This window comes from Streptomyces sp. NPDC043878 (assembly GCF_056435735.1).
This window is the reverse complement of the sequence record NZ_JBWKDW010000001.1, coordinates 752,957-810,627: the sequence shown is the minus strand read 5'-3', so window position 1 is coordinate 810,627 and position 57,671 is coordinate 752,957. Positions and strand designations below refer to the sequence as shown.

Genomic DNA, 57,671 nt, shown 5'->3' with positions numbered 1-57,671 from the left:
GGAGGGCGCGTGGCGATGGAGGCCGGCCCTCGCGACACCGCGGAAGGCACCGGGCGTCTCACCACCGACAGTGGTGCGGCCGAGTACGACGACCGACTGAGCCCCGACGGGCCCGACCTGAGCCCCGACGGGCCCGACGACACCCAGGGCGGTGTGACCGCCGACGGTCCCGAGCCCGAGGAGATGTTCGCGGGCGGCCCCGAGGTCGAGGTCGAGCTGCGTCCGCAGCGCCGACTGCGCATCTGGCAGCTCGCGCCCATCGTGGCCCTCGCCGCGGTCGGCTCCCTGATGTTCGCCTTCCCGCTCGCCTTCGACTTCGGCGACAGCGGGGCCGTGATCGCCATGCTGGGGCTGCTGATCTGCTCGTGCGCGGCGGGCTGGGGCATGACGGCCGCCCGCCGCGTGGGCCACACCTGGCCCGGCCTGCCGCCGCGCGGCTCCGGCCGGCGCGCGGACTGGCGCATCGCGGGCGCGTACGCCCTGGTGGTCGCCGCGGTGGTCGTACTCGCCGTCTGGCGCGTGGCCCGCCTGCGCTGACGCGCACGCCCTCGCTGCGGTTCGCCTGCGTCGACGCGCTCGCCCCGCCCTGCGGTTCGCCTGCGCTGACACGTCCGCCCGCCCCGCCCGCCTGCGTCGACGCGCTCACCGCCCCGCCGCGCCGACCCGTCCGCCTTCCGCCCCGCCCGGCCCTGCCTGCGTCGACGCGCTCGCCGTCCGCGCCGCCTGCGCCGACACGTCCGCCCGCCCCGCCTGCGCCGACACGTCCGCCCGCCCCGCCCGGCCCCGCCCGCGCCGACGGCTTCGCCGCCCGCCCCGCCTGGACTGAACCGCACGCCCTCCGCCCCGCCGCGGTCACGCCGTACGATCGGGGAATGAGCACGCGGATCGCCTTCCTCAAGGGCCACGGCACGGAGAACGACTTCGTGATCGTGCCGGACCCGGACAACGCCATCGCCCTTCCCCCCGCCACCGTCGCCGCGCTGTGCGACCGGCGCGCGGGCATCGGCGGTGACGGACTGCTGCACGTGGTGCGGTCCGCGGCCCACCCCGAGGCCGCGCACCTGGCGGCCGAGGCGGAGTGGTTCATGGACTACCGCAACGGCGACGGTTCGGTCGCGGAGATGTGCGGCAACGGCGTGCGGGTGTTCGCCCGCTACCTCCAGCGCGCCGGTCACGCCGGTGAGGGCGACCTCGCGGTGGCCACGCGCGGGGGTGTGAAGAGGGTGCACATCGCGAAGGTCACGCCGGGCAGCGGCTCCGCCGACGGGGACATCACCGTGGGCATGGGCCGGGCGCGCCTCCCCGAGGGGGACGTCACGGTGAGCGTCGGCGGGCGCAGCTGGCCCGCGCGCAACGTGAACATGGGCAATCCCCACGCGGTCGCCTTCGTCGCCGACCTCTCCCACGCCGGCGACCTGTGCTCCCCGCCGCCGGTCGGCCCCGCGTCCGCCTACCCGGACGGGGTGAACGTCGAGTTCGTCGTCGACCGCGGCCCCCGGCACGTCGCCCTGCGCGTGCACGAGCGCGGCTCCGGCGAGACCCGCTCCTGCGGCACCGGCGCGTGCGCCGTGGCGGTGGCAACGGCTCGCAGGGACGGCGCCGACCCGGCGGTCACCGGCGTCCCGGCGACGTACACCGTCGACGTGCCCGGCGGCACCCTGGTGATCACCGAACGGCCCGACGGGGAGATCGAGATGACCGGTCCCGCGGTGATCGTCGCCGAGGGTGAGATCGACACGGAGTGGCTGGACGCCGCCACACGCTGAGGTGATCATCTGTCACACACCGTGAAACCGTAAACCTGGAGACGGTCGCTCGAATGGGTGATCCGTTTCACGCTCGGCGGGAGGCGGTCAGCCGCACGTGGTGGGCTCGGTAGCATCAAGCACCGGCCCGGACGGGGGACCGATGCCAGCCCTGGAGTCATGTCCGCCCTGGGGCACCCCGTCCGCCGGTCGACGCAGCCGGAGGTGCCCATGAGTGCGGAGGCCACAAATCCTGCGAGCACAGGCCCTGTCGCCCCGACAGTGCCCCGCAGGAAGGCCCGCCCCCGGATCGACCTGCGCCGTCTGGGCCGGGCCGCGCTGCTCGGCCCCGCCGCCCGCGACCGGCTGCCCGACGCCATCGGCCACGTCGCCGAGGCGCATCGCGCCCACTACCCGGAAGCGGACCTGGAGCCCCTGCGCCGGGCCTACGTGCTCGCCGAGTCCTCGCACCGCGGCCAGATGCGCAAGAGCGGTGAGCCGTACATCACACACCCGCTCGCGGTGACCCTCATCCTCGCCGAACTCGGCGCCGAGACAACGACTCTGACGGCCTCTCTGCTCCACGACACCGTCGAGGACACCGATGTGACGCTGGATCAGGTCGGCGAGGAGTTCGGCGCCGAGGTCCGCTACATCGTCGACGGGGTCACCAAGCTGGAGAAGGTCGACTACGGCGCCGCCGCCGAGCCCGAGACCTTCCGCAAGATGCTCGTCGCCACCGGCAACGACGTCCGCGTGATGTCGATCAAACTCGCCGACCGGCTGCACAACATGCGCACCCTCGGGGTGATGCGGCCCGAGAAGCAGGCCCGGATCGCCAAGGTCACCCGGGACGTCCTGATCCCGCTCGCCGAACGGCTCGGTGTGCAGGCGCTCAAGACCGAACTGGAGGACCTGGTCTTCGCGATCCTGCTGCCCGAGGAGTACGCCCACACACGGGAGTTGATCGTCGCCAACTCCGCGCGCCCCGACGATCCTCTCGCCGAGGTCGCCGACGAGGTGCGCGGTGTCCTGCGTGACGCCGACATCCAGGCCGAAGTCCTCATCCGGCCACGCCACTTCGTCTCCGTGCACCGGGTGGCCCGCAAGCGCGGACAGCTGCGCGGCTCCGACTTCGGACGGCTGCTGGTCCTGGTCAACGAGGACGCGGACTGTTACGGCGTACTCGGTGAACTGCACACCTGTCTGACGCCCGTCGTCTCGGAGTTCAAGGACTTCATCGCCGTCCCCAAGTACAACCTCTACCAGTCGCTGCACACCGCCGTGGCCCGTGCCGACGGCCAGGTCGTCGAAGTCCTCATCCGCACCCACCAGATGCACAAGGTCGCCGAGGCCGGGGTCATCGCCCTCGGCAACCCCTACGCCCCCTCCCCGGAGGACCAGTCCGCGACCGACGACGAGCGCGTCGACCCCACCCGCCCGGGCTGGCTGTCCCGGCTCCTGGACTGGCAGGAGGCCGCGCCCGACCCGGACACCTTCTGGTCCACCCTGCGCGAGGACCTCGCCCAGGACCGGGAGATCACCGTGTACCGGCCCGACGGCGGTCGGCTGGGCCTGCCGGAGGGCGCGACCTGCGTGGACGCCGCGTACGCGCAGTACGGCGAGGACGCCCACGCGTGCATCGGCGCCCGGGTCAACGGCCGCCTGGCGACCCTCAGCACCGTGCTGAAGGACGGGGACACCGTCCAGCTGCTCATGGGCCAGGACCCCGCCTCCGAGCCCTCCAGGGAGTGGCTCGAGCACGCGCACACCCCGGCCGCCCGGATCGCCATCCAGCGCTGGCTCACCACGCATCCGGCGGCCGCCGAGGCCCAGGCCGCGGCCCCGGCCTCCGCCGTGCCGGGCGAGGCGCCGCCCCGGCCCGTCGCCGGGCCCCTTGCCCCCTCCGGGTCGGCGAACGCCGTGGTCGACCAGCCCGGCGCGAGCGCGCGACTGGCCGGCTGCTGCACGCCCGTACCGCCCGACGAGATCACCGGGTTCTCCGTGCGCGGCGGAGCGGTGACCGTCCACCGCCTCGAATGCCCCGGAGCGGAGCGCATGAAGAGCGCGGGGCGTGCGGAGGTCGGCGTGCGCTGGGGTGACACCACCGCGTGCCGGGTGACCCTGTTCGCTGAATCGTTCGGCCGCCCCCATCTGCTCGCGGACCTCACCGAGGCGATGGCCCACGAGGGCGCCGAGATCGTCTCGGCGACCGTGGAGCCCCCGAGCCGGCAACGCGTACGCCACACGTACACCGTCCAGATCCCGGACGCGGCCGCCCTCCCCGCTCTCATGCGGGCGATGCGCGACGTGCCGGGCGTGTACGACGTGAGCCGGGCCCAGACCCAGCTGGAGACGACGGACGACTGAGCGGGCCCGGCACGGCCGAGGGGCGCGCGCCGTCTCGCGGAAACCGTCCCGCGCGCCGCCTTGGTGGCGGCCCCGCCGCCTGTCGTCGCCCCTGCACCCACCCGTTCGGGTGGGCCGGGTGCGCGGCGCCGCCGCAGCGTACGCGCGCGCTGGTAGCGGTGGTCCATGCTGCTCACCCCCCGCACCCGGGCCCCCCGCCCCCGACGGCCGAAGGCGGCCGCACTGCTCGTCTCCGCCGTCTCGGTCTGCCTCCTCGCCGCGAGCGCCCCCGCCGTCCCGCTCGGCGTCGGCGACCGCCTCTTCCCCCACCTGGGCAACCCCGGCTACGACGTCGCCTCCTACGACCTCGACTTCACCTACTCCGGCGCCAACGACAAACCCCTGCGGGCCGTCACCACCATCAACGCCTGGACGACCACCTCGCTGGACCGCGTCAACCTCGACTTCGCGCACGGGGACGTCCAGTCGGTCGAGGTCGACGGTGAGCCCGCCACGTTCGCCGGCGCGGACGAGGACCTCGTCGTCACCCCCCGGAAGCCGCTGCCCCGGGGCACCTGGACGCGGATCACGGTCCGGCACACCAGCGACCCCGTGACCGCCGACGACCGCGACGGCGGCTGGGTGCGGACCGCGGACGGCCTCGCCATGGCCAACCAGGCCGACGTCGCCCACCTCGTGTTCCCCTGCAACGACCACCCCTCCGACAAGGCGATGTTCACCGTCCACGTCACCGCTCCCGAGGGCTACACCGCGGTCGCCAACGGACTGCCGGCCGGCGTGGACCGGGCCGGCCGGACGACGACGTGGACGTACCGCACCCAGCACCCCATGGCCACCGAACTCGCCCAGGTCTCCATCGGCCGCTCCGCCGTCGTGCACCGCACCGGCCCGCACCATCTGCCCCTGCGGGACGTCGTGCCCGCCGAGGACCGCGCCGCGCTCGAACCCTGGCTGGCGAAGACCCCCGACCAGATCGCCTGGATGGAGAGCAAGGTCGGGCCCTACCCCTTCGAGACGTACGGCGTCCTCATGGCCGAGGCGGCCACGGGCTTCGAGCTGGAGACGCAGACCCTCTCCCTCTTCGAGAAGGACCTGTTCACCGAGCCCGCCTACCCCAGGTGGTACGTCGAGTCGATCATGGTGCACGAGCTGTCCCACCAGTGGTTCGGCGACAGCGTCAGCCCGCGCACCTGGTCCGACCTGTGGCTCAACGAGGGCCACGCCACCTGGTACGAGGCCCTCTACGCGCAGGAGAAGGCGAACCGGCCGATGGAGGCGCGGATGAAGGCGGCGTACAGCTTCTCCGACCGCTGGCGCGCGGCCGGCGGACCACCGGCCGCACCCAAGGCGCCCAAGCCCGGCCAGAAGATCGGCATCTTCCGGCCGAACGTCTACGACGGCGCCGCCCTCGCCCTGTACGCCCTGCGCCAGGAGATCGGCGGACCGGCCTTCGAGCACCTGGAACGCGCCTGGCTGAGCGGCCACCGCGACGGCGTCGCGACCACCGCCGACTTCGTACGGCTCGCCTCCCAGGTCTCCGGACGCGACCTCGGGGACTTCTTCCAGGCCTGGCTGTACGGCGAGAAGACCCCGCCGATGCCCGGTCACCCGGACTGGAAACCGGCCGCTCCGTGACGGCGGTGCCACGGCCGGGCCCGCCGCCCGCAGGGCATCGGGGACTCCGGCCGGCGGCGTCGGCAGCGGGATAAGGCGATGACGGGACCGGCCGCCCCGTGCGACCATCGTGGGGCCGGCGCGGCAGCGCACCGCACGGGACACGGGAATCTCCCGGGGTACCCGTACGTTGACGACAGTGGCGGACCAGGTCGAGACACCGGCCTCCGCCGCGTGCCCGTCACGGCACACCATCCCCAACGACGTAAGGACCCAATGACCTCCTCTTCATCCCCTTCCCAGGACAGTCAGCGTCTCGCGCACGCCTACCCCGACGGTCTCCGGGCCGATGCCCTGATGGAAGAGGACGTCGCCTGGAGCCACGAGATCGACGGAGAGCGGGACGGCGACCAGTTCGACCGCTCCGACCGTGCGGCGCTCCGCCGCGTCGCGGGCCTCTCCACCGAACTCGAGGACGTCACCGAGGTCGAGTACCGCCAGCTCCGCCTGGAGCGGGTCGTGCTCGTCGGCGTCTGGACCTCGGGGACCGTGCAGGACGCGGAGAACTCCCTCGCGGAGCTCGCGGCCCTCGCGGAGACCGCCGGCGCGGTCGTGCTCGACGGCGTGACCCAGCGCCGCGACAAGCCCGACGCCGCCACCTTCATCGGTTCCGGCAAGGCCAACGAGCTGCGGGACATCGTCATCGAGTCGGGCGCGGACACCGTCATCTGCGACGGTGAGCTCAGCCCGGGCCAGCTCATCCACCTCGAAGACGTCGTCAAGGTCAAGGTCATCGACCGTACGGCCCTGATCCTGGACATCTTCGCCCAGCACGCCAAGTCCCGCGAGGGCAAGGCGCAGGTCGCGCTCGCGCAGATGCAGTACATGCTGCCGAGGCTGCGCGGCTGGGGTCAGTCGCTGTCCCGTCAGATGGGCGGCGGCAAGGGCGGCGGCCTCGCCACCCGTGGTCCCGGTGAGACCAAGATCGAGACGGACCGGCGCCGGATCCGCGAGAAGATGGCGAAGATGCGCCGGGAGATCGCGGACATGAAGACCGGCCGCGAGATCAAGCGCCAGGAACGCCGGCGCCACAGGGTGCCGTCCGTCGCCATCGCGGGCTACACCAACGCCGGCAAGTCCTCCCTGCTCAACCGCCTCACCGGCGCGGGCGTCCTGGTCGAGAACGCCCTGTTCGCGACCCTCGACCCGACCGTGCGCCGGGCCGAGACCCCGAGCGGACGGCTGTACACACTGACCGACACGGTCGGCTTCGTACGACACCTGCCGCACCACCTGGTCGAGGCGTTCCGTTCCACCATGGAGGAGGTCGGCGACGCCGACCTGATCATCCACGTGGTGGACGGCTCGCACCCCTTCCCGGAGGAGCAGCTCGCCGCCGTACGCGAGGTGATCCGGGACGTCGGCGCCACCGCCGTGCCCGAGATCGTCGTGATCAACAAGGCGGACGCGGCCGACCCGCTGACGCTGCAACGGCTGCTGCGGATCGAGAAGCGGTCGATCGCGGTCTCGGCCCGCACCGGACTCGGCATCACCGAGCTGCTCGCACTGATCGACAACGAGCTGCCCCGGCCCTCGGTCGAGATCGAGGCACTCGTGCCGTACACCCACGGCAAGCTCGTCGCCCGTGCCCACACCGAGGGCGAGGTGATCTCCGAGGAGCACACCCCGGAGGGCACCCTGCTCAAGGCGCGGGTGCACGAGGAGCTGGCGGCGGATCTCGCGCCGTACGTCCCGGCACCGCTCGGCTGAGTCGCGCCCGGGAGAGCCGACCCGGCCGTCCCGCGAGAGTCCGAAGGCCCGCCCCCTGCCCGGCGCAGGAGGTGGGCCTTCGGTGTGCCTGCGCGGTCACCGGCCGCCGTACACCTCACTCGCTCACGACGTCACCCAGGTCTGACGTGACCCCAGGTGATGAGCGGTCACTGACCGGCGAACTTCCTGCTCACCGAGTCGTACACGCCCTTGGCCACATCGCCCAGCCGCGGTCCGGCCAGCCAGCCCGAAGTCACCGGACCGATCGAGGTGTTGGACACCAGCGCGGGTTCGCCGTCCGAGCCGGTCTCGACCCAGCCGCCGCCGGACGCGCCGCCGGTCATGCTGCATCCGATGCGGTACATCGTCGGGGCCGACGCGTTGACCGACAGCCGTCCCGGCCGGTCCGCGCACTGGTACAGCTTCTGCCCGTCATAGGGCGCCGCGGCCGGGTAGCCGGTGGCCGTGATGCTCGCCACCTTCGGCACCGACGGTGCGTCGAAGTTCACCGGCAGCGCCGAACCCACCGTCTCCTCCAGCGACTTGCCGTCGCTGCCCTCCTCCGGTGTCACGTGAATGACCGCGAAGTCGTACGGTGCCCCGTCGCCGCCCGTCGCACCGCCCTGCTCGATCCACTGCTGCGAGGTCCGCGCCCAGTCACCCCACCAGACGCCGTAGGGAGCGACCTTCTCCTTCGGGGCGTTCTGCAACTCCTCCGCCGTGTCACCCGCGTTGTTGTACGAGGGCACGAAGGCGATGTTGCGGTACCAGCCGCCCTTCCTGCCGGCGTGGACGCAGTGGCCCGCCGTCCACACCAGGTTGGACTTGCCGGGGTGGGCCGGATCCCGCACGACCGTCGCCGAGCAGACCATCGTGCCCTCGGGGGAGTCGAAGAACACCTTGCCCGCCTCGGCGGCGTTCGCGTGGTAGGTGGGCGGCACGGACTTCGCGTCCACCGACGCCGGCGTCGGGTCGGTCACGCCCTGGTCGTCGGCGAGGTCGCCCGGGTCGACCACCTTGTCCGGGTCGTCGGCGCCACGCATGCGGTCCGAGTCCCACAGGCCCTTGATGATCGGGTTGATGTAGTCCTGGGCCTCGCGGAGCCAGTCGTCCCTGTTCCAGTTCTTCCAGGCGCCGTTCTTCCACTTGTCGACATCGATCCCGTGCTCTCTGAGCTTCTGCTTGATGTCGTCCGGGATCTTGATCTTGCCGTCGCCGTCCGAGGTGGCGGAGGCGGAGGGGCGGCCGTCGGCCTGGGAGTCGCCCGAATCGCAGGCGGTGGCCGTGAGCGCGAGCGCCGAGGCGAGCGCGACGGTGGCCAGCACGAGGGAGGTTCCGCGGCGCGCACGTTCCCCGCGCGTTACCTGCCGGGCGGTGAACGACGGCCGTATGAATCGCATGGTCTGACTCCCCCTGAGGTGCCTGGACGTGCCTGGTTGTGCCTGCTGTGCGGTGCCGTGACGGGTGTGCTCGGGCGGGCCCGGCCGCGTCCTGGGTGTGAACGCGGTTGCGGGCGGGTGCCGTTGCGTCTCGGTGGACCCCCACCGTCCGGGCGGGTACCCGGACGGCACCACACACTATGCGGTCCCTGTGGGTGACCGCGGGCGGGACGGCAACGGTTCGGCTACAGGCCGCCTGACCTGGCCGTCCCGCCGCGAAATCGCTCCGGCACCGGTGATTGCCTCCCGTCCCGGCGGGAACCCGGTCGCACTATGCGCGAGCGACTGCTGCGAGCACTTCCCGGGACGCGCGGGAAGGTGCTGCTCACGGGATGGTTCAGCTTCCCGCACGGCGAGGCGACCGCCGGGGACGTGCTGGCCCTGGAGCGGGTCAGCGACGTGCTCGGCCAGGCCGGCATCACCCATGACGTCGCCTGGAGCCCCGGCCTCAGGCCCGAGGCCCTCCACCTCGGCGACGTGCGGCCCGATGACTACTCCCACCTTGTCTTCGTGTGCGGTCCGTTGCACGGGGAGCAGATCGAGAACCTGCACCGGCGGTTCGCGCACTGCGTGCGGATCGCTGTCGGTACGTCCGTCGTCGCGCCGGGCAGCGCCGCCGTGGCCGGTTTCCACCGCGTACTGGCCCGGGACGCCTCGGACACCGAGTCCGGCCGGGACCTGGCGACACGGGCACCCGCCCTTCCGACCCGGCCGGTCGTCGGCGTCGTCCTCACATACGGCCGGCCCGAGCACGGGCACGGGCAGCGGTGGCGGCACGAACAGGTCGCCGGGGAGGTCACCGCCTGGCTGGCCGGGAAGGACTGCGCCCGCCTGGAGCTCGACACCCGGCTCGACGCCCGCGACTGGCGCCTGTGCGCGACGCCGGCCCAACTCGAGTCCGTGCTCACGCGGCTGGACCTCGTGGTCACGGACCGGCTGGACGGGCTGGTCCTGGCACTGCGCGCGGGCGTGCCGGCGCTGGCCGTCGATCCGGCGGCGGGCGGAGCGGAGCTGACCGCGCAGGCGCGGGCCTGCGACTGGCCCGCACTGGTGCCCGCGGAACGAGTGGACGCCCGTGAGCTGGACCGCTGGTGGCACTGGTGCCTGACCACGGGCCCGGTCGCCGCCCGGCAGATCGCCGCCGAGTTCCGCGAGGGAGTCGTGCGGGACGGCGCCGACCGCCTGGTGGAGACGCTGTGGACACGTCTTGAGGACCGGGCGGGGTAGGGGGCGGGGCGCGGAGGCGGGACAGTTCGATGATGATACGTGGCAATCAGTCACATTTTGTGATGCCGTGGGACGACTGGTTCACCAGCCTCGCATCGCGGCGGGTGGCCCGATGCCCCTCCCCTCGCGCGCGTAACCCCGTCGGAGGTCCCCCTCGCGTGGTGGCCCGACGATCGCAATGATCTTGGAACTACCCGTAACCCGCCGGACGGTCCGGGGTTGGTAGCCATGGGGTCCTGCTGACGGTGTCCGGTCCCCTGTGCTCAGGTCCCCGGGGCGTCGGGTGAGCGAGTCAACGCTCGCGGGGTTGCGTATTCCGGGATGGACGAGGCCGCGAGGGCCCCCTCGTCCGTGGACAGCGGGAGGACGGGAACCGTGGCCGTGACCGAGTCTGCGTCCGGAGGGACCTGCGAGGCGGTGGGCATGACGCGCGGCCCCGTGGGCGCGCCCCCCGCACACCAGGGGAATCCGTGTCCTCCGCGCGAGGGAACCCCGAGGCGGCGGCAGACGACGCGCGAGCCGACGGCCCGCACCTACGCGGGCGCGTTGCCGATCGTGCCGGTCCGGGCGCGCGGTCTGACCATCGAGGGCGCCGACGGCCGCCGGTACCTGGACTGCGCCTCCGGCGCGGGCGCCCTGGCGCTCGGCCACAACCACCCCGTGGTCCTCGACGCGATCCGCGAGGTCCTCGACTCGGGCGCTCCCCTGCTCGTCCCCGACCTGACGACTCCCGTCCAGGACGCCTTCACCGAAGAGCTGCTCCGCACCCTGCCGCCGGGCCTGGCCGATCACGCCCGCGTGCGGTTCTGCGGACCGGCCGGCGAGGACGCGATGGAGGCGGCGTTCCGCCTCGTACGCACCGTGACCGGGCGCACCGGGATCCTCGATGCCCGCGACCTCCACGGCCCGCACGGCGCCGATGTCGCGTTCCGCAGGACCGGGACCGACCTCGACGACCCGCTGCCGCGCCTGCCGCTCCCCGCCGGAGCGGTCCTCGACCCCGTCCACGGCGGGGGCGCGGTGCTCCCCGCCTCCGACGACTGGACGCGGCGCGTGCGCGGACTCACGGCCGCCCGTTCCATCCCGCTGATCGCGGACGAGTCCCGGACCGGAGTCGGGCGGACAGGCGCCTTCTGGGCGGTGGACCACAGCGGAGTCACCCCCGACGTGATGGTCCTCTCCCACGCCATCGGCGGCAGCCTCCCCCTCGCCGTACTGGTCTACGGCGAGGATCTCGACGTACGGCAACCGGGCGGCCGTACCGACACGTTCCGCGGCAACCAGCTCGCCATGGCCGCGGGCACCGCCACCCTGGCCTACGTCCGCCGGCACCAACTCGCCCGGCGGGCGGCAACCCTGGGCTCCCGACTGCTCGCCCAACTGCGCTCCCTGCCGTCCCGGTTCCCGTGCGTCGGGGACGTCCGGGGGCGCGGCCTGATGATCGGCGTCGAGCTGGTGGACGCGGACGTCGCATGGGTGGATCCGGGCGTCGCACCGGTGGATGCGCGAGTCGCAGCGGTGGCGCCGGGAGTCACACGGGTGGATGCGGAAGCCCCACCGGTGGATGCGGGAGGCGCGCCGATGGATGCGGGAGGCGCGCCGAAGGGCCCCGAAGTCGCACGGGCGGGCCTTGAAGTCGCGGCCGGGGAGCGGGACGTCGCGCCGAAGGGCCCCGAAGTCGCACGGGCGGACCTTGAAGTCGCGGCCGGGGAGCGGGAAGTCGCACCGGCGGGCCTTGAAGTCGCGGCCGGGGAGCGGGAAGTCGCGCCCGTGGGCGCGGGAGGGACCCGGAGGCCGGACCAGCCGCACGGCCCGGGGCCTGCCGCGTCCGGGCTGGCGGCCGCCGTCCAGCGTGAGTGCCTGCGTCGCGGCCTGATCGTCGGCATCGGCGGTCCCCACGCGAATGTCGTCCTGCTGCTGCCGCCGCTGACGATCAGTGACGAGCAGGCCGCCGCCGTGCTCGACCGTCTCACCGACGCGGTGGAGACAGTGGCCCGCCGGCACACCCAGGACGGTCGGACGCCTCCACCGCGCCGACGGCCCAGGCGGCACGGCGACCCGGCCGAACGCGCGGGCTGACGCCGAGGCGTGCCGCGCGACCGCCCCGCCGACCCGCCCACGGTCGCGCCGCCCACGGTCGCGCCGCCCACGGTCGCGCCGCCCGGGCCGACGGCCGCCGGCGGCCCGGTGTCTCCGCACCACGTTGGTCGCCTGTTCACCGCCTGCCGAACCGCTCCCACCGCGCCTCTCCACAGCGTCAACACAAGCCACCATCAACCGACTTGAGTCAAATGCGAAATCGCATCCACCCCAACCCCTGCTCAGACCCCCGAGGATCTCGACATTGAACGCCACCCCCACCTCCGACGACCGCGCCCTCACACCGGTGCCACGGCCCCCCGGCGCAGCGGATCTCCGGCAGCAGGCGTCCGCGGGGGGTACGGCCGCGGACGCGGGTCCGCCGGAGGGATCGGGCGCTCATGAGCACCGGGAACCTCAGGAGTCCGTGAAACCCCTGCCGCACCAGGACCCGTACGAGCACCCCGACCCGTTGGAGCACCCCGACCCCGACACCGCGGCCGAGGCCGCCACCGTGGAGAACGTGCTGCGCTGCTGGGTGCGCGAGGCCAACCTCCGGGCTCCCGCCGACGGCCCTCTCCGCATCCCGCTGCCGGCCAGCGGCACCTCCCTGCTCGTCCCCGTCCGCTACTGGTCACCGACGGGATGGCACCGCTTCGGCCGCCCCCTCCTGGCCGGCGTCCCGGACCACTCCCCGCCCGCCGACGCCGTCACGATCGCCGCCCTCCTCGCCAGGGAGGCACGCGAAAGCCCTCATCCGGCGGACCCGCACCTGCCGACCCCGCGCCTGCCGACCCCGCGCCCCGAGGCCCCGCGCCCGGCGAACCCCCACCCGGCGGCACCCCGCCCATCCGACGCGACCGAGGCCATCGACAGCGCCGACCTGGTGGCGCGGGTCGCCGACTCCCGCCGCCGTACCGCCACGTTCGTCAGCGCCTGCCGAAAGCGTCCCGACGGTGACCCGGACCTCTTCCTCGCCGCCGAGCAGGCACTCGTTCTCGGACATCCCCTGCACCCGGCCCCGAAGAGCCGCGAGGGCCTCTCCGAGTCCGAGGCACCGCTCTACTCACCCGAGTTGTACGGCTCCTTCGTCCCGCACTGGCTGGCGGTCGCCCCCGCCCTGCTCGCCACCGACTCGGCCTGGACCGAACGCGGGCGCCCGCTCGCCGCACCCCTGCTGACAGCACGCCTCGCGGAGACCTCGCTGCCCCTGCCCGACGGTTACGCCGCCCTGCCCGTCCACCCCTGGCAGCTGCGCGAGGTCCGGCAGCGTCCCGGGGTGGCGGGCCTGTTCGACGACGGACTGCTCCGCGACCTCGGCCCTCAGGGGCCGGCCTGGTACCCCACCTCCTCGGTACGCACCGTCCACAGATCCGGCGCCGCGGCCATGCTCAAGCTGTCGTTGGGGCTGCGCATCACCAACTCCCGCCGTGAGAACCTCCGCAAGGAACTGCACCGCGGAGTCGAAGTGCACCGGCTCCTGCGCGCCGGTCTGTCCAGGCGGTGGCAGAGCGCGCATCCGGGGTTCGACATCGTGCGCGACCCGGCCTGGCTCGCCGTGGACGCACCCGACGGCACCCCCGTGCAGGGCCTCGACGTGGTGATCCGCCACAACCCGTTCAGCCCGTCCACGGACGTCTCCTGCGTCGCCGGACTCGTCTCACCCCGTCCACTTGCCCGGTCAGGTGGGGCCGGGGAGCTCGCGGAGGCGGGCCGCCCGGCTTCGCGGTCCCGCCTGGCCGCGCTCGTCCACCGTCTCGCCGCCCGCACCGGCCGCCCGCCCGGGGCCGTCGCCGCCGAGTGGTTCCTGCGGTACCTGGAGCAGGTCGTCCGCCCGGTGCTGTGGCTGGACGCGGAGGCCGGCATCGCCCTGGAAGCCCACCAGCAGAACACCCTGGTGCTCCTGGACCCCGCCGGCTGGCCCACGGGTGGCCGCTACCGCGACAACCAGGGCTACTACTTCCGCGCGTCCCGGCGCGCGGAACTGGACGCCCGGCTGCCCGGCGTCGGCGAGCACAGCGACACGTTCGTGCCCGACGACGTCACCGACGAGCGTTTCGCCTACTACCTCGGCATCAACAACGTCCTCGGACTCATCGGCGCGTTCGGCTCGCAGCGCCTGGCCGACGAACACCTGCTGCTGGCCGCCTTCCGGCGCTTCCTCACCGACGTCGCCACCGGCCCCGCCCGGCTGCACACCACGCTCCCCGCCCAGCTGCTCGACGCCCCCGTCCTGCGCTGCAAGGCGAACCTGATGACCCGCCTGCACGGCCTCGACGAACTCGTCGGCCCGGTCGACACCCAGTCCGTCTACGTCACCATCGCCAACCCCCTCCACCTCTGACCGCCCCCGCCGACCCACTCCCCCCTGGCCCCCGACCCGCTGCGGAACCCCGCCCTCCCCGCGCCCCGCGGAACACGAACCACCCGTACTCCTCCTCCTGAAAGGAGCGTCGCCGTGCCTCCCAACGACGCGAGCACCGGCACCGGGACCGCCCCCCTCACCCATGACGCCGACACCTTCACCGGCGAAAGCACCACCGCATCGGGTGGTGGCGCGGGCAGCGACAGCGAGGACACCCTCGACCTGCGCCTGCCGGACGAGCTGCTCGCCCTCATCGAGCAGGGCAGACTCGACCCCGACGGCCCCGCGAGCCGCCCCGGGAACGCGGCACCCGCACCCACCACCGCGTCCACGCCCGACGACCTGCTCGACCGCGTGGCCGACTGGGGACCGACCGGCACGCCCGCGGGCGTCTTCCAACTGGTCCCCGTACGCCTGGAACGGGACCTCGCACTCATCAGCCGGTGGATGAACGACCCGGCGGTGGCCGCCTTCTGGAACCTGGCGGGTCCCGAGTCCGCGGCGGAGCGCCACGTGCGGGAACAGGTCGACGGGGACGGCCGCAGCGTTCCGTGCATCGGCATGCTGGCCGGCACCCCGATGAGCTACTGGGAGATCTACCGCGCCGACCTCGACCCCCTCGCCCGCCACTACCCCGCCCGGCCCCACGACACCGGCGTCCACCTCCTCATCGGCGGGGTCGCGGACCGCGGGCGCGGACTCGGCAGCACCCTCCTGAGAGCCGTCGCCGATCTCGTCCTCGACCGACGGCCCGCCTGCGCCCGCGTCGTCGCGGAACCCGACCTTCGCAACGTCCCCTCCGTCGCCTCGTTCCTCAGCGCCGGATTCCGCTTCTCCGCCGAGATCGACCTGCCCGACAAACGCGCCGCCCTCGTGATCCGGGACCGGCTGCTGCGCCGGACTCTCCCCTCCTACGACTCCTCCGCAGTGATCCGCAGTGATCCCCGACCCAAGGGCACCCGGTCGTGATCCACCCCAGGCACCTCCCCGTGATCACCCGATTGTCAGTGGCTGGCCGTAGGGTGGTCGGGCTATGACGAAGCCCTCACTCCCTGAACTCCTGCACGCTGCCGTCACCGCCGTCGGCGGTACGGAGCGCCCCGGCCAGGTGACCATGGCCGAAGCCGTCGCCGAGGCGATCGACGACGGTGCCCACCTGCTGGTGCAGGCCGGCACCGGTACCGGAAAGTCGCTCGGCTACCTGGTGCCGGCACTCGCGCACGGGGAGCGGGTGGTCGTGGCGACCGCCACCCTGGCGCTGCAACGCCAGCTCGTGGAGCGGGACCTGCCCCGCACGGTCGACGCACTGCACCCGCTGCTGCGCCGCCGCCCGGAGTTCGCGATGCTCAAGGGCAGGTCGAACTACCTGTGCCTGCACCGCCTGCACGAGGGCGTTCCGCAGGAAGAGGAGGAAGGGCTCTTCGACCAGTTCGAGGCGGCCGCCCCGACCAGCAAACTGGGCCAGGACCTGCTGCGGCTGCGCGACTGGTCGGACGGCACGGAGAACGGCGACCGCGACGACCTCACCCCGGGCGTCTCCGACCGTGCGTGGGCCCAGGTGTCGGTCTCGTCCAGGGAGTGCCTGGGCGCCTCCAAGTGCGCGTACGGCGCCGAATGCTTCGCGGAGATGGCCCGTGAGCGGGCCAAGCTCGCCGAGGTCGTCGTCACCAACCACGCGCTGCTCGCGATCGACGCCATCGAGGGCGCGCCGGTGCTCCCGCAGCACGAGGTGCTGATCGTCGACGAGGCGCACGAACTGGTGTCGCGGGTCACCGGGGTGGCCACAGGCGAGCTCACTCCCGGCCAGGTCAACCGCGCCGTGCGGCGCGCCGCGAGACTTGTGAACGAGAAGGCCGCGGACCAGTTGCAGACCGCCGCCGAGGGCTTCGAGCGGCTGATGGAACTGGCGCTCCCCGGCCGTCTGGAGGAGGTCCCGGAGGACCTCGGATACGCCCTCATGGCGCTGCGCGACGCCGCGCGCACGGTCATCTCCGCGATCGGCGCGACCCGTGACAAGTCCGTCCAGGACGAGGACGCGGTCCGCAAGCAGGCGCTCGCCTCCGTCGAGAGCGTGCACGACGTGGCGGAGCGCATCACGAACGGCTCGGAGTGGGACGTCGTGTGGTACGAGCGGCACGACCGCTTCGGTGCCTCCCTGCGCGTGGCCCCCATGTCGGTGTCGGGCCTGCTGCGGGAGAAGCTGTTCGCGGACCGCTCCGTGATCCTCACCTCCGCGACCCTCAAGCTGGGCGGCGACTTCAACGGCGTGGGCGCCTCCCTGGGCCTCGCCCCCGAGGGCACCGAGGGAGACGACCTGCCGCAGTGGAAGGGGGTGGACGTCGGATCACCGTTCGACTACCCCAGGCAGGGCATCCTGTACGTCGCCAAGCACCTGGCGCGGCCCGCGCGCGACGGTGACCGCGGGGACATGCTCGACGAGCTGACGGAGTTGATCCAGGCGGCCGGCGGCCGCACGCTGGGGCTGTTCTCCTCGATGCGGGCCGCCCAGCTCGCCGCGGAGGAACTGCGCACCCGCATTCCGCAGTACCCGATCCTCCTCCAGGGCGAGGAGACCCTCGGCGAGCTGATCAAGAACTTCGCGGCCGATCCGAAGACCTGTCTGTTCGGCACCCTGTCGCTGTGGCAGGGCGTCGACGTCCCCGGTCCCAGCTGCCAGCTCGTGGTCATGGACAAGATCCCGTTCCCGCGCCCGGACGACCCGCTGATGAGCGCCCGCCAGAAGGCCGTGGAGGACGCCGGAGGCAACGGCTTCATGGCGGTCGCCGCGACCCACGCCGCTCTGCTCATGGCGCAGGGCGCCGGCCGTCTCGTCCGGGCGACGGGGGACCGGGGTGTGGTCGCGGTGCTGGACCAGCGCCTGGCCACGGCCCGGTACGGGAGCTATCTGAAGGCGTCCCTGCCGGACTTCTGGTACACCACGGACCGCAACCAGGTCCGCAAGTCACTGGCCGCGATCGACGCCGTAGCGAAGAAGGCGGACGAAGCCGTAGCGAGTGAGGCGGACGAAGCGGTGACGGACAAGGCCGACGAAGCCGGGGCGGACAAGGCGGAGGGAACCGACGCGGAGTGACGGCGGAAGCCGGGCGATCGGAGGCTGCCCAGCCCGGGCTCCGCTCCACCCCGGTTGGTGAGCGGTCAGCGGTGGCTCCCACACCCCCGGGTAACCCCGGGCCATCGACCTGCGGGCAGCGCAGGGCCCCGGAACCGGCGCAGGGGTCCCGGGGCCCGGTCAGAGGGCGGGGGCCGACCGGCCCACCCGCCGTGGCCGTCACACGCGCCGCAGTACCGCCACCACCTTGCCGAGGATGGTGGCGTCGTCTCCCGGGATGGGCTCGTACGCCGAGTTGTGCGGGAGGAGCCAGACGTGGCCGTCCTCGCGCTTGAAGCGCTTGACGGTGGCTTCGCCGTCGAGCATCGCGGCGACGATGTCGCCGTTCTCGGCTACCGGCTGACGGCGCACCGTGACCCAGTCGCCGTCACAGATCGCCGCCTCGATCATCGAGTCACCGACGACCTTCAGCACGAACAGCTCGCCGTCGCCGACCAGCTGCCGGGGCAGGGGGAAGACGTCCTCGACCGATTCCTCGGCCAGGATCGGGCCGCCCGCGGCGATGCGGCCGACCAGCGGAACGTAGGACGCGGCCGGCTTGCCCGCGGTGTCGGTGGGCTGCACCGACGCGGCCTGGTCCGAGCCACGCACCTCGTAGGCGCGCGGCCGGTGCGGGTCACGGCGCAGGAAGCCCTTGCGTTCCAGTGCCATCAGCTGGTGTGCGACCGACGAGGTGCTGGACAGGCCGACCGCCTGACCGATCTCGCGCATCGACGGCGGGTACCCGCGCCGCTGTACGGAATCCCTGATGACCTCGATCACCCGGCGCTGCCTGTCCGTGAGTCCGGAGCTGTCCGCCCGGATGCCTGGAGGTCGCCCTGGCAGGGAGCGCTTGTGTGCCTCAGGATTCGCGGTTTCGTTCATCGCATGCACCGGCTCGAGTCGGCCCTGGGAGCGGTCCTGGGCAGTGATGGTGGCACTGTCTGCGGTGGTGGTCACGTCGGCCCCTCTCGATGGTCTCCCTGCTGGACAACGGTAGTAGCTTTCGAAAGGTTGCGCCAAACACACGTTCGAGTGAAAAACCGTGAAGTGTCTGACTTGATCACGTGTCTGGGTGTATAGCTACCGCGGTGCCTGACGGACGAAGAGATCCATCGTTGTACTCTTCACCGCCGGGGCGACGACCTCGTGGGCTGCTGCCTCAGTCTGCCATCCGGCCTCCCGGCGACCGCGAAGCGACCCCCGTTCGCGCGGGAGTCCCACGCGACCTCCCTGCGGCGCCCACGGTATCGCCGCACGCGCCGCAGCGGTACGGCTGCGGCGCCTGCGTGGCTCCCGAGGGGGGGTGCACCCCTGCTGCACCTGCCTCTCACGCGCGACACGCCTTCACGGCGTGGATGTATGAGCCAATCCCCACATCTAGTGGTTGGATTGCGGCAGCGGCCCAGAAGTTGTGGTCCCCTGGGTCTCCGAGTCCCTGGCGATCGCCTATGCTTGGGGTTGCTTCGAGGGGCCCGAGGGGCCCTTCGAGGTCGTTGAGTCTGCTGTGAGGAGGGTTGGAAGCTCATGCACTGCCCCTTCTGCAGGCACCCCGACAGCCGCGTGGTCGACAGTCGTACGACCGACGACGGCACGTCGATCCGCAGGCGCCGCCAGTGCCCCGACTGCTCCCGTCGATTCACGACCGTGGAGACGTGCTCGCTCATGGTGGTGAAGCGGTCCGGAGTCACGGAACCCTTCAGCCGTACCAAGGTCATCAACGGCGTGCGCAAGGCGTGCCAGGGGCGGCCTGTCACCGAGGACGCCCTCGCCCAGCTCGGCCAGCGGGTCGAGGAGGCGGTGCGGGCCACCGGGAGCGCCGAGCTGACCACCCACGACGTGGGGCTGGCCATACTCGGCCCGTTGCAGGAGCTGGACCTCGTCGCCTACCTGCGGTTCGCGTCCGTCTACCGGGCGTTCGACTCGCTGGAGGACTTCGAGGCCGCGATCGCGGAACTCAGGGAACAGACGGGGCTGCCCGCAGCGGACGACGAGGACCGCGAGGGCGCCGGCGGCGGCAAGGGCGCTGTCGCGGGGAGCCCGGGCGAAGACCGCGGGTCCGGAGGGACTGCTCAGGTCCCCGAGCCCGCCCACGCCGCCGACTGACCGGCGGGCCGGGACCGGGCGGCGACCCGGGAAACGGCCATGCGGCGGCGACAGACCTGTTGCGGGCGGCAGCGCATCAATGCCCGCGACACCAGACAGAACACCGTGCCACGGGAACATCAGGGCACTTCAGGGCGTTTTCGCCCGTACAGGGAGGCGGCATGACAGAGACGGCGAGTGGTCCGGCACGGAGTTCCCGCGCCAAGGGCACCAAGGCGAGCAAGGGACTGCGTATCGAGCGCATCCACACCACTCCCGGCGTGCACCCGTACGACGAGGTCGCGTGGGAGCGCCGTGACGTCGTCATGACCAACTGGCGCGACGGCTCGGTCAACTTCGAGCAGCGCGGCGTCGAGTTCCCCGACTTCTGGTCGGTGAACGCGGTCAACATCGTCACCAGCAAGTACTTCCGGGGCGCCGTGGGCACCCCGCAGCGCGAGGTGAGCCTCAGGCAGCTCATCGACCGCATCGTGAAGACGTACCGGAAGGCCGGCGAGGACCACAGGTACTTCACCTCGCCCGCCGACGCCGAGATCTTCGAGCACGAGCTGGCGTACGCCCTCCTGCACCAGATCTTCAGCTTCAACAGCCCCGTCTGGTTCAACGTCGGCACCCCGCAGCCCCAGCAGGTCTCCGCCTGTTTCATCCTGTCCGTCGACGACTCCATGGAGTCGATCCTCGACTGGTACAAGGAAGAGGGGATGATCTTCAAGGGCGGCTCCGGCGCCGGACTGAACCTCTCCCGTATCCGTTCCTCCAAGGAACTGCTGTCCTCCGGCGGCAACGCCTCGGGCCCGGTCTCCTTCATGCGCGGTGCCGACGCCTCCGCGGGCACCATCAAGTCCGGTGGCGCCACCCGCCGCGCCGCCAAGATGGTCATCCTCGACGTCGACCACCCCGACATCGAGGACTTCATCCAGACCAAGGTGAAGGAAGAGGAGAAGATCCGCGCCCTGCGCGACGCGGGCTTCGACATGGACCTGGGCGGCGACGACATCACGTCCGTCCAGTACCAGAACGCCAACAACTCGGTCCGGGTGAACGACGCGTTCATGAAGGCCGTCGAGCAGGGCGGCAAGTTCGGCCTGACGTCCCGTATGACGGGTGAGGTCATCGAGGAGGTCGACGCCAAGTCGCTCTTCCGTAAGATGGCCGAGGCCGCGTGGGCCTGCGCCGACCCGGGCATCCAGTACGACGACACGATCAACCACTGGCACACGTGCCCGGAGTCCGGCCGTATCAACGGCTCGAACCCGTGCAGCGAGTACATGCACCTGGACAACACGTCCTGCAACCTCGCCTCGCTGAACCTGATGAAGTTCCTCAAGGACGACGGCAAGGGCCACCAGTCCTTCGAGGTCGAGCGCTTCGCCAAGGTCGTCGAGCTGGTCATCACGGCGATGGACATCTCGATCTGCTTCGCGGACTTCCCGACCCAGAAGATCGGTGAGAACACCCGCGCCTTCCGCCAGCTCGGCATCGGCTACGCCAACCTCGGCGCCCTGCTGATGGCGACCGGCCACGCGTACGACTCCGACGGCGGCCGCGCCCTCGCCGGGTCCATCACCTCCCTGATGACCGGCACCTCGTACCGCCGGTCCGCCGAACTCGCCGCGGTCGTCGGCGCGTACGACGGGTACGCCCGCAACGCGCAGCCGCACCTGCGGGTCATGAAGCAGCACGCCGACGAGAACACCAGGGCCGTCCGCGTGGACGACCTGGACACGCCGATCTGGGCCGCCGCCACGGAGGCCTGGCAGGACGTTCTCCACCTCGGTGAGAAGAACGGTTTCCGCAACGCGCAGGCGTCGGTCATCGCCCCGACCGGCACCATCGGTCTCGCGATGTCCTGCGACACCACCGGCCTCGAGCCCGACCTCGCCCTGGTCAAGTTCAAGAAGCTGGTCGGCGGCGGCTCGATGCAGATCGTCAACGGCACCGTCCCGCAGGCCCTGCGCCGCCTGGGTTACCAGGAGGAGCAGATCGAGGCGGTCGTCGCCCACATCGCCGAGAACGGCAACGTCGTGGACGCCCCGGGCCTCAAGCCGGAGCACTACGAGGTCTTCGACTGCGCCATGGGTGAGCGTTCCATCTCCGCGATGGGTCACGTCCGCATGATGGCCGCGATCCAGCCGTGGATCTCCGGCGCCCTCTCCAAGACGGTGAACCTGCCGGAGACGGCGACCGTCGAGGACGTCGAAGAGGTCTACTTCGAGGCCTGGAAGATGGGCGTCAAGGCGCTCGCGATCTACCGCGACAACTGCAAGGTCGGCCAGCCGCTGTCCGCCAAGACCAAGGACAAGGGCACGGCCGAGAAGGACGCCGTCACGGCGAAGGCCGAGGCGACCATCCGCGAGACGGTCGAGAAGGTCGTCGAGTACCGCCCGGTCCGTAAGCGCCTCCCCAAGGGCCGGCCCGGTATCACGACCTCGTTCACGGTTGGCGGCGCCGAGGGCTACATGACGGCCAACTCCTACCCGGACGACGGTCTCGGCGAGGTCTTCCTGAAGATGTCCAAGCAGGGCTCGACGCTCGCGGGCATGATGGACGCCTTCTCGATCGCCGTCTCGGTGGGCCTGCAGTACGGCGTCCCGCTGGAGACGTACGTCTCGAAGTTCACGAACATGCGCTTCGAGCCGGCCGGCATGACGGACGACCCGGACGTGCGGATGGCCCAGTCGATCGTCGACTACATCTTCCGCCGCCTGGCGCTCGACTTCCTGCCCTTCGAGACGCGCTCCGCGCTCGGCATCCACTCCGCCGAGGAGCGCCAGCGCCACCTGGAGACCGGCTCCTACGAGCAGTCCATCGACGACGAGGTCGACGTCGAGGGGCTGGCCCAGTCGGCGCCGCGTGCCCAGGAGCTGAAGGCCGTCGCCACCCCGAAGGCCGAGACCGAGGCGGTCAAGCCCGTCCCGCAGCAGGCGCACACCAGCGCCGAACTGGTGGAGATGCAGCTGGGTATCCAGGCCGACGCCCCGCTGTGCTTCTCCTGCGGTACGAAGATGCAGCGGGCCGGTTCCTGCTACATCTGTGAGGGCTGCGGCTCGACCAGCGGCTGCAGCTGACCCAGGCGGGGACCCGTCCCCGCCTGACTCTCACGCCCTGGGACGAGGGGCGCCGGTGACCCACCGGCGCCCCTCGTCCGCGTACGGGCCCCTCTCGCCGTAGGCATGCCGGCGACCCGCAGCCGGCGGGCGTGGACACCTCGCGTGCGTACGACGCCGACCCGACCGAGCCGTCCGAGACGGCGTTCGAAGCACTGGTCACGGACCTGCGCTCGCCCGATCCGGCGGTGCGCGACGACCGCGCGTACCTCACCGCCGTAGGAGGACGACCGCGCGGCCGGTCGGTGCGGGGGCCGACGGCCGTGGAGAAGGCGTTCCGAGCGGGCGGGCCGGGGCCCTTGCCCGCGTGGGCCACGAGCACCATGCGTCCCCTGTGGACGCTGCTGTACGTCCTGGCCTACCCCGGCCCGCGTACCCGGAACACCGGCGGACCGCCCCACTCGGTCACCCGCCGCGAGGCCGTGCTGGACGCCCTCGCGCTGACCCACGCGATCGTGGCGCCCCGCACGGCCTGACGCTCAGGGCCGGGGCGCCTGCCCCATGGTCCGCGTGAAGGTCGCGGGGTCGTCGTCGGAGCCGTGGATACCGGGATGGAAGTCCCAGGTGCCCGCACCCTCGCGCACGAACTCGCCGATCGTCGTCGCCGTGGATCCGAGGACACTGCCGAAATCGTCCTCGGCGAGCACGGTGTACCCCTCGCGGATACGCAGTCCGGGGTTGATCACCCCGACGAACGTCCGGTGCGCGGAGCGCTGCTGGATGACGACACCGACCACCACGCGCGCGTAGCGGGCGTCCAGCCGGTCGAGCTCCAGCGTCATGACCTCGTCCCAGCCGAAGCCCTTGCCGTCCTTGCTGTCGCGGTTGAGATAGATGGTGCCGTCGGGGGAGCGGCTGTCGAAGTGCACGACATAGGCCGGATCGCCGTACGGGTCGCTCGCCAGGTAGGTCGCGGCGACGATGTCCAGATCCGTGGGCGGCTGCCCCGTCGGACTCGGATCCCATTTGACCGACACCTCGACCTTACGGATTCCCTTGTTGATGCCGTGCACCATGTGTTCCCCTTACCCGTCTCCCCAGGTGCCCCCTCGACCCTGAACTGCCGGGTGGGCAAGGCCGGTTGTCCATCCTGCCACGCGCGCACGCGGGTGTGCGGAAGAGCTGTCCGCCGGAGAGTGACCGGCGCCACGCTCCGTGGCCTTACCATGGCGCGGTGCTGGTCAAGTGGATTCGCTGCACCGTGGTGGACCGCCGCGGCTTCGAGCGCGGGCAGCGAAAATGGGCGGGGCTTCTGGGGGAGCCGGGGTTCAGGGGACAGGGCGGAGGCTGGAGCCGCGGGCGGCCGGGCGTGGCGCACGTCTTCGCGTTCTGGGAGAGCCGTGCCTTCTACGACTCCTTCATGGCCCGTTCCCACGACCGGCTGGCCACGGCGCAGTCCGGCACGTTCAAGGACGCCCAGGTCAAACTCTTCGACTACCGCTTCGACGTGAAGACCGGCTTCGAGCCGCGCTTCACCGACGCCGACCTGGTCAGGGTCGCCCACTGCCGGGTGCACGAGGAGCGCGCCGAGCACTTCACGCTGATGCAGGAGAAGGTCTGGAACCCGGCCATGGCCGGTTCGCCGGGCATGATCCGCGGACTGTTCGGTGAGGCCCCGGGCAGCGAGTTCATGGTGCTGTCGATGTGGCGGTCCGCAGCCGAACACGGCAAGTACCGCGTGGAGCGTCTGGAACGGCTCGCCCTGCGCGCGCAGACGGAGACCGACGTCGCGGCCCTCACGGGCGACATAGTCGAGCTGGAACCGGGCTGGACCGTCTGACGTCCGGACCCGGTCGTCGGGCTCCGCGCTGTGGCGAAGAGCGCGGACGGCGTGTGACCTACGCCGTATGGAGCCCGTACAGGTGCTCGGCGGGCCGCCGGCCGATCTAGGGTTTGGGCATGGCACGACCACGGCGCATCGTCCTTGTCCGGCACGGGGAGTCAACGGGCAATGTTGATGACACCGTCTACGAACGCGAGCCGGACCACGCGCTGGCCCTGACCGACCGGGGCTGGCAGCAGGCCGAGGAGACGGGCAAAAGGCTGCGCGAGGTGCTCGGCCGCGAACGCGTCAGCGTGTACGTCTCCCCGTATCGCCGCACGCACGAGACGCTGCGCGCCTTCCACCTGGACCCCGAGCTCATACGCGTGCGCGAGGAGCCCCGGCTGCGCGAGCAGGACTGGGGAAACTGGCAGGACCGGGACGACGTCCGGCTCCAGAAGGCGTACCGCGACGCGTACGGCCACTTCTTCTACCGCTTCGTCCAGGGCGAGTCCGGCGCCGACGTCTACGACCGGGTCGGCGGCTTCCTGGAAAGCCTCTACCGCAGCTTCGAGGCGCCCGACCACCCGCCGAACGTGCTGCTGGTGACCCACGGCCTGGCGATGCGGCTGTTCTGCATGCGCTGGTTCCACTGGACGGTGGCGGAGTTCGAGTCGCTGTCCAACCCGGGGAACGCGGAGATGCGGATGCTCGTTCTCGGGGACGACGGGAAATACGCGCTGGACCCGCCCTTCGAACGCTGGCGGGACCCGGAACCGTACGGGATCACCGGATAGGGTGGCGAAGCGATGACAGCCGACTCCTCACCCGACGGGCGCCTGGACCGCGCCCTGGCCAGCCTCCGCGGACTCGCCGTCGGAGACGCGCTGGGCTCGCAGTTCTTCGTCCCCGTGAACTACCCGCTGCTCAAGCGGCGCGAGCTGCCGCCCGGTCCCTGGCAGTGGACGGACGACACGGAGATGGCCTGCTCGGTCGTCGCCGTCCTGGCCGCCCACCACCGTGTCGACCAGGACGCGCTGGCCCACTCCTTCGCCGAGCACCACGACTTCGACCGGGGCTACGGCCCCGCCGTCAACCGTCTGCTGCGTCTGGTCCGGGAGGGCGGCGACTGGCGCGAACTCGCCGCCGAGCTCTTCAACGGACAGGGATCCTGGGGCAACGGCGCCGCGATGCGCGTAGCACCCCTCGGCGCCTGGTACGCGGACGACCCCGAGCAGGCGACGCACCAAGCGGAGATCTCGGCGTACCCCACCCACCAGCACCGTGAGGCCGTGGTCGGTGCCATGGCCGTGGCGGCGGCCGCCGCGCTGGCCGCGGCCCCCGGCGGCCCGCCCAGCGCCGAGGCGCTGCTCGACGGCGTCGTCGCCCTCGTCCCCAGGAGCGCCGTCGGAGCGGGCCTCCGGCGTGCCCGGGACATGCTCGACTACGGCGACGCCGGCACGGTCGCGGCCGTGCTGGGCTGCGGACGGCGTACGAGTGCCCATGACACCGTGCCCTTCGCGCTCTGGTCGGCCGCACGGGGCCTGCGCGACTACGAGCAGGCGTTCTGGACGACCGCTCAGGTCGGCGGCGACGTGGACACGACCTGCGCCATCGTGGGCGGAGTCCTTGCCGGAGGGAAGGCGGGAGCTCCGCCGGCCGCGTGGCTGCACCGGACGGAACCGCTTCCGGAGTGGGTGACCACGGGAGGCTGATCGGTCGCTGGGCATGGACCGTGAGGCCGCGGAGCGTGAGGCGTGAGGCCTCAGGTGTGGGTGTGGGTGTGTGGCAACTTTCCGTGGTGGATGGGAACTCTGCGTGACCGCCCGGTCGTTGTCATGACATCTGCTGTGCGGGGCGGGAAGCCCTGCGGACACCTCACCCGCCAGTGATGCGGCGTGGAGGCGGCGAGGGCTGGGCGCGGGGAGGGGATGGTGCGGGGTGGTGATGGTCATGACGGTGATGCTGGTGATGGCCACGGCGGTGTTGCTGGTGATCGCCGTGCTGGCTGTGGCGTTCGGGTCGGCCGTTGCTATCTCTCCGGCCGTTCCCCGCACGGTCGCCCCTCGTGTCGCGCAGTCCCTTGTTCCCTCGCCGGTCGGAGCGCGTGCCGTGCTCCGACCGGCGTTCCCCTTCGCGGTCGCGGTCGCGGGGCGAGTGAGCGAGGGCCTCGCCCGCGAGGCGCGGATTTCCGGCCCGTCGGCCTGGCCACCCGGCCCCTGGAGGTGGGCCGGGCGGCCGTGGCGTCCGCCGGCATCGGCCGGCTCAGGCGATGCCGGCCCCCGACGTCCCGGCGAGGGACTCCAGGTCGCTCTTGCGGACCCGGATCACCAACCAGGCCGTGGCCAGGGCGAGCACGGCCATCGCGGCCGCCGCGACGAAGCCCGTCGAGATGCCCTGGGCGAGCACCTCGTGTCCCCACGGAGCGGGCAGCTGATGCGTCTTGGCGAACTCCGCCTTCTGCTGCGGCGATCCGTCGGTGAGGAAGTGCGGCAACTGCTTCTCGGCCTCGTTCTTGCTGGCCGTGCCGAACACCGTCGTGAGGATGGACAGACCGAGCGAGCCGCCCACCTGCTGCATGGCGTTGAGCAGTCCGGAGGCCGCCCCCGCCTCGTGCGGGGCCACACCGGACACCGCGGTCAGAGTCAGCGTGACGAAGTTCAGGCCCATGCCGAAACCGAACACCAGCATCGGCCCCAGCACTCCGCCGACGTACGAGCTGTCGGAGCTGATCAGGGTCTGCCAGGCCAGGCCGATCGCGGCGAGCGCCGAGCCCGTCAGCATGAACGGCTTGGGGCCGAGCACCGGCAGGAACCGCTGGGACAGGCCCGCGCCGAGCGCGATGACCACAGTCACCGGCAGGAAGGCGAGACCGGCCTTGATCGGGCTGTACCCCAGCACGTTCTGTACGAAGAGCACGATGTAGAAGAACATCCCGAACATCGCGGCGGCGAGACTCAGCATGATCACGTACGTGCCGGAACGGTTGCGGTCGGTGAACATCCGCAGCGGGGTGATCGGCTCCTTGGCACGGGACTCGACGTAGACGAAGGCCAGCAGCAACACCACCGCAGCGGCGAAGGACGCGATGGTCAGGGTGTCCCGCCAGCCCTCGTCCGCCGCGCGGATGAACCCGTAGACGAGCGAGGCCATGCCCGCGGTCGAGGTCAGCGCACCCGCGAAGTCGAAGCGCCCGGAGTGGCGTTCGGACTCGTTGATGTACAGCGGCGCGAGCAGGGCGATCACCACGCCGATGGGTACGTTGACGAAGAGCACCCACCGCCAGTCGAGCCACTCCGTGAGCATGCCGCCCGCGAGCAGTCCGATGGCGCCACCGCCGGCGGAGACGGCGGCGAAGACGCCGAAGGCCCGGTTCCGTTCCGGTCCCTCGGGGAACGTGGTGGTGATCAGGGCCAGCGAGGTGGGCGAGGCGATGGCGCCACCCACTCCCTGCAGTACGCGCGCGGCCAGCAACTGCCAGGGCTCCTGGGCGAGTCCGCCGAGCAGCGACGCGAAGGTGAACAACAGGATGCCGGTCATGAAGACCCGGCGCCGGCCGAGGATGTCCCCGGCCCGGCCGCCCAGCAGGAGCAGGCCGCCGAAGGTGAGCGTGTAGGCGCTGACGACCCAGGTGAGGTCGGTGGTGCTGAACTGGAGAGCGTCTTGAATGTGCGGGAGGGCGATGTTCACAATCGTCGCGTCGAGTACCACCATGAGTTGGCAGGCCGCGATGACCGCGAGTGCGATACCGGGGCGCCCCTGCCGCCGGGCCGCACCCGGCGTCTGATCTTTCGTCAACTGAGAGGTTGTCACTATGGGTCCCCCACAAGTGGCTTAGTGAACGATCGCGTTCACTGTTGCGTCAACGGTAGTGAGTCCCCGGTAGTGAACGCAAGCGTTCACTTAACTTCGCGTCGTGCGGCACGTCCCCCTTTGCTGCCGCACGACTGGCCCACCTCCGACACCTCCCCGCTCCCCCTCCCGCTGGAGTCAGTCAGATGGTTACCTCGCGCTGGACGGCCGCCCCCGCTCGGCCGGCCGCCCTTCGTCGGCGCGGCGCCGTACTCGAACAAGCCATCCTTGATGCCGCCCTGGAGCAACTCAGCACCGTCGGCTGGAACGGCCTCACGATGGAGGGCGTCGCCGCCGGCGCGCAGACGGGCAAGGCCGCCGTGTACCGCCGATGGCCCTCCAAGGAGGATCTCGTGGCGGACGCCCTGCAGGCCGCACTGCCGAGCTTCGCGGAGGCCCCCGACCTCGGTGACGTGCGTCAGGACCTCTTCGCGCTGTGCCGGCAGGCACGGGACGCGATGTTCTCGCGACCCGGTTCGGCGTTGCGCGCCGTGATTCACGAATGCGACCACCGGCAGGCGGAGCGCTTCCACGGCGTGATCCGCGAAGGAGTGGTCGAGCCGGCCACAAGGCTGATCGGTGAGGTCATCACCCGCGGAATCGTGAGGGGAGAGGTCCGGCCCGACGCGGCGAACGGATACGTCTGCGACGCCATCCCCGCCATGATGATGTACCGCTCAAAGCTTTGTGGCAGCGAATGGAGTGACGCGGATCTCGAGGAGCTGCTCGATCAGCTGGTGCTTCCCCTGCTGCGACCGAGCGGGGGGTGATCACCCGCGATCCGGCCTGTGACACCGCTCGGGGAAACCGGGTGTCGCGGGGTGATCGGGGCGGCGTACGCTAAGCACGCCATGCCGTACGAACCCCCTACCCACACCGTCGAGCGCTCCCTTCGCGCGACAACCGGAGCCAAGGTCATCGCAGGTGTCGACGAGGTGGGGCGCGGCGCGTGGGCCGGCCCCGTCACCGTCTGCGCGGCGATCACCGGACTGCGTCGGCCCCCCGAAGGGCTGACCGACTCCAAGCTGCTCACCGTGAAGCGGCGTACCGAACTCGCCTCCGTCCTGCGAACGTGGGTCACGTCGTACGCCCTGGGGCACGCCTCCCCGGAGGAGATCGACAGCCTCGGCATGACAGCCGCCTTGCGGCTCGCCGCGGTACGCGCCCTGGAGGACCTCCCGGTCCGCCCCGACGCCGTCATCCTCGACGGGAAGCACAACTACCTCGGGCTGCCCTGGCAGGTCCGCACGGTCATCAAGGGCGACCAGTCCTGTGTGGCCGTGGCTGCGGCCTCGGTGATCGCGAAGGTTCAGCGCGACAAAATGATGGCCGAACTGGGTGCCGACCATGCAGACTTCGACTTTGCAGCCAACGCCGGGTATCCGTCGCCCGTGCACAAGGCAGCGCTGGAGGTGCGGGGCCCCACCCCGTTCCACCGGTTGTCGTGGGCGTATCTTGATGCGCTGCCCCAGTGGCGGCACCTGAAGAAGGCCCGCAGCTGGGCGGACGGAAGCGTTCCGGAGATCGAGGGGCAGCTCGGCTTCGATTTCTGACAACTCCGCTCCGCTCGCACTCATGTGCCACCCCCTGGCGCGAGCCGCACCAACGTTTGATAAAAATCAGCTCATGCCTCTCATTCCCGAGGAGCCTCAGATTCACGAGAGTGCCCAGGGTCCCCGCGCCACGCCGGCCAGCAGCCGCGTCGCGCCGACCCCTCGCCCCGTACCCGGCCCCCGCCCCGCGGCTCCGCCGCGCCCCGGTCGTCCGGGCCCTGTGCGGCCCGCGCCGCCGGTGCAGCGTGCACCGCGCGACACGGCCACGAAGACGCCCGGACCGGCCGGTCCGAGCGCCCCCTCCGCCTCCGCTCCGGTGCCGGTGACCCCGCAGATCCAGCTGATCCCGGCCTCGGCCGAGGGCGCGCTGGACGCTGCCGAGGAAGCCGTCGACCTGTTGCTGGAGTCGGGCCGCGCGCCCGGCGACGTGCTGGTGATCACCACCGGTGAACCGCATCCGTGGGCCACCCACGAACTGTCCTTCGGCGAGGCCTCCTACTGGGCCCAGCACGACGCGGGCGACGACGTGTTCTACGCGGAGGCCACCAAGGCGTCCCGCGCCACGTCCCGCCCGGTGGTCGTGGTCGCCGTCAACAGCGCCGACCGTGCCGCCACCGTTGCCGCTCTGCCGCTGGCTCACACCAGGGCCGGTGCCCTGCTGATCGTCTGCGGTGACCCGCAGCAGATCAACTCGGTACTGGGCGCGGGCGTCTGAGCCTGGTTCCGGTACGGCCCGGAAGCCCTGGAGGGTGCTGAAGGGTGCCGCCGCGGCGGCACCTGGACGGCAGTCGGGAGTGCCGCGAGCGTGCATGTGTGCGCTCGCACGGAGGTGCTTTTCGCATGCCGGGGTGCCGGTGTGGCCGCGTGCCAGCGTGCCCGCGGGGCCCGGTGGCGGGCCTGAGTGGGCCGACGGGTCGCTGCGGCGACTGCTCCCGCCGCACCGTCTCCGCATGTCGGGTGGCGGTGTGGTGAGCCGGGGGTCGGGAGCTTCAGGCGTCGCACGGTGGGTGATCGTGCCTGCGTGCCCGCTTGCCTGCCCGCGTGCCCGCCGTCGGGCGAGAGTGTGCGTGGTGACTGGGTGGCTGTCCGCATACGTGCGGGCAGGGGCCGTAGACGACGGCGGACCTGGGGCGGCAGGCGCGGTGGCCTCCAGCCGTTGCGGCACGGCGTGGGTGGGTCTTTCTGCCTGCGGTCCCGCTGTCCCGCGGCGCTGGGGATCTCCTCCCGCCGGGCCTACCGACCGGACGGCCACGCCCGGCCTCGGTACGTGCCTCTCCCAGCCCCGCACGGCTTCTGCCGCCGCGCGGCTCTGGATCCGTCGGCGCCGACAGCGCCGACGGGCGTCAGCGGTCGCGTCGGCGCCGGCAGCGGGCGTCAGCGGTCGGCATCAGGCGTAGCAGGCGTCGGCGTCAGCGGGCGGCCGCCCGGCGAAGGACCTCCGAGGCGGCGCCGCCGGTGCGCGGCAGCGGAGGCGGCGCCTCGGACAGGGCGAAGGGCTCCGGCTTCGAGTCGGAGTTCGGGCGGCGCCCGCCGCGTCCCTCGCCCAGGACCTGCCAGCCGTCCCGGGTCAGGGTGATGTACGCGCCGCAGCGCAGCCCGTGCAGGGTGCACGCGTCACGCAGCCCCCACATCCACGCGCCGTCCTCCGGCGTCCAACGCGCGTCGCCGTCCCTGCAGTAGAGCAGCACGGCGGTGCGCACGGGGGTGCGGCGCCGCAGATCGTGCGGGATCACCCGGCGCAGTTGGTCGAGCAGGACGTTGCGGAACATCCAGCCGTCGGCCGGGGCCGAACGCCGGGTGAACGAGGCGCTCGCGCACACCCGTTCGTCCGGATCGAGGACCGCGACGATCGCCGTGGCCGGTCTGGGCCGGTGCCGGGAGTGCAGCCCGCTGACCACCTCGCGGGGGTTGCGCAGCAGAGGGATACCGGCGGCGGCCCACTCGGCGGGTTCGAGCATGCGGGCCATTGCGTTGGCGGATGCGGTGGACAGAACGGCAGACGACGAGGTCGATGCCGCGGAGGACGGAGCGAGTCCGAAGGTCACGGTCCTCCCTTCGGCTACGCGCCCACACTGCGGGCGAGGTCGGAATCGGGGGAACGCACGCCGCAGCAGAGCCCTACCGGACCACGGACGAGCCGTGCGGGGAGCGGAGTTCAATTCTTCCTGTCGAACTGGGTTGCGGCAACGAGCAATTGAGCCCGGTGACCCCTATGGGATTGTTCGAGGCTTATATCCCTACCCAGTGCGTCTCCGGATGACGCATGAGGTTGTGGCACACAGCGACTTCGCGTGTCCGCGGGTGCTTACCGTGTACCCGGTGTGCTCAACTTCTCACCGCCAGGACCAGCGGCAACACCCCCTGCGCACCGGACTGCAGCAGGAGGCGGGCGGCGACCGCGAGGGTCCAGCCCGTCTCGGTCACGTCGTCGACGAGCAGGACGGGACCGTCGGCGGCTTGGAGCGCCTCGCGCAGAGACGGCGGGACGACGAGCGCCCCGCTCAGCGCACGAAGGCGCTGGGCACTGTTGGAGCGGGGAACGGACAGGGCGTCCGCCTGTTCCGTGTAGGCGAGAGACCCCAGCATCGGGATGCGTCCGACCGAGGAGATCCTGTTCCCCAGCGAATCGATCAGTTGCGGCCGGCTCCGGGACGGCATGGCGACCACTCCGGCGGGACGGGACAGTGCGTCAGGAGCGCGCGACGCCCAGCCGCCGGGGCCCGTGGCCCAGTCGGTCAGCACGGTCACGACCGCGCTCGCCACGTCGTCCGGCACCGCCGCGTCGGGGGTCTGGGGTGAGAGCAGGGGGCGCAGCCGGTTGCCCCAGCCGATGTCCGAAAGGCGGCCGAGGGCCCGGCCCGGGGTGGCCTGTTCGCCGGGCGGGATACGGCCCTTGAGGCTGACGCCGACGGCCGGAAGCCCGGTCGGCCACATACGGCGGGGCTCCACCACGACACCCGCGCGGGCGAGCGAGCCGCCGGCGGTGTCCAGGGCGCGGGAGGAGACCTCGGCGGTGAAGCGCGCGCCCGCGCAGTTGTCGCAACGGCCGCAGGGAGCGGCCTGCTCGTCGTCCAGTTGCCGCCGCAGGAACTCCATGCGGCAGCCCGTGGTGGTGGCGTAGTCGCGCATGGCCTGCTGCTCCGACGTGCGCTGCTTGGCGACCCAGGCGTAGCGCTCCGCGTCGTACGACCACGGCGTGCCGGTGGAGATCCAGCCGCCCTTGACCCGGTGGACGGCACCGTCCACGTCGAGGACCTTGAGCATGGTCTCCAGGCGGGTGCGGTTGAGTTCCACGAGCGGTTCGAGCGCCTGGAGCGACAGCGGCCGGTCGGCCCGGGCGAGGATGTCGAGGGTGCGTCGGACGGCCTCTTCCGGCGGGAACGCCACGGAGGCGAAGTAGGCCCAGATCGCCTCGTCCTCCCGCCCGGGCAACAGCAGCACCTCGGCGTGTTCCACACCGCGTCCGGCGCGCCCGACCTGCTGGTAGTAGGCGATGGGGGAGGAGGGCGACCCGAGGTGGACCACGAAACCAAGGTCGGGCTTGTCGAAGCCCATCCCGAGTGCCGAGGTGGCGACCAGCGCCTTCACCCGGTTCGCCAGGAGGGCCTCCTCGGCCTGCTGCCGTTCGGCGTTCTCCGTCTTGCCCGTGTACGAGGTGACCGTGTGCCCGCACTCGCGCAGGAAGGCGGTCACCTCCTCGGCGGCCGCGACCGTGAGGGTGTAGATGATTCCGGAACCCGGCAGATCGTCCAGGTGATCGGCGAGCCATGCCAGCCGGTGGGCCGCGTCGGGCAGTTGCAGGACGCTCAGGCTGAGACTCTCGCGGTCCAGTGGCCCCCGGAGCACCAACGCGTCCGAGCCGGTTCCCGTGCCCAGCTGCTCGGCGACGTCGGCGGTGACCCGTGCGTTGGCCGTGGCGGTCGTGGCCAGCACCGGAACGCCCGGCGGCAGATCCGCGAGCATGGTGCGCAGCCGCCGGTAGTCGGGGCGGAAGTCATGACCCCAGTCGGAGATGCAGTGCGCCTCGTCCACGACGAGGAGGCCGGTCGCGCCGGCCAGTTCGGGCAGCACGTTGTCACGGAAGTCCGGGTTGTTGAGCCGCTCGGGGCTCACCAGCAGGACATCGACGGTGCCCGCGGCCACCTCGGCCTGGATGGTCTGCCATTCCTCCGGGTTGGAGGAGTTGATGGTGCGGGCGTGGATGCCGGCCCGGGCGGCCGCCTCGACCTGGTTGCGCATGAGCGCGAGCAGGGGGGAGACGATGACGGTCGGCCCGGCGCCGTGCTCGCGCAGTAGGGCGGTCGCCACGAAGTACACCGCGGACTTGCCCCAGCCCGTGCGCTGCACGACGAGCGCCCGCCGCTTGTCCGCGACCAGTGCCTCGATCGCCCGCCACTGATCCTCGCGCAGCCGCGCCGAGCCGGTGGGGTCCCCGACGAGCCGGGCCAGTACCGCGTCCGCCGTCGTGCGCAGTTCCGCCTTGTTGCTGTCCGTCATGCCTCCATACAACAGGACGCCACCGACAGGCGGGACGCGGCTGTGGACGCCGGGCGCCGGGCGAGGTACTGGTGACGTGTTCCTGATCGAAGTTATCCACAGGGTGAAACGCGAATCCACGATTCGCGAGATGGTCAGCGCATGGCGAATCACAGCGAAACGACTGGACCCTCCGAATCCTCTGAACCTTCTGAAACGTCGCGAACCGGCGAGAACGCGGCATCTCCCGGAACCGCCGGGCCCTCGGGCCCGTTCGAGCCCTTCGACAATGCCTTCGATGCGTCTGACGGCGATACTGCCTGCGACCTCGGAGGCATCGGCGGGATCGGCACTGTCGGCGGCATCGAAGCGCGGGGCCACAGGAGCGGGGGCGGCCACGAGCGAGCCGCTCGAAAGACACCCGGCCTCGCCGGGGCGGGCGCCGGGCGGGGCGGTACCGAGGAGCACGTCGAGTGCCTGACGTACGACGCCCCCGGAAGCGAGCACCAGATCACCCTGCGGAGCCCGGCCGAGCTGGCCGACGCCCTGCCGTATCTGCTCGGGTACCGGCCCGAGGACAGCATCGTCCTGGTCGCCCTGCACGACCGGGGCGGACGCGGCCGGTTCGGCGGCCGGGCCCGCCTCGGCATTCCGTCGAACGAGGACGACTGGGCCTCCGTCGCCCGACAGCTGGCCCACGGCTTGATCACGGGCAGTGAGCGACGAGGGGGCAAGCCCGGGCAGATGGTCGCCTACCTGTGCCAGGAACCGGCGAAGGGTGAGTCGGGCCGGCAGGTCATGACACGACTCGCCTCCCTCGCCGCCACGCTGCGCACCGAGTGCGGCCGGCTGGACGTGCCCGTCATCGAGGCGCTGTGCATCTCCGACGGCCGCTTCTGGTCGTACTGCTGTCCGAGCGAAGGCTGCTGTCCTCCGGAGGGAATGCCGATGGGGCTTCCCGGCACGTCGGTCCTGGCCGCCGCGGCGACGTACGCGGGCCTTCAGGTGCGGGGAACGCTGCGCGAGCTCCGAGCTCGGCTGCAGCCCTGGGAGACCGCCGCGGCACTGGAGCAGGAGACCGTCCTGGACGCCACCAGCATGCGTCTGCTCCCCAGGATGCTGGACGGGGAGGACCGGGAGCGGGTTGCGCAGGAGACCGTTCGGCTCGCCGAGCGGGTCATGGCGCGCTTCGCCGAAGCGCCTCCCGCGCCCGGAGCACTGCCTTCGGACATGCGGGACGACGAACTGCTCGGACACCCCGAAGCCGCCGCTTTGATCATCGGTCTTCAGGACCGTACGACCCGCGATCGCGCCGCCGAATGGATGGAGGTCGACGAAGCCGGCCCGGCTCTGCGTCTGTGGCGAGCCCTGGCCCGCCGATGCGTCGGCCCGTACGGGGAACACGCGGCGGCGCCCCTCACCCTGGCCGGCTGGGTGGCCTGGTCGAGCGGCGACGGCGTCGAGGCCCGGGAGGCCCTGGCCATGGCGCTGGGCGCGGACTCCGGCTATCTCTTCGCCCGTCTCCTGCACCAGGCATGCAACGAGGGCCTCGACCCGGAGTCGATCCGGTCCTGCCTGCGCGCCGAACGGGAAAGGCGCGCGCGGTCGGAACGCACAGCGGCGGGCGACGAGTGGCAGTCCGTCGGCCCGACGGTCCCGGCGCAGTACGACGGGACGCCCACGAGCGCGACGGAGCCGGACGCGGCGCCCTGGGCGGAGGAAGCCGAACCGCTCCCCTCACCCGTCACGGCTTCCCGCAGGCGACGGCGGAACCGCTCGGCAACGCGCCCGGTCACCGGCCCCGGCACCGGGGAAGTGGGCGCGAGGCAGCCTGGAGAGCGTGCATGCGGCACGGACGGATCGGGTCCCCGCGCACGGGCAGCGGGCAGTTCCCGCCCCGGAGTGCGAAGGGCGGCAGGCGTGGGCCCGCGCAGCCCCGGGAAGGACACCGCCTCGGCGCGCGCCACCCGCACCGGCAAGGTCAGCCCTGGGGACGACTCCGACGAGGGGAGCAAATGATCAACCGAGTCACACGGCGCGCCGATTCTCGGTCGGTGACCGGTAGGCGGCCCGGAGAGGCTGTCCCGCAGCGCGGCCGAGCCCGAGGCGCGGCCGAGGACGACGGCCACCGCTGTCATGACGCCGGCAGCAGCTTCCGTCCAGCTCACCGCCGCCATTCGGTCGGCTTCTCCGGCCGTGGGCGTGACCGGCGGGACGTCCGCCCCGTTCACCTGAGTGGTGGAACGCCTGAACGGGCGACGCCGCCGACCGCCGACTTCCCCCAAGAGAAGCCCCGCCGCCGGCGCCGAAACCGTACGAAGCGTTCACGGAGCAGAGGAAGCCGCCCCCTCGCACCAGCCGACCTGCCGGCCGCCCCGCATTCAGCCGGTGACGACGACCGCCGCTCCACCGACGCGACCGCACCGCCCGGGGGAGGGGCGGCCGGCTCGTCACCCCTGCCCACCGGCTTGCACCGGCTCGGCCGGTGCCGTGTGGTCGTGGACGACCGCGGTGGCGGCCGGCCCGCCGCCGCCCGTGCTCCGGACGGACGCCTGATCACACAGCTCGGGGCAGCCGCCGTGCACCTGCTCGACGCCGGCCTGCTCGGCGGAGGCAGACAGGCGCCCGGTCTGCCTCCGCCAAGGTGCAGACCGAACGACTCGCCCGACTGCTCGGGAGCCCGGCCATGGACTCCGGCTGGGCCCTGCGGGGGCTCGGGGAGAAGGAGACCGGTACAGCCCGTTCGGCCACCGCACCGGCGCCGTACGGCTGCGAGACGGTGATCGGTGTGTCAGGGCTGGCCGCCGCCGACTACGGGAAGGAGGCCGGAGCACTGCGGCGGGGCCTGCTCGCGGCCGCCGAGACCCTCGGACACCGGCTCCCTGAGATGTACGCGGGAGAGCGACGTACCGGTGCGAGCGCCCCCGTGCCGCATCCGGCGGCCTGTCGTCCGTCGGCTACGGCAGCGGCCGCCTGTGTGCTGCTCCTGACCACTCTCGCCGGCATCCGCCCCGACGCACCCGCCGCGACGGTGGCGCTGAGGCCCGTGAGCAGCGCGCCTCTGGGAGAGATCAGGCCGACGGGCCTACGGGTGGCCGGAGCGCCCTTCTCCGTGCGCGTCAGCCGCCTCGGCCTCGCCCTGGTGGGGGAGGCCGCCGACGGCCTCCGACTGAGAGCGTGACCTCGCAGAACGCGACACCGGACGCCGTGCGCGAGGCACGCGTCAAGCAGTTGCCGGACCGAGGTGATCGAGCCGCCGATGCGGCCGGTGAAGGGAGTGTTTATCGTCAGGCAGACGACTATGATCGCGACATGCCCTACGACCCGTCAGCCTTTCCGCCCTTCGCCGTCACCGTGGACCTGGTCGTGCTGACCGTGCGCCGCCATGCCCTGTGCGCGTTGGCGGTGCGCAGGGGTGAGCCGCCGTTCCAGGGTCGCTGGGCGCTCCCCGGCGGGTTCGTACGTGACGACGAGGACCTCGCGCAGGCTGCTGCGCGCGAGCTGGCGGAAGAGACCGGACTGCGGGCGCACGACCCGTCCGTCCCCGCCCAGGACAACGGCGCCCACCTCGAACAGCTGGCGACCTACGGCGACCCCAAGCGGGATCCCCGGATGCGCGTGGTCAGCGTCGCCCACCTCGCGCTCGCGCCCGACCTGCCGGCCCCGCGGGCGGGCGGCGACGCGAGCAACGCGCGCTGGGCACCCGTCGAGGAACTGCTGCAGCAGGGCGGGTACGGCCGCGACGGCGAAACGGTCGCGCCGCTCGCCTTCGATCACCACCAGATCCTGGCGGACGGGGTGGAGCGCGCACGGTCGAAGATCGAGTACTCGTCGCTGGCCACCGCGTTCTGCCCGTCCGAGTTCACCGTCGGCGAGCTGCGCCGGGTCTACGAGGCGGTGTGGGGCGTAGCCCTCGACCCCCGCAACTTCCACCGCAAGGTCACGGGGACACCGGGCTTCCTCGTCCCCACCGGCGGCACGACCACACGCCAGGGCGGACGCCCGGCCCAGCTCTTCCGCGCCGGCGGCGCCACCCTGCTCAACCCGCCGATGCTCCGTCCCGAGGTCTGACCTTCGGGCGGACACGGCGGACACGGCGGATGGTCGGCACCACTGAATCCGGCCCCGGACTCCGGCAGTGGCACCCGATCGACCCGAACGAGATCGGCCTGGGGCTGTTCGGAGGTGTCTCGGGTTGCGCGGCGGGCGATCCTATGCCTGCAAATTTGGACATAGCGCGCTATCTTGCTACGGATGATCCAGGCCTTCGGACTGACCGCCAATCCCCGCGAGGACCTGCCGCCCGCTGTCGATGACGTCTCCTTCGAAGCGCGCGCAGGCCGTGTCACCGCGCTCCTCGGAGCCCAGGGTGCCGGCAAGTCGACAGTGCTCAGGCTGATGCTCGAACTGCAACAGGGCCGCGGAATCACCTATTTCAGAGGCCGCCCGCTGCACCGCGTCGCGCACCCGGCGCGAGAGGTCGGCGTGCTGCTGGGGGACGTGCCGGGCCATCCCGCTCGCACCGTCCGCGGTCACCTGCGCATGCTGTGCGCCGCCGCCGGAGTGTCCGTCCGGCGTGCCGACGAGGTCCTCGACGCGGCCGACCTGGCCGCCCTGCGCGACGAACCGCTCGGCACCCTCGCGCGCGGCATGGACCGCCGTCTCGGTCTTGCCTGTGCGCTGCTCGCCGACCCGCACGCACTCGTACTGGACAACCCCGCCGACGGACTCTCCGCCCGCGAAGCCCGCTGGCTGCACGGCATGCTGCGGGCGCACGCGGACCGGGGCGGCGCCGTGCTGTTCACCACGGCCGACGCGAAGGAGGCCGCGCGCACCGCCGACCGCGTGGTCACCCTGGAGCAGGGACGGCTCGTCGCCGACCAGGAGGCGGCGGCGTTCGCCCGCACCCGGCTGCGCCCCCGCGTCGCCGTCCGCAGCCCGCACGCCGCCCGCCTCGCGGCCCACCTCACCAGGGAAGCCCGGACCACCCGGCGCTCCGTCGAGGTCGTACGGGAGGAGGGCAACCGCCTGAGCGTGTACGGCAGTACCTGTGCCGAGGTGGGCGAGACGGCGTTCCGGCATGACATCCTCGTCCATCAACTCGCCGAGGAGACGGGCGACATGGGGCCTCACGCCCGAGTGCCCTTCCCGTCACCGTCGGACCTCTGCGAGGAGGCGGGGTCGGACAGGGCGGTACGGCCGGCCACCGATCCGCTCCCGAGCGGTCAGGCCGATCGCCTCACGACAGATGAGGCTGGTGTCCTGACGACAGGTGGGGCCGAGCCGCCCGCGACCGCAGAGCCCCGGCCCCCGACGAGCACGCCCACCGGCTCGCCCGCGCCCACGCACACAGGCGAGGTCGAGGCCCGCTCCCAACCAGCCGCCCGCCCGGCCCAAGCCCCACGAGCCCGCACCGCGGCCGAAGACTCGCCCGCCCTCCCGCCTCCCATCTCCGTCCGCACCGCACCCAGCCCCCTGCGTCCCCTGCGCTACGAACTACGCCGCGCCACCGGCATCAGCACCGGGTTCCTCACCGCCGCCGCCGTCCTCATCACCTCCGCGCTCACCGCCGTACTTCTGGCCCGCATCGGTCACACTCCGCAGACGCGTCTGCTGACCGCCTGGCCACGAGGGCTGCCTCTGCCGCCGGCGGCCCTCGGCGCGGGACTGCTCGGGGCGCTCGCCTTCGGCGACGAGTTCCGCCACCCCGCCCTCGCCGCGGACCGCGGCACTGTGCCCCGTCGACTGGGGCTGCTCGCCGCGAAGCTCCTCGTCGCCGCCGCAACCGCCCTGCTGCTGGCCTTTCTCACGGTGGGCTGCGACGCCGAGATGCTCTATCTCCTGTACGGACGGGAGCTCGCGGAAGTTCCGGGCGACTGGTTGACGCAGGGCACGAGTTGGACCGGGCTCATGGTCGGCTGCGCCTGGGCCGGCGTACTGGCCGCGGGCCTCTTCCGGTCCACCACGGCCGGGCTCGCCGCGGTGGTCGCCGTACCGGTCGTCGTCGTACCCCTCGTACAAAAGGTCCTGGTAGGGCCGTCTGTACGGACGGCGGCCGGATTCCCCGAGCGGCTGCGTGAGGTGTTGCTGACGCAGTGGCCCTTCGGCGGAGAGCGCTATCTCGCTGCCCTCGCGCGTGTGCTCGGCCAACCTGTGGGTGGCGCACTGACGTTGTCGCTCACGGCACTGCTCTGCGCATATCTGCTCACGACCCTGCGCGGCAGGGTCCGATGACGACCGTCCGTCCTCTTCCGGACCGGGCCTGCCCACAACTCCCCGGAGAAAGCACATTTCTTTCCGATAAGGCGTCAATTGCGATGGGGTGAGCGATCACCCTTTCGTGTGCTTTTCACCAAAGACCTCAAGGGAGTTGGAACCAACGCCGACAAATGATCCGTGAGTACCCTTGCGCACACCATGATGACCGCCGCCCGCTCTGCAGACTCCGGTCTCGCCGGCCCGGGCGATCTCGACCGTTACCCCTATGCCGAGGCGACGACCTCCCGCGTCGGAGGCTCCGTCTGGGACGGCGCGGACCAGGAGCTTGGCCGCGTGGGCCGGCGCGCCGCGGGCAGCCGCGGGCGTGGGCTGCACGGCCAACTCGTTCAGCAGCTGGGACAAATGATTGTGTCCGGTGACCTGGGCGCCGACCGCCCGCTGGTGCCGGAGGAGATCGGCCAGCGTTTCGAGGTCTCCCGCACCGTCGTCCGCGAGTCCCTGCGGGTGCTGGAAGCCAAGGGCCTCGTCAGTGCTCGTCCCAACGTCGGTACGCGCGTGCGTCCCGTCAGTGACTGGAACCTCCTCGATCCGGACATCATCGAATGGCGCGCCTTCGGACCGCAGCGCGACAATCAGCGCCGGGAGCTGAGCGACCTGCGGTGGACGATCGAGCCGCTCGCCGCGCGCCTCGCCGCCGGCCACGGACGCGCCGACCTCCAGCAGCGGCTCGTCGACATGGTCGAGATCATGGGCCACGCGATGGGACAGGGCGACACGCTCACCTTCTCCCGCGCCGACGCCGAGTTCCACTCCCTGCTCATCCAGGCCGCCGGCAACCGGATGCTCGAGCACCTGTCGGGGATCGTCTCGGCCGCTCTGCAGGTCTCCGGCGCCCCGGTCACTGGTTGTGACCGGCCGACCGAGGCGTCCCTGTCGCACCACGGCAGGATCGTCGACGCTCTCGGTGCCGGGGACGGCCCGGCGGCGGAGTCGGCCATGCGGCAGCTGCTCACCGTCCATCCCGAGGTGGAGCGTGTTGTGCCCGCGCCGCGCGAGCACTGACCGCGCACCGTGGGCGGCGCGGCCGGGAATGTGTTGTCGTTTTCCTCCCCCGGCACCGCACGGCCTCCTCCTCCGGCACCGCTCGCCGGTGAACCGTCTACCGTCGGACCCCGCAGGATCTCCAGGGATTCTGCGGGGTCCGACGGCGCGATATGGCGACCGACTGCCTCCGGAGCCCCCGATCAGGGGCCGTAAGTGACCTGGTAACTCCGCGTCTGGCCGCTTTTGATCGTTTATGGGGTGTGACTCGGGCCACGCAGATTGGGCGTAACGCTCGTGGGAACACTGCGATGACCTAAGAGGTGACAGCCGCGGAGGGAATACGGACGCCGTTCAAGGCGCTGTGTATCTCCCCGGCCCGTCCGCACCGTCGGCCCATCCCAAGCCGGTGGTCGGCTCCAGTCCGCGAGGGACGGGGCCGGAAGCCGTTTTCCAACGTTCCGAGAGGTTGTTCGTGTCGGCCAGCACATCCCGTACGCTCCCGCCGGAGATCGCCGAGTCCGTCTCTGTCATGGCGCTCATTGAGCGGGGAAAGGCTGAGGGGCAGATCGCCGGCGATGACGTGCGTCGGGCCTTCGAAGCTGACCAGATTCCGGCCACTCAGTGGAAGAACGTACTGCGCAGCCTCAACCAGATCCTCGAGGAAGAGGGTGTGACGCTGATGGTCAGTGCCGCGGAGCCCAAGCGCACCCGAAAGAGCGTCGCAGCGAAGAGTCCGGCCAAGCGCACCGCCACCAAGACGGTCGCGGCGAAGACGGTGACCACCAAGAAGGCCACCGCCACCACGACGCCTGCGGCGCCCCCCGCCGAGACCTCCGCCGAGGAAGAGGCGCCTGCTCAGAAGGCCGCCGCCGCCAAGAAGACGACGACCGCCAAGAAGGCGGTCGCGAAGAAGACCGTAGCCAAGAAGGCGGCGGCCAAGAAGACGACCGGCAAGAAGGACGACGCCGAAGCAGGCGACGACGAGGCCGTCGAGGAGACCCCCGGCGTCGGCAAGCCCGGTGAAGAGGAAGAAGAGGGCGGGGAGAGCAAGGGCTTCGTCCTCTCCGACGACGACGAGGACGACGCGCCCGCGCAGCAGGTCGCCGTCGCCGGCGCGACCGCCGACCCGGTCAAGGACTACCTCAAGCAGATCGGCAAGGTCCCCCTGCTCAACGCCGAGCAGGAGGTCGAGCTCGCCAAGCGCATCGAGGCGGGCCTGTTCGCCGAGGACAAGCTGGCCAACGCCGACAAGCTCGCTCCCAAGCTCAAGCGCGAGCTGGAGATCATCGCCGAGGACGGCCGCCGCGCCAAGAACCACCTCCTGGAGGCCAACCTCCGCCTGGTGGTCTCCCTGGCCAAGCGCTACACCGGCCGCGGCATGCTCTTCCTGGACCTGATCCAGGAGGGCAACCTCGGTCTGATCCGCGCGGTCGAGAAGTTCGACTACACCAAGGGCTACAAGTTCTCCACGTACGCCACCTGGTGGATCCGTCAGGCGATCACCCGCGCGATGGCCGACCAGGCCCGCACCATCCGTATCCCGGTGCACATGGTCGAGGTCATCAACAAGCTCGCGCGCGTGCAGCGCCAGATGCTCCAGGACCTGGGCCGCGAGCCCACGCCGGAGGAGCTGGCCAAGGAACTCGACATGACCCCCGAGAAGGTCATCGAGGTCCAGAAGTACGGCCGTGAGCCCATCTCGCTGCACACCCCGCTCGGTGAGGACGGCGACAGCGAGTTCGGTGACCTCATCGAGGACTCCGAAGCGGTCGTCCCGGCCGACGCGGTCAGCTTCACACTCCTCCAGGAGCAGCTGCACTCGGTCCTCGACACCCTGTCCGAGCGTGAGGCCGGTGTGGTCTCCATGCGCTTCGGCCTCACCGACGGCCAGCCGAAGACCCTCGACGAGATCGGCAAGGTCTACGGCGTCACGCGCGAGCGCATCCGCCAGATCGAGTCCAAGACGATGTCGAAGCTCCGCCATCCCTCCCGTTCACAGGTGCTGCGCGACTACCTCGACTGAGCCAATGTCGCCCAAGCGCCCCTGACCTGGTGTTTCCCGGGTGAGGGGCGCTTTCGTAGGCGAGCGCAACGCTGCTAGCCATATGCCCCGCTCCTTGACATGCGCTTACGGCATGAACGTATGTAAGGACATAACGCTCCTCTGGACTCCTGGCTGCTTCACCTTTCCGCGGAGCGGAAGAGCGTACAGACGCGGAAGACCTACGGGCGGGGTCAGAGCCTTTCTGTGATGGTGCGACGAGTCGGGCCGTCTCCCGGCCCCGACCGGCAGACCGTAAATTCCTTCGTCTCCTCCCTGCTGGATGGGGAGCGAAGGCGGCAACGGCTCGGTCACGGCAGCCGGCCGTACGCCGCTTCTCCGCCTGGCACGCCGAGGCGGGCGAGATCGCCGCCGACCAGCTGGGGAACCCCAAGCCGCCGCAGCTCGACCACAAGGTGGTGCAGGAGCTCGACGACGATCAGTGCCGGCTGCTGATCAAGGCGTGGTCCGGGCGGGACTTCCGTAACCGCCGCGGCGAAGCGATCGTCCGGTGGACTTCACAGACGCCAAGATGACGCTCGACGACCAGCCCGACGTGGTCCTGTGGCCGGCTCAGCCGAAGGATGCGGAGCCGGTGCCGAAGGTGTCGGGCGTTGGTCCGACTGACCAAGATCGGGTGCGTCAGGAAGATCGCGTCGACCAGTCCTTTCGCAATCACCGGGCTGGGCGCCAGGGCTCTCACCGAGCCCGCCAGGAGACTGCTCCCCCATCCGGCCAGAAGAGCTCGGAATGAAGATTGGGATGGGGGTGCGTTGGGAGTGTGGCGCACCCTCATTCGCACGTTCGTCTTCGCACCCGCGTACCCTGAGAAGCACTCCACCTGACCAGCGATGCACCTTCCGGTGCCCCTAGTCAGCCCAAGACGCACCCTCCTCCTGGGGTGCACGCAGTGCCCCCCCCGGAGGTGCGAGGTGCAACGGCTCTTTTGAAAGTAAAGATGAAGCCCTGTGGCCCAGGGCCTCGGCGAAGTCGAGTGATGCCCGGTTTGTGTTCGTGAAGTCTCAGGAGGTGAGGGGCGTCGAACGTCGCAGGCCCCACGAATTCGCGTGCTGGTAGCTTCGCGTCCATGATCGACCGCTGTGGCATGTCGGCCATCAGAATGAAGCTGGCGACGACGGCTCGACAGTGCATGTCGATGAGAGCGGCGTGTTCTGCGACTGAGCGCGGCCAGCTGGCGAGTGTACGTCGAGACCAACGGGTGCGGTGGCATCCAGCGCGCCGGATGCCACCAAGCCGTTTACGTCGTCGCCGTCCATGACGACTCCGCGCGAGCGGTGGTCTGACGTCATCTATGTCCCGTCTGGCGAAATCTCGTCTTCCGGTTCGAGATCCCAAACGGCGACACTCACCGTGTGTGCCAGCTCTTCGATGTCCTGGGCGGCCCGGATGACGTGCGCTGTGTCATCAGTGGCAGTCCACAGGACCACGTCGGCGCCGACTTGCTCGTCCCGCCAGGCGTAGCGGAGTGCGGCGATGACTTCGGAGGTGTCGTCCTGCCGTAGGTAGCGGAATGCCCGCAGCCCCTCGCCGAGCTGTCTGGCATGGAATGACTCGACGACCGGCGGCTCGACGGCTTCTGGGTCCTCCGCTCCGACCAGGAAGCGCAGGGTCTCCTCCCTGGAGCCCTGCGCGGGCTTGACCGTGGCGCAGACCTGGAGCGGCATGCTCGTCGGTTCCCACATACGCAGCAGCACCCGAGTGTCGAAGGGTTCCGGTGCGAAGGCTTCTGCGAAGTGCCGGAGCCTGTCTGTGAGGAAGGAGATGCCCGACTCTCCCGGATCCTGTCTGTAGGCCCGACAGAACAGCTCGGCGCACGTACGTGCCCAGACGCTGATGTCCCGCCATTCCTCGGTGTCCCAGCGCGGTGGGAGCTCCAGCCAGCGACCCGGGTTGTACTCGATGTCGAGGCTGAACTCGTGCTCGAGCACGACGTGTGGCTCAGTCATGTCCAGCTCCACCTGAAGGTTGTCATCAAGGCGTCGAACCACTCGACCATCGCATGAGACAAGTCGTCCTGGGGGTTACCCGCGCCGATCGTGGAGAACGCGACCACCAGCCACCGAGCGGGATCGGCGGGTACCGCCACGAGGTACTCCACCCGGCGACTGGCAAGCTCGACGCCGCGCTCCGGGGCAGCCGCCACGACCCGCTCCCGGCGAACCGCGACGGCTCCGTCGATCTCGCCACTGCTCAGGTCGAGCTCCGACGTCTTCATCGGGCTTTGGCTGGACAGAAGTCGAACCGCGATCTCGGCCGGGTCGCACACCCGGCTCACATCGATGCCGGGATCCATGGGCAGTGGAAGATGCGCCTGGGAAATGGTGAACGAGGCCCCGAGATTCACCTCGTCCGCCAGCTTCAAGGGCAGATACATTTCCAGCGCCTCGGCCTTGCGTGCCTCCGTTACGGCGGCCAACAGTCTGCGTTTCAGTTCCAGTCGGAGGGGGGTCAGCTTGTCACGCGATACATCGCCCGGCAGGCGGGCGAAGGCGGAGGTGATGATGAAACGGACCGCGGCTTCTGCGTCTCCTTGCCGGAGCGGGATCTGCACCCAATCCTCGGGGAGGAACAGGTGATAGCCCGTTGGAGGAGGGGCCGGTTCGATTGTGCCGTCAACCATGTTCGCCAGCCCGCCAGTTGGTGTACCAGAGGCCCGCGTGCACTGCGACGCTGATCGCGACCCCGGACCACAACTGCCAGTACCCGCCCATTGCGGCTCCGAGGAAGGCCATGACGAAGTAGAGGCCGCTGATGACTCTCAGGTCGAATTCCAGCGTGTCGCTCTTCATCCTGATCTCCGGTCTCCAGAACCGGACCAGCACCAGCAGGGGACTGAGCGCGGCGACATCCAACGCCCATGTGGGCACCGGAAGATCAATTCCTGCTGTCTTTCGATCCTGCAACGAGACCATGAACCAGAGGACCATGACGAGGAGGATGCCGAGCAGTACGTAGCGCACACGGGCTCCCAGCCTCTGGTACCTCTCGTCCTCCGGACCAGGTGTGGGAACTACGGAGCCGAACACACCGGTTCCGGAACCGCCCTCCGCCCCGCGGGGGTGAGAGTCTTGAACCGCGGAGGTACCGCCGCGTTCCCGAGCCCGGCGCGCCTGCTGCGTGCGCGCGCTCTTCGTGAGACCGGTCTTTCGCTTCTCCGGTTTGAACTTCACCATTGCGATCCGATCCCCGCCCCCGGCGCCGTCATGTGTCCTTTGGCGTTCACGTAGGTGCTGGACCATTCGTCTCCAGCCCGCCCACCGAGGTCGAGGACGGCGCTTGCGATCCAGTAGGACTGCGAGATCCCCTTTTGGCGCGCCGCCTCCGAGGCCATGTCGCTCAGCCGCTGGCTGTCAGGGTACCTACCGCTCATACGCTCGACGTCGTTGACCTGCTGAGCCATGGTCTTGTCACCGAGGGCCTTGTACGTCTCCGTCCGCGTCACCTCCGGCATGGCTTCATCCCGGGTCCGGACGCCGGCGGCTCGCCCTTCCTGGTTGTCCGCGATCCTGCGCAGTCGACCGAGTCTTCCACCACCTCGTCCGGTGGCGGCCCGGTTCATCCTGGCCGCCCGCTTCGCCTGCTGTTCTGCAAGGCCCTTTGCGAGGGATCGCCCTTCCTTCTGCAGTGACTTGATCGCCTTGGCCGCCGTGACACCGTTCTTGGCCATCTTGAACGCTGCGATGTCGGTGGTCACGTCGAACCAGGAGCCGTTACCCGTCACTGCCATCAAGAGGTGGATTCCGAAGACGATTCCGGTCAGGATTCCGGCCACTACGCCGAGGGCCGGACAGAAGATCGCGGCGATCGAGAGCACCGTGCAGGCGTTGCTCAGCCAGTCGGCCACGGTCGCGAGCCAATCGGCATCGCTGACCCACGCCTTGAGGTCGTTCCACCAACTGTCTTCCATGTCGTCGTCGATCGACGACCGGATCTTGCCCGCGTAGTGGTCCGCGCGCTCGCGATAGAAGGACACCGCCGAGTTCAGCTTCCGGCGGGCCGCCTCCAAGTCGTCCTTGGCCCGCGTGACAGCCGGATCCTCGGACGCGGTGTCCTTGTCGGACGTGGCAGAGCCCTTCTTCGCACCGTCGTCTGGCTTGTGGGCGTCGATGATCCGCTGTGCGTCCTTGGCATCGTCCAGTGCGCGGTCGGCCTTCGTCTGGGCGGTCTCCATGTCATCCGCCCAGCCGCTGAGGTGCCCCTTCACTTTGCGGTAGCGATCCTCGGCAAGATCCAACCTGCGCCCCAGGCCACGCGCCTTGTCACCGAGCTCGTCCGCGTACTTGCCTTTGAGGCCGTCGCAGTCCGCGATCGCTTGCATAGCGGCTGCCTGCGTGCGCAGCTTCTCGGCCACCTTCTTCATGTGCGTGACCTCGCGCCGGATCCCTTCCGGATCACCCGGCACGGGATCGACCTCTGCGAGCGGCGCCCAGTCAGCCGGTCGCGCCATGGATGTTCCCTCCGTGAAGTGACCTCGGTCCGTGTGCGCCCAAGGCGCTACTTCTTCTTTCCGGTGGTGGCGTTGGCCAGGTCGTCGTCGAGCCCCTTGAAGGCGTCGCTGGTCGTCTTGACCATCTTCCCGACCTCCTCGATCTCCTCGACCAACCGCTTGCGGTTCTTGTCCCAGTTGTCCACGAAGTCACCCATGGCGCTCTCGATGCCGCCGCCACCCAGCAGGGACCTGATGTCCTGCTTCCAGTCCTCCAGGCCCTTGAACTCGCGCTGGATCTGGGCGAGTTGCTTGGCACTCGTGGACAGCAGGTCGTAGTCGACCTGCAGATCCGATCCCTTCGACATGCCCGCTCCCCGTGTTACGCCCGTCAGCGGTTGACGGCCTGGATCTCCTGGACGATCACGTCCTGCTCGGCGCCGAACGTGCCGTCCGGCAGGGCCCGTTCGCCGTTCACCCCGGTACCGGCCCAGTGGATCTTCCAGGTGATGGTCGCCCGCAGCTTGTACGAGCCGGCGTCGGAGGAGCGCAGGTACCTCACCCCGCACGGCGGAGTCTCGTGCGCCTTCCCCGTCGTGTAGGCCTCACCGATCCGGCCGCCGTGGATCTCACACACGCCGGACGCCGGGAAGGTCGCGGCGTCGGCCGTGCCCGGCTCGATCTTCAGCGACACCGGCTCGGCAGTGGTCGTCGCCTCGATCCCGAGCAGCGGGACAGATGCGGTCACCGACTCCGGCCGGAACTTCGCCGCGTCCAGCCACGCCCACGTCTCCAGGTTCACCTTCGTGGTGCCCTGCGGAGCGAGCTGCACCTTGGTCGACGGAACGCGGATCTCGGCATACGCGAGCTGTGCGAGCATCTCCGGCGTGATCGCCTGGGGAATGTCCGCCGGCGGAGCCTCACCCTCGTTCACCCAGAAGATGGACTTGTCGCAGTCGATCGCACCCGGGTCGCCCTCACGGCCCGGGGTGACGTACGAGTCCCACCAGTAGCCCTTGCCGGTCTTGTCCTTGTTGAAGTCCTTGTACGTACCGGGGGTCTTGCCGCCGTTCTCGTACTTGTTGCGCTGCTCCTGGTCCCACTGATACCCCGTCGACTCCTGCCCCCAGATCGACTCCAGGTACTTCTTCAGCTTGGCCGGGGTGTACTTGGGCGCGTAGTAGCAGGCGGGCCGAGTCCATGTGGTCGTGGACGTCACGGCTCCTGCGGACGGACCTGAGCCGTTCTCTCCGCGGTCGAAAACCACCGCGCCTGCGGTCGCAGAGAGCGTTCCGTCCTCGGTCGCGTTGCCGTGCGGCGTAGGGGTGGTGTTCTCATTGCCTTCTCCACCGCGCCCACCGGCGTAGGCGGCTTGCGGAGCAAGCACCCCCAGGCATACGAGCGACACCAATGCCAGTACAGTGACCGACCGTTTCACGGCTGGCACTGGTCAGCACCTCGCTTCGAAATGATCTTCGTTGTCTGCCACACACCGGCGGTCTTCTTGACCAGCTTGGTGTTGTACAGGACGTAGCTGTCAGACGTGGTCGGCGTCTTCTCGGTCTTGCCCGTCTTCCGGTCCTTGAGGAAGGACTTGCTCTCGTCGGAGCAGTAGATGACGGAAGCGCTGCCGTCATCGCGGAACGTCACCTGCCGGTCGAAGTACCGAGTCGTCCCCGTCCATGAGCGGTCGTCGTCCAAGTAGCCCTTGATGAACGTCCTCGCACTGTCCAAGGCGCCTTCGGCGCTGTAGAAGCTCAAGGCCTTTGTGTTCACGACCCGGCGGAAGATCGCGTCGTCCACGGAGTCAATGCGCTGAGCGTTGTCGGCGAGCACCGCGTCCTTCTTCGCGTCCCCAGTCTTCTGCCCCTCGAAAACGTTGCGGGCATCGGACGGGAACTTGATCGTCGGACGCCCAGCCGTATCCGCCGAGGTCGCACTCGGCGACGCCGAGGTCGACGAGTCGTCTCCTGTGCCGGCGCCCGCGATCTTGTCGTTGCCGTTGGAACTGTTGTCGCCACTCCCGCAGGCGGACAGCGACAGGGCCGCGGCAGCGGTCAGCGCGACGGCTGCGGGCAGGGTGGTGCGGCGCTTCACGGATGGCTCCCGGTGGGGCGAGGGTTCTCACGAGTGTGCCAACGCTATCGGCGGGATCTGGGTGACAGCAGGTGCGATCGCGTCAACCCAGGGCGACCAAATGGGCATATCCCAACAGAAGTCCCCGTTGACTGCCAAGTCGCACTGTCACTATTTCGTAATGCAACGCAATCTGTGAGCCTTTTCAGAGTGTCCACCGATGGGGTGACGGCGAGGTGGACCGCAACGCACGAGGCACCCGTGTTCGAGGGAGGTGTTCGAAGTCTCAGGTCATCAACACAGGTGCCTCGTTGGTTCCCTATCCTGCCGCACTCGATCTGCCCCACGCGTTGGCCGAGTGGGTCACCATGCGCATCGTCACCCGCGAGGGTGACCGCCGCTGCAAGCTCCCGCCGCACCAACGTGCGCTCGTCGCTCTGGTGTACCTGCGCAAGCACGACACCCTGGCCCGGATCGCGGCCGGCTTCGGCATCTCGGTGGGTACCGCCCACGCCTACACCACCGCCGTGATCAGCCTTCTCGCCGGTCGGGCGCCGGGCTTGCTCAAGTCCCTGGGCGAGCACGAACCAAGGTACGTCCTGCTCGACGGAACGCTCGCCGAGTGCGACCGTGTGGGCGACGGCTCTCGCCGAGTACGACGAACGCGGCCTGCCTGTGGGCCTCATCGCGGACCGACGGAGGTATCTGGCGTCAGGGGTACGACCAGTACGGCGCCCGCGCCTCGGTCACTGATCCGTCCGGCCTCACCACCCGCTTCGCCTACGACAGGGCAGGTCTCCTGAGCTCCATCACGGACCCGCTCGGCAACACCACGCACATTCGCCACAACAGGGCCGGACTACCGATAGAGGTGACCGATCCCGTCGGCGGGGTGACGGTGTACGCGTACAACGCCCTGGGACGTCAGATCGCCATCACCGATGGGGCCCTCAATCCGGCTGTGACTCAGTCCACGATCCGATTCGGCACATTCGTGCCCAGCAGAGCTCACACCTGCGGCCCATGGTCCAGGAGGTTCCGGCCGTCAAACCGCTGACGCTGAAACATTCCAGGTCGTAGGCGATGTCCCATGAGTCAGTGCCGCTGTGCACATCCTGGTCGGCGCCGAACGTGCCGTTCGGGAGGCCGCTGCCTGGCCTGTCTGCTCGTCCAGCTGATTTCGTTCCCTTGTAGCTGGCATCGCCCCCGTTATCTTTTTCGCGGTCCTGCAAGAGGGCCGCTGGCCTCCGGGCCCGGCATGACTGTTGCCCCCTGTCGATGGGATGACCTGGGGGGTGGTGTCACCGGGTCCGAGGGGTGCCGTCGGAGACGCTGATCAGAGGTCCGACCACCGCCCGGCCGGGCGCAATGCCAGGCCGCTCGCGGGCGGCAGGTCTGTATAACGTGGATGCGCGAGAACGGCTCCCGACCTTGAGGCCGGCACGCATCGACGCATGTGGGGGCACGGTGATCAGCATCGACGGGGTGGGCGTCTTCCTGGGCCTGGACGTTGGCAAGCAGACGCATCACGGCCACGGCCTGACCCCGGCCCGGAAGAAGGTGTTCGACAAGCAGCTGCCGAACAGCGAACCGAAGCTGCGGGCTGTCTTCGACAAGCTCACGGCCAAGTTCGGCACCGTCCTGGTGGTCGTGGACCAGCCCGCCTCCATCGGCGCCCTCCCACTGACCGTCGCCCGGGACGCCGGCTGCCAGGTCGCCTACCTGCCCGGACTGGCGATGCGCCGGATCGCCGACCTCTACCCCGGCGAGGCCAAGACCGACACGAAGGACGCCGTGGTCATTGCGGACGCTGCCCGCACCATGCCCCACACCCTGCGCACCCTCGACCTGACCGATGAGGTCACCGCGGAGCTGACCATGCTGGTCGGCTTCGACCAGGACCTCGCAGGCGAGGCCAACCGCACCTCCAACCGCATCCGCGGCCTGCTCACCCAGTTCCACCCCAGCCTGGAGCGCGTCCTCGGCCCGCGCCTGGACCACCCGGCAGTGACCTGGCTCCTCGAGCGCTACGGATCCCCGCAAGCACTCCGCAAAGCGGGCCGCCGCAAGCTGGTCGAGGTCGTCCGGCCCCGGGCGCCGCGCATGGCCGAGCGGCTGGTCGACGACATCTTCACCGCACTCGACGAGCAGACCGTCGTCGTCCCGGGCACCGGCACCCTCGACGTGATCGTCCCGTCGCTGGCGAAGTCGCTTGCTGCCGTTCACGAACAACGCCGGGCCCTGGAAACCCGGATCGAGGCACTGCTGGAGGCCCACCCTCTTTCCCAGGTCCTGACCTCGATGCCCGGCATCGGCGTCAGGACCGCCGCAGTCCTCCTGGCCACCGTCGGCGACGGCAGCAGCTTTCCCACCGCCGCCCACCTGGCCTCCTACGCCGGCCTCGCCCCGGCAACCCGGCAGTCCGGCACGTCGATCCACGGCGAGCACGCCCCCAGAGGCGGCAACCGGCAGCTGAAACGAGCGATGTTCCTCTCCGCGTTCGCAGCCCTCCACGATCCCGCCTCCCGCGGCTACTACGACCGCTGCCGAGCCCGCGGCAAAACCCACACCCAGGCCCTCCTCCGCCTCGCCCGCCACCGCATCAGCGTCCTCTTCGCCATGCTCCGCGACGGAACCTTCTACGAGCCGAGGAGCCCTCGACTCGCTTGACGAAGAACATAGAGGCACCCCCCGTAGCTGGCATCGCCGCCTCCGCACGCGGACAGCGACCGGTCGCTACAACGGTCAGCGCAGTGGCTGCGAAGGTGTGAAGCTGCGGTTCACGGATGGCTCCCCGGGGGGCGAGGGGGTCTTGTGAGTGGGCCGACGCCGATGACGAGGGGTCTTGCGAGTGGGCCGACGCCATCGACCGGGCCTGGGTGACGCAAAGCCGGGTCCGCGCCAAACGCGGCGCCGCAACCAGCGGGTCTGACTCGAAGTAGCCGCACCCTCCCCGCAGGTGGACGAGCTCTCGTGCTGCGAGGCGCCGTCCTCTGCATGACTCTGGGTTTTCAGTCATCACCCCGAGTGAGGAGTGCGCATGCGTCGCCGTATTTTCCGGGCGCTGTCCCGGCCGCTGGTTCTGGCGGCCGCGGCAGCCGCGATACCGCTGGTGTCCACCGTCCCGGCCGCTGCCGACAACGTGGTCGTCGGCAGCTTCCCCGTCGACGTGTCGGAGAGTCCCTGGACGGTGGCGCTGTCCAGCCGTGACCGGTTCGGGGGTACCCGGGCCGGTCAGTTCTGTGGGGGTGTCGCCGTCGGCGCGACCACCGTGCTCACCGCCGCCCACTGTCTGGCCAAGGACGTCCTGGGGGCGTCGCCGGACCGGGTGAGCGACTTCAAGGTCATCGCGGGCCGGACCGATCTGCTGTCGGACCAGGGCCAGGAGATCGCCGTGCGCGAGACCTGGGTGAACCCCGACTACGACAGTACGAGCAACGCCGGCGACTTCGCCGTACTCACCCTCGCCACGCCTCTTCCGCAGGGCTCGGTCATCCCCATGGCGGGTCCCGGTGACCCCGCGTACGCGCCGGACACCGACGCCACGGTCTACGGCTGGGGTGACCTGACGGGCGTCGGCGACTACGCGCACAGTCTGCGAGGGGCTCACGTGCACGTGCTGGCCGACGCGCTCTGCGAAGAGGCCTATCCGGGCAGCACGGACGGCACGTACGTCGCCGGCGCGATGGTGTGCGCGGGCGAGGCCGAGGGGGGCCGGGACGCCTGCCAGGGGGACAGCGGCGGGCCGCTGGTCGCCGGTGGGAAGCTGATCGGCCTCGTGTCCTGGGGAAGCGGCTGCGGGCGTGCCGGCAGCCCAGGCGTCTACACGCGCGTCTCCGACGCCGTGAGCAGGCTGGGGTGGGGCGGCGTGACGCGAGGCGCCGTGAGGGCGCCTGCGCGCCGCTGAGGGGCGTTCAGGTCCAGTGGCATGACGTACGGGCGGCGGTCCCTGGAGTCAGGGACCGCCGCCCGGACACCGGCCTGTGCCGGAGCTGGCTCGTCGTGTATGCGAAGTGTCAGCGCTCTTCTTCCGTGGTGGCTGTCGCGGGAACGGACGTGAGCCGCTCCGTCTCGTCCTGTATCTCGGCGGCGATCTTCTTGAGTTCCGGCTCGAACTTGCGGCCGTGGTGGGCGCAGAAGAGCAGCTCTCCGCCGCTGAGCAGGACGACGCGCAGGTATGCCTGGGCGCCGCAGCGGTCGCAGCGATCGGCGGCCGTCAACGGGCTCGCGGGGGTCAGAACAGTAGTCACGTCGCCTCTTCTCTAGCTCGACGAGCTGTCGTACCAGGGTCAACATCCAACCAGCCCCAAAACGTTCCCGCTCGTGGCTTCTCCTCGAAAAAAATCTGCGAGGCGGCTGTCTGCCTCCGGTTGGCGGCGAATGTGCCGTATTACGTGTCTGTGTGTCTTACGGGTTCGCGCTGTCTGGCAGGGTCGGGTCCTCCCGGCTGGCTTGCCGGTTGTTCTTGAGGACGTGCCCGGAGCCTAAATGGTTCATGCCCCGAAGGGAACGTGATATGTACTTCACTCCATCGAGGGATCGAACGCGCATACGACTCTGGACTAGTGTGAGTGGAGACGAGGGTGGCGTTACAACGGCTCTACCAGGCCTCGGTACCCTCTGAGCGGCAACCAGGGCCGCGCCCTTACCCAGAAGGGCCCCACCTGAAATTCAGCGAGGAGCGAACCGCGTGACCGCCGAAACGTCCGTGCCGTCCACAGCTCTGCTGGCAGGAGCAGACCGGGACGGTTCCAACTACACCGCGCGGCACCTGCTCGTCCTCGAAGGGCTCGAGGCCGTACGCAAGCGCCCTGGCATGTACATCGGATCGACCGACAGTCGTGGCCTGATGCACTGCCTGTGGGAGATCATCGACAACTCCGTGGACGAGGCCCTTGGGGGCCACTGCGACCACATCGAGGTGATCCTCCACGACGACGCCTCGGTGGAGGTGCGGGACAACGGCCGCGGTATTCCGGTCGACGTCGAGCCCAAGACCGGACTGTCCGGCGTCGAGGTCGTCATGACCAAGCTGCACGCCGGCGGCAAGTTCGGCGGCGGATCGTACGCGGCCTCCGGCGGCCTCCACGGCGTCGGCGCCTCCGTGGTGAACGCCCTGTCCGCCCGGCTGGACGTCGAGGTCGACCGCAGCGGCCACACCCACGCCATCAGCTTCCGGCGCGGTGTCCCCGGCGCCTTCGCCGGTGTCGGCCCGGACGCGGCATTCGAGGCCGCGAGCGGCCTGCGCAAGGCCAAGAGGATCGCCAGGACCCGTACCGGCACGCGCGTGCGGTACTGGGCGGACCGCCAGATCTTCCTCAAGGACGCCAAGCTCTCCCTGGAGACGCTGCACCAGCGCGCCCGCCAGACCGCGTTCCTGGTGCCGGGCCTGACCATCGTCGTCCGTGACGAATACGGTCTCGGCGAGGGTGGCAGCAAGGGTGAGGAGTCCTTCCGCTTCGACGGCGGTATCAGTGAGTTCTGCGAGTACCTGGCCAGTGACAAGCCCGTCTGCGACATCCTCCGCTTCTCCGGCCAGGGCACCTTCAAGGAGACGGTGCCGGTCCTCGACGACCACGGTCAGATGACGCCCACCGAGGTCACCCGTGAACTCGGTGTCGATGTCGCCCTGCGCTGGGGGACCGGGTACGACACCCTGCTCAAGTCGTTCGTCAACATCATCGCCACGCCCAAGGGCGGTACCCACGTCGCCGGGTACGAGCAGGCCATCGTCAAGACGATGAACGAGGTGCTGCGCGCCAAGAAGCTGCTGCGCGTGGCCGAGGACGACATCGTCAAGGACGACGCCCTGGAGGGCCTGACCGCGGTCGTCACGGTCCGCCTCGCCGAGCCACAGTTCGAGGGTCAGACCAAGGAGGTCCTCGGCACCTCGGCGGCGCGCCGCATCGTCTTCAACGTGGTCTCCAAGGAACTCAAGGCCTTCCTGACCTCCACGAAGCGGGACGCGGCGGCCCAGGCCCGGGTCGTCATGGAGAAGGCCGTCGCGGCGGCCCGCACGCGCATCGCCGCCCGCCAGCACAAGGACGCCCAGCGCCGGAAGACGGCCCTGGAGTCCTCCTCGCTGCCCGCCAAGCTCGCCGACTGCCGCAGCGACGACGTCGACCGCAGTGAGCTCTTCATCGTCGAGGGCGACTCCGCGCTCGGTACGGCGAAGCTCGCCCGGAACTCCGAGTTCCAGGCGTTGCTGCCGATCCGGGGCAAGATCCTCAACGTACAGAAGTCGTCCGTGACGGACATGCTCAAGAACGCCGAGTGCGGTGCGATCATCCAGGTCATAGGAGCGGGATCCGGCCGTACGTTCGATATTGACGCGGCCCGCTACGGCAAGATCATCATGATGACCGACGCCGATGTGGACGGCTCCCACATCCGCACCCTGCTCCTGACGCTGTTCCACCGCTACATGCGGCCCATGGTCGAGGCCGGCCGCGTCTTCGCCGCGGTGCCGCCGCTGCACCGCATCGAGCTCGTCCAGCCGAAGAAGGGCCAGGACAAGTACGTCTACACGTACTCGGACCGCGAGCTGCGGGACAAGCTCCTGGAGTTCCAGAGCAAGGGCGTGCGATACAAGGACTCCATCCAGCGCTACAAGGGCCTCGGAGAGATGGACGCCGACCAGCTGGCCGAAACGACCATGGACCCGCGCCACCGCACCCTCCGCCGCATCAACCTAACCGACCTGGACTCGGCCGAGTCCGTCTTCGACCTGCTGATGGGCAATGACGTGGCGCCTCGCAAGGAGTTCATCTCCAGCTCGGCCGCGACGCTGGATCGGTCGCGTATCGACGCTTAGCGGGTGCGGGTGCCTGACCCTTGGCTGTCGGAGGCGCCTGACCCTTGTCTGTCGGAGTGTCTCCACCCGCGGGTGGAGCCCCCGTCGCCAGAGGTTCCACCCACCATCCACCCGCACTCCGATCTCCTGGCCTGCGCTTTTCCGTAGCGTCGAAGGTGTCGGCAGCGCTCGCTGCCGACACCGACCTTCCTCGCTCACGGAGGCTCAGATGCCCGGGCTCGTCAACGCGTTGCTCATCGTGGCCGTTGTGGCCCTGGTGATCGTGCGGCAGTTCCGCACCGCCCGGCTCGACAGCGGCCGGCGCTGGTGGCTCGTGCCCACGGTCCTGGCGGTCACAGCGCTGCGCGAGCCGGGCATCCTCGACGCCCACCACCACGTCGCCTCCGCGCTTCTGCTCGGCGCCGAGCTGGTCATCGGCCTGGTCACCGGCGTCGGCTGGGCCTGGACCTCGCGCAT

42 protein-coding genes and 2 pseudogenes (1 of these 44 cut by a window edge) are annotated in these 57,671 nt (G+C 70.5%); 30 read left to right on the top strand and 14 right to left on the bottom strand.

Features of this window, described 5'->3' with window-relative positions; all coding sequences use genetic code 11:
- Positions 1 to 15: 15 nt before the first annotated feature.
- The 5 genes from AC07AZ_RS03425 to hflX all read left to right on the top strand — a co-directional run bounded on the left by AC07AZ_RS03425 (position 16) and on the right by hflX (position 7,499).
- On the top strand, positions 16 to 537 hold the full coding sequence (locus AC07AZ_RS03425) for a hypothetical protein (RefSeq protein ID WP_478843431.1): 522 nt from the start codon (positions 16 to 18) through the stop codon (positions 535 to 537).
- 335 nt (positions 538 to 872) lie between these two features.
- Positions 873 to 1,766: a diaminopimelate epimerase gene (dapF, locus tag AC07AZ_RS03420; protein WP_478843309.1), complete on the top strand. Its 894-nt coding sequence runs from the start codon at positions 873 to 875 to the stop codon at positions 1,764 to 1,766.
- Positions 1,767 to 1,976: 210 nt separating this feature from the next.
- A complete protein-coding gene (locus AC07AZ_RS03415; protein ID WP_478843307.1) occupies positions 1,977 to 4,115 on the top strand; it encodes a RelA/SpoT family protein in 2,139 nt (712 codons plus the stop codon).
- A gap of 165 nt (positions 4,116 to 4,280) precedes the next feature.
- Entirely contained in the window at positions 4,281 to 5,750 is a 1,470-nt protein-coding gene (locus AC07AZ_RS03410) for a M1 family metallopeptidase (RefSeq protein WP_478843305.1), read from the top strand.
- Positions 5,751 to 6,005: 255 nt separating this feature from the next.
- On the top strand, positions 6,006 to 7,499 hold the full coding sequence (gene hflX, locus AC07AZ_RS03405) for a GTPase HflX (protein ID WP_478843303.1): 1,494 nt from the start codon (positions 6,006 to 6,008) through the stop codon (positions 7,497 to 7,499).
- A gap of 167 nt (positions 7,500 to 7,666) precedes the next feature.
- On the opposite strand, the gene AC07AZ_RS03400 is transcribed toward hflX, so the two are convergent.
- A complete protein-coding gene (locus AC07AZ_RS03400; protein WP_478843301.1) occupies positions 7,667 to 8,899 on the bottom strand; it encodes a trypsin-like serine peptidase in 1,233 nt (410 codons plus the stop codon).
- A gap of 312 nt (positions 8,900 to 9,211) precedes the next feature.
- Between AC07AZ_RS03400 and AC07AZ_RS03395 the strand changes: the two genes are divergently transcribed.
- The 5 genes from AC07AZ_RS03395 (at position 9,212) to AC07AZ_RS03375 (ending at position 17,700) form a co-directional block, all read left to right on the top strand.
- Complete coding sequence (locus tag AC07AZ_RS03395) at positions 9,212 to 10,165, top strand: polysaccharide pyruvyl transferase family protein (RefSeq protein WP_478843299.1); 954 nt, start codon at positions 9,212 to 9,214, stop codon at positions 10,163 to 10,165.
- A 555-nt stretch (positions 10,166 to 10,720) separates the two neighbouring features.
- Positions 10,721 to 12,244 carry an aminotransferase class III-fold pyridoxal phosphate-dependent enzyme gene (locus tag AC07AZ_RS03390; protein ID WP_478843429.1) on the top strand — a complete coding sequence of 508 codons (1,524 nt, stop codon included), beginning with the start codon at positions 10,721 to 10,723 and terminating at the stop codon, positions 12,242 to 12,244.
- 265 nt (positions 12,245 to 12,509) lie between these two features.
- Positions 12,510 to 14,588 carry an IucA/IucC family protein gene (locus AC07AZ_RS03385; protein ID WP_478843297.1) on the top strand — a complete coding sequence of 693 codons (2,079 nt, stop codon included), beginning with the start codon at positions 12,510 to 12,512 and terminating at the stop codon, positions 14,586 to 14,588.
- Positions 14,589 to 14,702: 114 nt separating this feature from the next.
- Positions 14,703 to 15,578: a GNAT family N-acetyltransferase gene (locus AC07AZ_RS03380; RefSeq protein WP_478843295.1), complete on the top strand. Its 876-nt coding sequence runs from the start codon at positions 14,703 to 14,705 to the stop codon at positions 15,576 to 15,578.
- 64 nt (positions 15,579 to 15,642) lie between these two features.
- Positions 15,643 to 17,700 (top strand): ATP-dependent DNA helicase, encoded by a 2,058-nt coding sequence (locus AC07AZ_RS03375; protein ID WP_478843293.1) that lies wholly within the window; start codon positions 15,643 to 15,645, stop codon positions 17,698 to 17,700.
- A gap of 198 nt (positions 17,701 to 17,898) precedes the next feature.
- Here the strand turns inward: AC07AZ_RS03375 and lexA are convergent, their stop codons facing one another.
- On the bottom strand, positions 17,899 to 18,678 hold the full coding sequence (gene lexA / locus AC07AZ_RS03370) for a transcriptional repressor LexA (protein ID WP_478843291.1): 780 nt from the start codon (positions 18,676 to 18,678) through the stop codon (positions 17,899 to 17,901).
- A gap of 567 nt (positions 18,679 to 19,245) precedes the next feature.
- Here lexA and nrdR point away from each other — a divergent pair.
- The 3 genes from nrdR to AC07AZ_RS03355 all read left to right on the top strand — a co-directional run bounded on the left by nrdR (position 19,246) and on the right by AC07AZ_RS03355 (position 23,407).
- On the top strand, positions 19,246 to 19,824 hold the full coding sequence (gene nrdR, locus AC07AZ_RS03365) for a transcriptional regulator NrdR (protein ID WP_478843289.1): 579 nt from the start codon (positions 19,246 to 19,248) through the stop codon (positions 19,822 to 19,824).
- Between the two features lie 161 nt (positions 19,825 to 19,985).
- A complete protein-coding gene (locus tag AC07AZ_RS03360) occupies positions 19,986 to 22,892 on the top strand; it encodes a vitamin B12-dependent ribonucleotide reductase (protein ID WP_478843287.1) in 2,907 nt (968 codons plus the stop codon).
- A 131-nt stretch (positions 22,893 to 23,023) separates the two neighbouring features.
- Positions 23,024 to 23,407: a hypothetical protein gene (locus tag AC07AZ_RS03355; protein WP_478843285.1), complete on the top strand. Its 384-nt coding sequence runs from the start codon at positions 23,024 to 23,026 to the stop codon at positions 23,405 to 23,407.
- A gap of 3 nt (positions 23,408 to 23,410) precedes the next feature.
- On the opposite strand, the gene AC07AZ_RS03350 is transcribed toward AC07AZ_RS03355, so the two are convergent.
- Entirely contained in the window at positions 23,411 to 23,944 is a 534-nt protein-coding gene (locus tag AC07AZ_RS03350; protein WP_478843427.1) for a TerD family protein, read from the bottom strand.
- A 161-nt stretch (positions 23,945 to 24,105) separates the two neighbouring features.
- On the opposite strand from AC07AZ_RS03350, the gene AC07AZ_RS03345 reads away from it, so the two are divergent.
- The 3 genes from AC07AZ_RS03345 to AC07AZ_RS03335 all read left to right on the top strand — a co-directional run bounded on the left by AC07AZ_RS03345 (position 24,106) and on the right by AC07AZ_RS03335 (position 26,408).
- Positions 24,106 to 24,711: a YdbC family protein gene (locus AC07AZ_RS03345; RefSeq protein WP_478843283.1), complete on the top strand. Its 606-nt coding sequence runs from the start codon at positions 24,106 to 24,108 to the stop codon at positions 24,709 to 24,711.
- Positions 24,712 to 24,830: 119 nt separating this feature from the next.
- Positions 24,831 to 25,490, top strand: coding sequence for a histidine phosphatase family protein (locus tag AC07AZ_RS03340; RefSeq protein WP_478843281.1), 660 nt, complete (start codon positions 24,831 to 24,833; stop codon positions 25,488 to 25,490).
- A gap of 12 nt (positions 25,491 to 25,502) precedes the next feature.
- A complete protein-coding gene (locus AC07AZ_RS03335) occupies positions 25,503 to 26,408 on the top strand; it encodes an ADP-ribosylglycohydrolase family protein (RefSeq protein WP_478843279.1) in 906 nt (301 codons plus the stop codon).
- A 550-nt stretch (positions 26,409 to 26,958) separates the two neighbouring features.
- Here the strand turns inward: AC07AZ_RS03335 and AC07AZ_RS03330 are convergent.
- On the bottom strand, positions 26,959 to 28,506 hold the full coding sequence (locus AC07AZ_RS03330; protein ID WP_478843277.1) for an MFS transporter: 1,548 nt from the start codon (positions 28,504 to 28,506) through the stop codon (positions 26,959 to 26,961).
- Between the two features lie 185 nt (positions 28,507 to 28,691).
- On the opposite strand from AC07AZ_RS03330, the gene AC07AZ_RS03325 reads away from it, so the two are divergent.
- From AC07AZ_RS03325 to AC07AZ_RS03315, 3 genes are all read left to right on the top strand, one after another.
- Entirely contained in the window at positions 28,692 to 29,315 is a 624-nt protein-coding gene (locus AC07AZ_RS03325; RefSeq protein WP_478843275.1) for a TetR/AcrR family transcriptional regulator, read from the top strand.
- Between the two features lie 81 nt (positions 29,316 to 29,396).
- Positions 29,397 to 30,098 carry a ribonuclease HII gene (locus AC07AZ_RS03320; protein WP_478843273.1) on the top strand — a complete coding sequence of 234 codons (702 nt, stop codon included), beginning with the start codon at positions 29,397 to 29,399 and terminating at the stop codon, positions 30,096 to 30,098.
- A gap of 73 nt (positions 30,099 to 30,171) precedes the next feature.
- Positions 30,172 to 30,813 (top strand): hypothetical protein, encoded by a 642-nt coding sequence (locus tag AC07AZ_RS03315; protein WP_478843271.1) that lies wholly within the window; start codon positions 30,172 to 30,174, stop codon positions 30,811 to 30,813.
- A 694-nt stretch (positions 30,814 to 31,507) separates the two neighbouring features.
- On the opposite strand, the gene AC07AZ_RS03310 is transcribed toward AC07AZ_RS03315, so the two are convergent.
- Both AC07AZ_RS03310 and AC07AZ_RS03305 read right to left on the bottom strand, forming a co-directional pair.
- Positions 31,508 to 32,143: a hypothetical protein gene (locus AC07AZ_RS03310; protein ID WP_478843269.1), complete on the bottom strand. Its 636-nt coding sequence runs from the start codon at positions 32,141 to 32,143 to the stop codon at positions 31,508 to 31,510.
- 280 nt (positions 32,144 to 32,423) lie between these two features.
- Positions 32,424 to 34,595 (bottom strand): RecQ family ATP-dependent DNA helicase, encoded by a 2,172-nt coding sequence (locus tag AC07AZ_RS03305; protein WP_478843267.1) that lies wholly within the window; start codon positions 34,593 to 34,595, stop codon positions 32,424 to 32,426.
- A 141-nt stretch (positions 34,596 to 34,736) separates the two neighbouring features.
- On the opposite strand from AC07AZ_RS03305, the gene AC07AZ_RS03300 reads away from it, so the two are divergent.
- The 6 genes and pseudogenes from AC07AZ_RS03300 (at position 34,737) to AC07AZ_RS03275 (ending at position 43,860) form a co-directional block, all read left to right on the top strand.
- On the top strand, positions 34,737 to 36,593 hold the full coding sequence (locus AC07AZ_RS03300; RefSeq protein ID WP_478843265.1) for a DUF4192 domain-containing protein: 1,857 nt from the start codon (positions 34,737 to 34,739) through the stop codon (positions 36,591 to 36,593).
- Between the two features lie 479 nt (positions 36,594 to 37,072).
- Positions 37,073 to 37,755: pseudogene (locus AC07AZ_RS03295) on the top strand (glycogen debranching N-terminal domain-containing protein); the annotation flags it as partial.
- Between the two features lie 131 nt (positions 37,756 to 37,886).
- Entirely contained in the window at positions 37,887 to 38,645 is a 759-nt protein-coding gene (locus AC07AZ_RS03290) for an NUDIX hydrolase (protein WP_478843263.1), read from the top strand.
- Between the two features lie 183 nt (positions 38,646 to 38,828).
- Complete coding sequence (locus AC07AZ_RS03285; RefSeq protein ID WP_478843261.1) at positions 38,829 to 40,808, top strand: ABC transporter ATP-binding protein; 1,980 nt, start codon at positions 38,829 to 38,831, stop codon at positions 40,806 to 40,808.
- 162 nt (positions 40,809 to 40,970) lie between these two features.
- Positions 40,971 to 41,855 carry a FadR/GntR family transcriptional regulator gene (locus AC07AZ_RS03280; protein WP_478843259.1) on the top strand — a complete coding sequence of 295 codons (885 nt, stop codon included), beginning with the start codon at positions 40,971 to 40,973 and terminating at the stop codon, positions 41,853 to 41,855.
- A gap of 454 nt (positions 41,856 to 42,309) precedes the next feature.
- Positions 42,310 to 43,860, top strand: a complete 1,551-nt coding sequence (locus tag AC07AZ_RS03275) for an RNA polymerase sigma factor (protein ID WP_478843257.1) — start codon at positions 42,310 to 42,312, stop codon at positions 43,858 to 43,860.
- A 1,328-nt stretch (positions 43,861 to 45,188) separates the two neighbouring features.
- On the opposite strand, the gene AC07AZ_RS03270 is transcribed toward AC07AZ_RS03275, so the two are convergent.
- The 7 genes from AC07AZ_RS03270 to AC07AZ_RS03240 form a co-directional block, all read right to left on the bottom strand.
- The gene (locus AC07AZ_RS03270) at positions 45,189 to 45,845 is read right to left on the bottom strand and encodes a hypothetical protein (RefSeq protein ID WP_478843255.1); all 657 of its coding nucleotides are present in this window, start codon (positions 45,843 to 45,845) and stop codon (positions 45,189 to 45,191) included.
- Entirely contained in the window at positions 45,842 to 46,450 is a 609-nt protein-coding gene (locus AC07AZ_RS03265) for a hypothetical protein (protein ID WP_478843253.1), read from the bottom strand. Before AC07AZ_RS03265 ends, AC07AZ_RS03270 begins: the two co-directional genes overlap by 4 nt.
- A gap of 61 nt (positions 46,451 to 46,511) precedes the next feature.
- Positions 46,512 to 46,859 (bottom strand): hypothetical protein, encoded by a 348-nt coding sequence (locus AC07AZ_RS03260; RefSeq protein WP_478843251.1) that lies wholly within the window; start codon positions 46,857 to 46,859, stop codon positions 46,512 to 46,514.
- A gap of 206 nt (positions 46,860 to 47,065) precedes the next feature.
- Positions 47,066 to 48,346, bottom strand: a complete 1,281-nt coding sequence (locus AC07AZ_RS03255; RefSeq protein WP_478843249.1) for a putative T7SS-secreted protein — start codon at positions 48,344 to 48,346, stop codon at positions 47,066 to 47,068.
- Between the two features lie 47 nt (positions 48,347 to 48,393).
- The gene (locus AC07AZ_RS03250) at positions 48,394 to 48,693 is read right to left on the bottom strand and encodes a hypothetical protein (protein WP_478843247.1); all 300 of its coding nucleotides are present in this window, start codon (positions 48,691 to 48,693) and stop codon (positions 48,394 to 48,396) included.
- Between the two features lie 23 nt (positions 48,694 to 48,716).
- Positions 48,717 to 49,772 (bottom strand): hypothetical protein, encoded by a 1,056-nt coding sequence (locus AC07AZ_RS03245; protein WP_478843245.1) that lies wholly within the window; start codon positions 49,770 to 49,772, stop codon positions 48,717 to 48,719.
- Positions 49,760 to 50,422: a hypothetical protein gene (locus AC07AZ_RS03240; protein ID WP_478843243.1), complete on the bottom strand. Its 663-nt coding sequence runs from the start codon at positions 50,420 to 50,422 to the stop codon at positions 49,760 to 49,762. Before AC07AZ_RS03240 ends, AC07AZ_RS03245 begins: the two co-directional genes overlap by 13 nt.
- A gap of 290 nt (positions 50,423 to 50,712) precedes the next feature.
- Here AC07AZ_RS03240 and AC07AZ_RS03235 point away from each other — a divergent pair.
- The 3 genes and pseudogenes from AC07AZ_RS03235 to AC07AZ_RS03225 all read left to right on the top strand — a co-directional run.
- Positions 50,713 to 51,042, top strand: a pseudogene (locus tag AC07AZ_RS03235) (helix-turn-helix domain-containing protein); the annotation flags it as partial.
- An 826-nt stretch (positions 51,043 to 51,868) separates the two neighbouring features.
- Positions 51,869 to 53,071, top strand: a complete 1,203-nt coding sequence (locus tag AC07AZ_RS03230; RefSeq protein ID WP_478843241.1) for an IS110-like element ISSam1 family transposase — start codon at positions 51,869 to 51,871, stop codon at positions 53,069 to 53,071.
- A 370-nt stretch (positions 53,072 to 53,441) separates the two neighbouring features.
- Complete coding sequence (locus tag AC07AZ_RS03225) at positions 53,442 to 54,308, top strand: S1 family peptidase (RefSeq protein ID WP_478843239.1); 867 nt, start codon at positions 53,442 to 53,444, stop codon at positions 54,306 to 54,308.
- Between the two features lie 109 nt (positions 54,309 to 54,417).
- On the opposite strand, the gene AC07AZ_RS03220 is transcribed toward AC07AZ_RS03225, so the two are convergent.
- A complete protein-coding gene (locus AC07AZ_RS03220) occupies positions 54,418 to 54,651 on the bottom strand; it encodes a DUF7455 domain-containing protein (RefSeq protein WP_356036493.1) in 234 nt (77 codons plus the stop codon).
- 440 nt (positions 54,652 to 55,091) lie between these two features.
- Between AC07AZ_RS03220 and AC07AZ_RS03215 the strand changes: the two genes are divergently transcribed.
- Both AC07AZ_RS03215 and AC07AZ_RS03210 read left to right on the top strand, forming a co-directional pair.
- Complete coding sequence (locus AC07AZ_RS03215; protein WP_478843237.1) at positions 55,092 to 57,215, top strand: DNA gyrase/topoisomerase IV subunit B; 2,124 nt, start codon at positions 55,092 to 55,094, stop codon at positions 57,213 to 57,215.
- 208 nt (positions 57,216 to 57,423) lie between these two features.
- Positions 57,424 to 57,671, top strand: the 5' portion of a protein-coding gene (locus AC07AZ_RS03210) for a DUF1453 domain-containing protein (RefSeq protein ID WP_478843235.1). 277 nt of this gene lie beyond the right edge of the window; 248 of the gene's 525 nt are visible here — the first part of the coding sequence; the start codon lies at positions 57,424 to 57,426; its stop codon lies off the right edge, out of view.

What these genes read in the sequence shown, in the direction of transcription:
- dapF (WP_478843309.1), top strand. Translation starts at nt 873, where the DNA reads ATGAGCACGCGGATCGCCTTCCTCAAGGGCCACGGCACGGAGAACGAC.
- AC07AZ_RS03410 (WP_478843305.1), top strand. Translation starts at nt 4,281, where the DNA reads ATGCTGCTCACCCCCCGCACCCGGGCCCCCCGCCCCCGACGGCCGAAG.
- AC07AZ_RS03300 (WP_478843265.1), top strand. Translation starts at nt 34,737, where the DNA reads ATGGCGAATCACAGCGAAACGACTGGACCCTCCGAATCCTCTGAACCT.
- AC07AZ_RS03360 (WP_478843287.1), top strand. Translation starts at nt 19,986, where the DNA reads ATGACAGAGACGGCGAGTGGTCCGGCACGGAGTTCCCGCGCCAAGGGC.
- AC07AZ_RS03320 (WP_478843273.1), top strand. Translation starts at nt 29,397, where the DNA reads ATGCCGTACGAACCCCCTACCCACACCGTCGAGCGCTCCCTTCGCGCG.
- AC07AZ_RS03415 (WP_478843307.1), top strand. Translation starts at nt 1,977, where the DNA reads ATGAGTGCGGAGGCCACAAATCCTGCGAGCACAGGCCCTGTCGCCCCG.
- hflX (WP_478843303.1), top strand. Translation starts at nt 6,006, where the DNA reads ATGACCTCCTCTTCATCCCCTTCCCAGGACAGTCAGCGTCTCGCGCAC.
- AC07AZ_RS03290 (WP_478843263.1), top strand. Translation starts at nt 37,887, where the DNA reads ATGCCCTACGACCCGTCAGCCTTTCCGCCCTTCGCCGTCACCGTGGAC.
- AC07AZ_RS03225 (WP_478843239.1), top strand. Translation starts at nt 53,442, where the DNA reads ATGCGTCGCCGTATTTTCCGGGCGCTGTCCCGGCCGCTGGTTCTGGCG.
- AC07AZ_RS03285 (WP_478843261.1), top strand. Translation starts at nt 38,829, where the DNA reads ATGATCCAGGCCTTCGGACTGACCGCCAATCCCCGCGAGGACCTGCCG.
- AC07AZ_RS03270 (WP_478843255.1), bottom strand. Translation starts at nt 45,845, where the DNA reads ATGACTGAGCCACACGTCGTGCTCGAGCACGAGTTCAGCCTCGACATC.
- nrdR (WP_478843289.1), top strand. Translation starts at nt 19,246, where the DNA reads ATGCACTGCCCCTTCTGCAGGCACCCCGACAGCCGCGTGGTCGACAGT.
- AC07AZ_RS03255 (WP_478843249.1), bottom strand. Translation starts at nt 48,346, where the DNA reads ATGGCGCGACCGGCTGACTGGGCGCCGCTCGCAGAGGTCGATCCCGTG.
- AC07AZ_RS03335 (WP_478843279.1), top strand. Translation starts at nt 25,503, where the DNA reads ATGACAGCCGACTCCTCACCCGACGGGCGCCTGGACCGCGCCCTGGCC.
- AC07AZ_RS03395 (WP_478843299.1), top strand. Translation starts at nt 9,212, where the DNA reads ATGCGCGAGCGACTGCTGCGAGCACTTCCCGGGACGCGCGGGAAGGTG.
- AC07AZ_RS03425 (WP_478843431.1), top strand. Translation starts at nt 16, where the DNA reads ATGGAGGCCGGCCCTCGCGACACCGCGGAAGGCACCGGGCGTCTCACC.
- AC07AZ_RS03340 (WP_478843281.1), top strand. Translation starts at nt 24,831, where the DNA reads ATGGCACGACCACGGCGCATCGTCCTTGTCCGGCACGGGGAGTCAACG.
- AC07AZ_RS03305 (WP_478843267.1), bottom strand. Translation starts at nt 34,595, where the DNA reads ATGACGGACAGCAACAAGGCGGAACTGCGCACGACGGCGGACGCGGTA.
- AC07AZ_RS03375 (WP_478843293.1), top strand. Translation starts at nt 15,643, where the DNA reads ATGACGAAGCCCTCACTCCCTGAACTCCTGCACGCTGCCGTCACCGCC.
- AC07AZ_RS03400 (WP_478843301.1), bottom strand. Translation starts at nt 8,899, where the DNA reads ATGCGATTCATACGGCCGTCGTTCACCGCCCGGCAGGTAACGCGCGGG.
- AC07AZ_RS03315 (WP_478843271.1), top strand. Translation starts at nt 30,172, where the DNA reads ATGCCTCTCATTCCCGAGGAGCCTCAGATTCACGAGAGTGCCCAGGGT.
- AC07AZ_RS03250 (WP_478843247.1), bottom strand. Translation starts at nt 48,693, where the DNA reads ATGTCGAAGGGATCGGATCTGCAGGTCGACTACGACCTGCTGTCCACG.
- AC07AZ_RS03325 (WP_478843275.1), top strand. Translation starts at nt 28,692, where the DNA reads ATGGTTACCTCGCGCTGGACGGCCGCCCCCGCTCGGCCGGCCGCCCTT.